Annotated in this window: 43 protein-coding genes and 3 pseudogenes; 37 read left to right on the top strand and 9 right to left on the bottom strand. The window is 42.2% G+C overall.

The window, feature by feature from the left end:
* Nucleotides 1-149: 149 nt before the first annotated feature.
* Entirely contained in the window at nt 150-824 is a 675-nt protein-coding gene (locus WAX46_RS10100) for a YIP1 family protein (RefSeq protein WP_336493817.1), read from the bottom strand.
* A 174-nt stretch (nt 825-998) separates the two neighbouring features.
* Here WAX46_RS10100 and WAX46_RS10095 point away from each other — a divergent pair, with 174 nt between their 5' ends.
* From WAX46_RS10095 to WAX46_RS10045, 11 genes are read left to right on the top strand one after another with little or no spacing between them, the layout of a single operon-like run.
* Nucleotides 999-1,769, top strand: coding sequence for a glycosyltransferase family 2 protein (locus WAX46_RS10095; protein WP_226566762.1), 771 nt, complete (start codon nt 999-1,001; stop codon nt 1,767-1,769).
* A 6-nt stretch (nt 1,770-1,775) separates the two neighbouring features.
* The gene (locus WAX46_RS10090) at nt 1,776-3,188 is read left to right on the top strand and encodes a capsular polysaccharide export protein, LipB/KpsS family (protein ID WP_336493815.1); all 1,413 of its coding nucleotides are present in this window, start codon (nt 1,776-1,778) and stop codon (nt 3,186-3,188) included.
* A gap of 21 nt (nt 3,189-3,209) precedes the next feature.
* Nucleotides 3,210-4,388: a DegT/DnrJ/EryC1/StrS family aminotransferase gene (locus WAX46_RS10085; protein WP_226566760.1), complete on the top strand. Its 1,179-nt coding sequence runs from the start codon at nt 3,210-3,212 to the stop codon at nt 4,386-4,388.
* A complete protein-coding gene (locus WAX46_RS10080) occupies nt 4,385-5,260 on the top strand; it encodes a GNAT family N-acetyltransferase (protein ID WP_226566759.1) in 876 nt (291 codons plus the stop codon). Before WAX46_RS10085 ends, WAX46_RS10080 begins: the two co-directional genes overlap by 4 nt.
* 1 nt (nt 5,261) lies before the next feature.
* Nucleotides 5,262-6,386: an N-acetylneuraminate synthase family protein gene (locus WAX46_RS10075; protein ID WP_226566758.1), complete on the top strand. Its 1,125-nt coding sequence runs from the start codon at nt 5,262-5,264 to the stop codon at nt 6,384-6,386.
* Nucleotides 6,376-7,116: a glycosyltransferase family protein gene (locus tag WAX46_RS10070; protein ID WP_336493813.1), complete on the top strand. Its 741-nt coding sequence runs from the start codon at nt 6,376-6,378 to the stop codon at nt 7,114-7,116. The genes WAX46_RS10075 and WAX46_RS10070 overlap by 11 nt, the downstream gene beginning before the upstream one ends.
* Complete coding sequence (locus WAX46_RS10065; RefSeq protein ID WP_226566756.1) at nt 7,113-8,138, top strand: PseG/SpsG family protein; 1,026 nt, start codon at nt 7,113-7,115, stop codon at nt 8,136-8,138. The genes WAX46_RS10070 and WAX46_RS10065 overlap by 4 nt, the downstream gene beginning before the upstream one ends.
* A gap of 2 nt (nt 8,139-8,140) precedes the next feature.
* Nucleotides 8,141-8,881: a sugar phosphate nucleotidyltransferase gene (locus WAX46_RS10060; RefSeq protein WP_226566755.1), complete on the top strand. Its 741-nt coding sequence runs from the start codon at nt 8,141-8,143 to the stop codon at nt 8,879-8,881.
* Nucleotides 8,878-9,843, top strand: a complete 966-nt coding sequence (gene rfbB / locus WAX46_RS10055; protein ID WP_226566754.1) for a dTDP-glucose 4,6-dehydratase — start codon at nt 8,878-8,880, stop codon at nt 9,841-9,843. The genes WAX46_RS10060 and rfbB overlap by 4 nt, the downstream gene beginning before the upstream one ends.
* 3 nt (nt 9,844-9,846) lie before the next feature.
* On the top strand, nt 9,847-10,701 hold the full coding sequence (gene rfbD / locus WAX46_RS10050; protein WP_226566753.1) for a dTDP-4-dehydrorhamnose reductase: 855 nt from the start codon (nt 9,847-9,849) through the stop codon (nt 10,699-10,701).
* On the top strand, nt 10,694-11,149 hold the full coding sequence (locus WAX46_RS10045) for a dTDP-4-dehydrorhamnose 3,5-epimerase family protein (RefSeq protein WP_226566752.1): 456 nt from the start codon (nt 10,694-10,696) through the stop codon (nt 11,147-11,149). Before rfbD ends, WAX46_RS10045 begins: the two co-directional genes overlap by 8 nt.
* Nucleotides 11,150-11,496: 347 nt before the next feature.
* Here WAX46_RS10045 and hemQ read toward each other — a convergent pair whose 3' ends face one another.
* A complete protein-coding gene (gene hemQ / locus WAX46_RS10040; protein ID WP_226566751.1) occupies nt 11,497-12,264 on the bottom strand; it encodes a hydrogen peroxide-dependent heme synthase in 768 nt (255 codons plus the stop codon).
* Between the two features lie 239 nt (nt 12,265-12,503).
* Here hemQ and pta point away from each other — a divergent pair, with 239 nt between their 5' ends.
* The 4 genes from pta (at nt 12,504) to WAX46_RS10020 (ending at nt 15,734) form a co-directional block, all read left to right on the top strand.
* The gene (gene pta / locus WAX46_RS10035) at nt 12,504-13,475 is read left to right on the top strand and encodes a phosphate acetyltransferase (protein WP_336493812.1); all 972 of its coding nucleotides are present in this window, start codon (nt 12,504-12,506) and stop codon (nt 13,473-13,475) included.
* 621 nt (nt 13,476-14,096) lie between these two features.
* Nucleotides 14,097-14,939: a lipoate--protein ligase family protein gene (locus WAX46_RS10030; RefSeq protein ID WP_226566749.1), complete on the top strand. Its 843-nt coding sequence runs from the start codon at nt 14,097-14,099 to the stop codon at nt 14,937-14,939.
* Nucleotides 14,940-14,986: 47 nt separating this feature from the next.
* Nucleotides 14,987-15,472: a tetratricopeptide repeat protein gene (locus WAX46_RS10025; RefSeq protein WP_226566748.1), complete on the top strand. Its 486-nt coding sequence runs from the start codon at nt 14,987-14,989 to the stop codon at nt 15,470-15,472.
* Between the two features lie 28 nt (nt 15,473-15,500).
* Nucleotides 15,501-15,734 (top strand): DUF5970 family protein, encoded by a 234-nt coding sequence (locus tag WAX46_RS10020; RefSeq protein ID WP_226566747.1) that lies wholly within the window; start codon nt 15,501-15,503, stop codon nt 15,732-15,734.
* A 34-nt stretch (nt 15,735-15,768) separates the two neighbouring features.
* Here the strand turns inward: WAX46_RS10020 and WAX46_RS10015 are convergent, their stop codons facing one another.
* Nucleotides 15,769-16,566 carry an RsfA family transcriptional regulator gene (locus tag WAX46_RS10015; RefSeq protein WP_336493809.1) on the bottom strand — a complete coding sequence of 266 codons (798 nt, stop codon included), beginning with the start codon at nt 16,564-16,566 and terminating at the stop codon, nt 15,769-15,771.
* A gap of 242 nt (nt 16,567-16,808) precedes the next feature.
* Between WAX46_RS10015 and WAX46_RS10010 the strand changes: the two genes are divergently transcribed.
* From WAX46_RS10010 to WAX46_RS10000, 3 genes are all read left to right on the top strand, one after another.
* Nucleotides 16,809-17,030, top strand: a complete 222-nt coding sequence (locus WAX46_RS10010) for a DUF1450 domain-containing protein (RefSeq protein WP_003215259.1) — start codon at nt 16,809-16,811, stop codon at nt 17,028-17,030.
* Nucleotides 17,031-17,199: 169 nt separating this feature from the next.
* Complete coding sequence (locus tag WAX46_RS10005; protein WP_226566745.1) at nt 17,200-18,501, top strand: HD domain-containing protein; 1,302 nt, start codon at nt 17,200-17,202, stop codon at nt 18,499-18,501.
* A 30-nt stretch (nt 18,502-18,531) separates the two neighbouring features.
* Entirely contained in the window at nt 18,532-19,032 is a 501-nt protein-coding gene (locus tag WAX46_RS10000; RefSeq protein WP_226566744.1) for a YwgA family protein, read from the top strand.
* Between the two features lie 134 nt (nt 19,033-19,166).
* Here WAX46_RS10000 and WAX46_RS09995 read toward each other — a convergent pair whose 3' ends face one another.
* Nucleotides 19,167-19,346, bottom strand: a complete 180-nt coding sequence (locus tag WAX46_RS09995; RefSeq protein ID WP_226566743.1) for a 2-hydroxymuconate tautomerase — start codon at nt 19,344-19,346, stop codon at nt 19,167-19,169.
* Nucleotides 19,347-19,453: 107 nt separating this feature from the next.
* On the opposite strand from WAX46_RS09995, the pseudogene WAX46_RS09990 reads away from it, so the two are divergent.
* Nucleotides 19,454-20,070: pseudogene (locus WAX46_RS09990) on the top strand (site-2 protease family protein).
* A 12-nt stretch (nt 20,071-20,082) separates the two neighbouring features.
* The gene (locus WAX46_RS09985; protein ID WP_226566741.1) at nt 20,083-20,601 is read left to right on the top strand and encodes a YwhD family protein; all 519 of its coding nucleotides are present in this window, start codon (nt 20,083-20,085) and stop codon (nt 20,599-20,601) included.
* Nucleotides 20,602-20,732: 131 nt separating this feature from the next.
* On the opposite strand, the gene WAX46_RS09980 is transcribed toward WAX46_RS09985, so the two are convergent.
* Nucleotides 20,733-22,802, bottom strand: a complete 2,070-nt coding sequence (locus tag WAX46_RS09980) for a transglycosylase domain-containing protein (protein ID WP_336493804.1) — start codon at nt 22,800-22,802, stop codon at nt 20,733-20,735.
* A 215-nt stretch (nt 22,803-23,017) separates the two neighbouring features.
* Here WAX46_RS09980 and speE point away from each other — a divergent pair, with 215 nt between their 5' ends.
* The 4 genes from speE (at nt 23,018) to argS (ending at nt 27,242) form a co-directional block, all read left to right on the top strand.
* On the top strand, nt 23,018-23,848 hold the full coding sequence (gene speE, locus WAX46_RS09975) for a spermidine synthase (protein ID WP_336493803.1): 831 nt from the start codon (nt 23,018-23,020) through the stop codon (nt 23,846-23,848).
* A 68-nt stretch (nt 23,849-23,916) separates the two neighbouring features.
* Nucleotides 23,917-24,789, top strand: a complete 873-nt coding sequence (gene speB, locus WAX46_RS09970; RefSeq protein ID WP_226566738.1) for an agmatinase — start codon at nt 23,917-23,919, stop codon at nt 24,787-24,789.
* 360 nt (nt 24,790-25,149) lie between these two features.
* The gene (locus tag WAX46_RS09965) at nt 25,150-25,572 is read left to right on the top strand and encodes a DUF1934 domain-containing protein (RefSeq protein ID WP_226566736.1); all 423 of its coding nucleotides are present in this window, start codon (nt 25,150-25,152) and stop codon (nt 25,570-25,572) included.
* Nucleotides 25,569-27,242 (top strand): arginine--tRNA ligase, encoded by a 1,674-nt coding sequence (argS, locus tag WAX46_RS09960; RefSeq protein ID WP_226566735.1) that lies wholly within the window; start codon nt 25,569-25,571, stop codon nt 27,240-27,242. The genes WAX46_RS09965 and argS overlap by 4 nt, the downstream gene beginning before the upstream one ends.
* A 357-nt stretch (nt 27,243-27,599) precedes the next feature.
* On the opposite strand, the pseudogene WAX46_RS09955 reads toward argS, so the two are convergent.
* Nucleotides 27,600-28,010: pseudogene (locus tag WAX46_RS09955) on the bottom strand (LD-carboxypeptidase); the annotation flags it as partial.
* Nucleotides 28,011-28,165: 155 nt separating this feature from the next.
* On the opposite strand from WAX46_RS09955, the gene cls (WAX46_RS09950) reads away from it, so the two are divergent.
* The 3 genes and pseudogenes from cls (WAX46_RS09950) (at nt 28,166) to WAX46_RS09940 (ending at nt 31,580) form a co-directional block, all read left to right on the top strand.
* Nucleotides 28,166-29,668: a cardiolipin synthase gene (cls, locus tag WAX46_RS09950; protein ID WP_336493800.1), complete on the top strand. Its 1,503-nt coding sequence runs from the start codon at nt 28,166-28,168 to the stop codon at nt 29,666-29,668.
* Nucleotides 29,669-29,686: 18 nt separating this feature from the next.
* Nucleotides 29,687-30,509 (top strand): annotated as a pseudogene (locus WAX46_RS09945) (ABC transporter ATP-binding protein); the annotation flags it as partial.
* A gap of 72 nt (nt 30,510-30,581) precedes the next feature.
* Nucleotides 30,582-31,580 (top strand): S66 family peptidase, encoded by a 999-nt coding sequence (locus WAX46_RS09940; protein WP_336493799.1) that lies wholly within the window; start codon nt 30,582-30,584, stop codon nt 31,578-31,580.
* 307 nt (nt 31,581-31,887) lie between these two features.
* Here WAX46_RS09940 and uvsE read toward each other — a convergent pair whose 3' ends face one another.
* Nucleotides 31,888-32,850, bottom strand: a complete 963-nt coding sequence (gene uvsE, locus WAX46_RS09930; RefSeq protein ID WP_226566733.1) for a UV DNA damage repair endonuclease UvsE — start codon at nt 32,848-32,850, stop codon at nt 31,888-31,890.
* Nucleotides 32,851-32,862: 12 nt separating this feature from the next.
* Complete coding sequence (cls, locus tag WAX46_RS09925; RefSeq protein WP_226566732.1) at nt 32,863-34,059, bottom strand: cardiolipin synthase; 1,197 nt, start codon at nt 34,057-34,059, stop codon at nt 32,863-32,865.
* A 142-nt stretch (nt 34,060-34,201) separates the two neighbouring features.
* On the opposite strand from cls (WAX46_RS09925), the gene WAX46_RS09920 reads away from it, so the two are divergent.
* The 7 genes from WAX46_RS09920 (at nt 34,202) to WAX46_RS09890 (ending at nt 42,073) form a co-directional block, all read left to right on the top strand.
* Entirely contained in the window at nt 34,202-36,313 is a 2,112-nt protein-coding gene (locus tag WAX46_RS09920; RefSeq protein ID WP_336493797.1) for a heterodisulfide reductase-related iron-sulfur binding cluster, read from the top strand.
* Between the two features lie 104 nt (nt 36,314-36,417).
* Nucleotides 36,418-37,593 carry an acetyl-CoA C-acetyltransferase gene (locus WAX46_RS09915; protein ID WP_226566730.1) on the top strand — a complete coding sequence of 392 codons (1,176 nt, stop codon included), beginning with the start codon at nt 36,418-36,420 and terminating at the stop codon, nt 37,591-37,593.
* Nucleotides 37,594-37,612: 19 nt separating this feature from the next.
* Complete coding sequence (locus WAX46_RS09910) at nt 37,613-38,476, top strand: 3-hydroxybutyryl-CoA dehydrogenase (RefSeq protein WP_226566729.1); 864 nt, start codon at nt 37,613-37,615, stop codon at nt 38,474-38,476.
* A gap of 11 nt (nt 38,477-38,487) precedes the next feature.
* On the top strand, nt 38,488-39,600 hold the full coding sequence (locus WAX46_RS09905; RefSeq protein ID WP_226566728.1) for an acyl-CoA dehydrogenase family protein: 1,113 nt from the start codon (nt 38,488-38,490) through the stop codon (nt 39,598-39,600).
* Nucleotides 39,601-39,616: 16 nt separating this feature from the next.
* A complete protein-coding gene (locus WAX46_RS09900; protein WP_336493796.1) occupies nt 39,617-40,759 on the top strand; it encodes an acyl-CoA dehydrogenase in 1,143 nt (380 codons plus the stop codon).
* Nucleotides 40,760-41,121: 362 nt separating this feature from the next.
* Entirely contained in the window at nt 41,122-41,310 is a 189-nt protein-coding gene (locus WAX46_RS09895; protein ID WP_336493795.1) for a hypothetical protein, read from the top strand.
* 517 nt (nt 41,311-41,827) lie between these two features.
* Nucleotides 41,828-42,073 carry an uberolysin/carnocyclin family circular bacteriocin gene (locus tag WAX46_RS09890; RefSeq protein ID WP_226566725.1) on the top strand — a complete coding sequence of 82 codons (246 nt, stop codon included), beginning with the start codon at nt 41,828-41,830 and terminating at the stop codon, nt 42,071-42,073.
* A gap of 897 nt (nt 42,074-42,970) precedes the next feature.
* Here the strand turns inward: WAX46_RS09890 and WAX46_RS09885 are convergent.
* Nucleotides 42,971-43,144 (bottom strand): hypothetical protein, encoded by a 174-nt coding sequence (locus WAX46_RS09885; protein ID WP_336493793.1) that lies wholly within the window; start codon nt 43,142-43,144, stop codon nt 42,971-42,973.
* Between the two features lie 118 nt (nt 43,145-43,262).
* Between WAX46_RS09885 and rpoE the strand changes: the two genes are divergently transcribed.
* The 3 genes from rpoE to WAX46_RS09870 form a co-directional block, all read left to right on the top strand.
* Nucleotides 43,263-43,802 (top strand): DNA-directed RNA polymerase subunit delta, encoded by a 540-nt coding sequence (gene rpoE, locus WAX46_RS09880; RefSeq protein ID WP_226566723.1) that lies wholly within the window; start codon nt 43,263-43,265, stop codon nt 43,800-43,802.
* A gap of 238 nt (nt 43,803-44,040) precedes the next feature.
* Complete coding sequence (pyrG, locus tag WAX46_RS09875) at nt 44,041-45,648, top strand: glutamine hydrolyzing CTP synthase (RefSeq protein ID WP_226566722.1); 1,608 nt, start codon at nt 44,041-44,043, stop codon at nt 45,646-45,648.
* Between the two features lie 81 nt (nt 45,649-45,729).
* Nucleotides 45,730-45,918: transposase (locus WAX46_RS09870; protein WP_336493791.1), on the top strand; the 189-nt coding region annotated here is incomplete at its 3' end.

Raw genomic sequence — 45,918 nt, 5'->3', positions numbered from 1 at the left:
TCTCAAAAAGCTAGCAAACTGGACATGGAAAGGACCATGTCCAGCGTAAGACAACTGATAAATTTTATCAAAATAAGTGAAAACCCCACTTTTACTTGAAGTAAAGGTGGGGTTTGTCTACGGTCTGGGAACTGCTTGGAGCAGTTCTTTTACATCATCCAGTTCATAGCCCGCTGGACATCAAATACAAGTGACATGATTATAAAAAACGCGGCCAACGGTGTGATGACGATCATGAAGGCTTGCCATACTCTTAGCTTCATTACAGCAACAATGCCTAACACAGCCATTCCGAATATCCATGTCTTTGCATATGTTTCAGTCAGTGTCAAAAGATCGAGATAATACCATACTTCATAATACTGATCTAAATAAGGTGAGATTTTAACAAATGTATACGGACCAAGCATACCAACAGTGAAAATCCAAGTAAGAGCAAATAAAGCGGAAGGGAAAAAGACTGTCAGCGTGCAAGCTTTGAGCACATCTCGATACGCCGTTTTACTGCCAAAAAAGAGCCGTTCTAACCACTGTAAAATGAGTGCACCGAAAAATAAAATGAGATTGCCTACTAAAATACCATAACCCGCACCATGTAACAGAATAAAAGGAAATGGAATATGATTGCCCATATACTCACTAAAATACCCTTCATACATCCAGCTCGTACCAGCGATACTCGCAAGGAGCATCATCAGCCAAATCGGAATAGAGGATTGTTGATATGAGCGAATAATCGTTTTTGTCGCGACAAAAATTTTAAAAAATCGAAAAAATCCTGTTACTTCCTCTTTTTGGGATAAATCATTCTTCATAGCTTCCAATGTTCTTTACTCCTTTAATACACACAAATGATTACTTATATTACCAAAAATTTCACGTTTTTCAAAGATAGATCATTAAAAGAATACAATTTTATAAAAAATAGGTCACTCTACAGTCTCTTTAAGAGAAGACACATATGATAACCATAGTTTGAAGAGACCGAGGTGAAAACTTTGACAAAAGTAACTGTCATTATGACGAGCTACAACAAGGCGGCTTACGTTGGCAGATCGATTGAATCGGTGCTGCAACAGACTTTGTCAGACCTTGAACTTTTTATCATGGATGATGGATCAAACGAAAAAACCCTGGCTGCAATTAAGCCTTTTCGCAAAGATCCGCGCGTCCATTTTATCCAAAGCGGTGTCAAAACGCTGGAGGAGAGAACAGTTAAAACTCGCTATGCCGTGCTCATTAATCAAGCATTAGAAATGGCGAAGGGAGAGTATATTTCCTATGCCACCGATGACAATGTCTATGCACCGTACCGTTTAGAGAAGCTCACAAATTATTTAGATGCCCGCCTGAATGAAGATATTGTCTATTCTGGTTCAAAAGTGATCTATTTAAATAGCAAAAAAGAGCCAGTGAAGGAAACGATTCGACCTGCGCAAACAGTGCAATGGAATGCACCCTGTGCCATTGATCACTGCTCGGTCGTTCATCGTTCGTCCATTTTATCAAAAATTCACGATGAATTTGGTTCCTACTGGGACGAGAGTCCGCACTTTTATCGAATAGGGGATGCTCGGTTCTTTTTTAGATTAAATCACTTTTATCCGTTCTACCCCTTTAATGAAGTGTTAGATACAAATTACATCACAGAACAGTCAATTCATTATCAGTTGGCAGAAGAAGAGAAAAATGACTTTATTCAAGCACTTCCTCTGCAGTCTACCTGCTGGGAGCTTCGCCATATATTAAAACAAAGACATAGGAGGTGACCTTAAGTGTCGCACTATATTCATCATTATTGGCAGGTGTATTTTGAGTATGTGAATTTAATGAAGGATTTGTCCTATCGCCAAATTCCTCTTGGGTTGATCAGTAACTTTTATCAATACATCAGCCCTGAAGTGAGAGAACGCATGGAAGATGAAGCATTTGGTCAAGAACTGACAACCGCTTGTCCGCTGCCGCAAGAGATTCAGCCATTTTTTGATCAACAGAAACAACAAATCAAGCGTATCGCTTATCGTCCGAATAATGGAAAGGTCTTGCTTCACTTTGAACACTTGCGTTTTGCTGAGCACAATTATACACGGTTTCACCCGAACAAAACGGTGGTGCTCGCTCGTTGGAAAAAGGCTGATTATTTCGGATTACCAGTCATCAGCAAGCCGGAATTAGCCGGAGAGGTTAATAAAGAAGCCCATGCTGAATATATTGAAAAAGCAAATGCTCTACTGAAACCTTACGGACAGCACCCTGTCTTTGGCAATGTCTTTTTTAGAGAAAAACTTCGGAAGGACATTGTGCAATTTATTGATGTGATTGACGAGACAGAGACGCTGTTCCATTTGCAGCCTATTGCAGCGGTCATTGTTGGTACGACAGAGGATGTTTATAGCCGCGTGCTCGCTTTACAAACAGTGAAACGTCAACTCATCAGTATCTGTCTTCAGCACGGTGTGCTCATGGGAGACGAAGCCTTTTTGCCGATTTTCACCACCTGCCACGGAGTGTTTGGAAAGTATGAAAAGGACTGGTATGAAGACAAAGGCTGTAAGCCTGAACAGGTGGAGATTACAGGTCATCCTAGATTTGATTTGGTGCAGGATCGAACGCCGCTTCAACAGGAAATGGTCTTTCGTAAATTGAACTTCAGTCCAGCTAAAAAGACCGTGCTTGTGGCAACGCAGCCGTTTTCAGAGGACTTTTATGGAAATGTCCTTGAAACGATTGCGAAACGAAAAGATATTCAGCTGATCATGAAGCCGCATCCGTGGGAAATGGCTCGAAACCGCTTAAATGTATACGTGGCCATTGAGCGGACGGGGAACCATGTGAGATTGATTAAAAAAGAAATCGATTTGTATGACCTACTGCCATATATGGATATGGTCATTACGCTCACATCAACAGTCGGTCTTGAAGCGATGCTTTTTGAAAAAAGTGTGCTGATTGGGAAAATGCCAGAAGGCAGAAGATACCCTTATTACGAGTCGCTTGGCAGCTATTATATGGAAAACCCTGTTGAACTGGCTGAAAAAGCGATCCGTATTTTGCCTGATGAACAAGAGATGAAGCTGGCAAAACAGCAAGGGGCTCATTTCATTAAAGAAAATTATCCGCATGCGCGATCGACCGATGTTCTGCTTTCTCTGCTCAAAACAAAAACTGGTGTGGATTTTCAGAGATGAAGATAGGAGTGTGCAAACAATATGGGACAAAAGAGAGCACAATTTCTTCCTTATGCACTGCCTTTGATTGAACAGGAAGAAATTGATGAAGTCATTGGAACATTAAAGTCCGGCTGGCTCTCAACCGGACCAAAAGTAAGACAGTTTGAAGAAGAATTTAGGCAGCTGACAGGTGCAAAACACGCAATAGCTGTCAATTCATGTACAGCTGCTCTATTTTTAGCGTTAAAGGCGAGAGGTATTGGGAATGGTGATGAGGTAATTACAACGCCCCTGACGTTCTGCGCAACAGCTAATACGATCATCCATACGGGGGCAGCGCCTATTTTTGTGGATATTGATCCAGCGACACTCAATCTGGATGCAGAGAAATTGGAAGCGGCCATCACACCACATACAAAAGCGATTGTACCTGTTCATTTTGCTGGTCAATCATGCGACATGGACAGGATTTTAGCGATTGCCAAAAAGTATGATTTGTTTGTGCTGGAGGATGCCGCCCATGCCCTCTATACGACGTATCACGATCAACCCATTGGATCGATTGGTGATGCGACCGCCTTTAGTTTTTATGCAACGAAAAACATAGCGACTGGAGAAGGCGGCATGCTGACGACAAATGATGATGCACTTGCAGCTCGAATCAGAAGACTAGCGCTCCACGGGATGAGCAAGGGAGCGTGGAATCGTTATGGAGAAAAGGGAACGTGGTACTACGAGGTCGAGGAACCTGGCTATAAAATGAACATGTTTGACGTGCAGGCATCGTTAGGGCTCGTTCAGTTAAGCCGGCTGGATGACATGCAGACCTGCAGAGAACAGATTGCGCAGACATACAATGCGGCTTTTCAAAAAGAAGCAGGGCTGATCTTGCCGCCTGTCCACCAAGAGGGAAGACATGCGTGGCATTTGTATGTGCTGCAAGTTGATCCAGAAGAAGCATTCATCACACGTGATGACATGATCGATCAGCTACAAAAGGAATATAAAATCGGCACGAGTGTTCACTTTATTCCTGTTCATTTGCATCCATACTATCAACAAACCTATAGCTATTCACCAGAGGATTTCCCTGAATCACTCACTTATTACGAACGTACTCTCTCACTCCCGCTTTATCCAAGTATGACAGATGAAGACGTGCAGGATGTCATCACCGCAGTGTTGTCTATTCTAAAAGATAAGAAGGTATCTTCATGAAGGTTATTCATGCAATAGACGATCAGGTGCTTGCCGCTTGGCTGGAGAAATATGATCATCAGGCAAAACACATGGAAGGCTTCAAGCAATTTGCCCTTGTCAGCGGTGCCCAGCTCAAAGCGGTGCTGTTATACGAGTGGTCAAAATGGGAGAGTGGAATTTTCAACCAGCACATTTTTCATGTGAAGCTCGTGGAAGCTGAGTCGGCATCTGCTTTTAAAGAATTGATGGAGCGATTCATCAATTGGATGAGAACCGAAAAATGTGATTTCTTCTTTTTACGTCTTGAAGCGGCTGATCTTGAAAAAAACCGTATTATCCAAAAGCTATCACATGTGTACTATGTCGGCGGTCTCACGCGGCTTGAGGCACCGCCTGCTCAAATAGAGATGCCATTAACAGGTCAAGATGTGGTGATGAGTCTGCCAAATGAAAAGGAATACGATGAAGCGGTGTTACTTGGTCATCAGGCTTTTGTGAAAAGCCGCTATGCACTTGACCCATATTTAGACCAAAGGGTCGTTCAGCATTTCTACCAGGAATGGATGAGAAATAATTTACTTGGACGCGCAGATATCAATCTCGTGGCAAAGCTGAACAATGAAGTGGTTGGCTTGATTCAAGGGATGACAAAGGGCAATGAGATGGCGCTTGAGCTTTTTGCGATTAGACCAGATGTACAAAGAAAAGGGATTGGGAAAAATCTGTTTATTGAGATGATGAAGGTCTCTCATGACAGAGGGCATCATTTCATTTCTGCCGGGACCCAGTTGCATAACACGACAGCCATTCAGCTGTATGAAAAGATGGGCTTTAGGACAACAAATGCCTTTTTGTATTACCATGTATGGCCGAAAAAAGGAGAGAGGTAAGATGGCGCATTTCTATATTGGAGATCGCAAAGTGGGGGGTGGTGCGCCTGTCTTTATCATTGCAGAGGCAGGCATTAACCATGATGGAAAGCTGGATCAGGCGCTTGCTTTAATTGATGTGGCGAAAGAATCAGGTGCCGATGCGGTAAAATTTCAAATGTTTCAAGCTGATCGAATGTATCAAAAGGAACCGGGCTTATACGAAACGGCAAAAGGAGAAGAGGTGTCCATTTTTTCTTTAGTGGAACAAATGGAGCTGCCGCCAGAATGGCTGCCGACCTTATTAACGAGATGTAAGGAAAAGGGACTGATTTTTTTAAGCACAGTGTGTGACGAAGAATCTGCGGATCTATTGAATCAAACCGATCCTCCTGCTTTTAAATTGGCATCCTATGAAATTAATCATTTGCCCCTTTTGCGTCACACCGCTTCATTTCAAAAGCCGATCATTTTTTCAACAGCTGGGGCGACCATTGCTGATGTTCATGAAGCATATGAGACCATAACGAACCAGCAAAATAAGCAAGTCGCTATCATGCATTGTGTGGCAAAGTATCCAGCGCCTAGAGCATACACGAACCTTCGTGTCCTTCAAACCTTAACCTCAGCTTTTCCCGAGGCAGTCATTGGCTTTTCCGATCATAGTGAGCATCCAACTGAAGCGCCTGTTGCCGCTGTGAAGCTTGGTGCAGCGATGATTGAAAAGCATTTTACAATCGATAAAACGTTACCTGGAGCCGATCATTCCTTTGCACTTGATCCTGAACAATTGAAGGAAATGGTTCACCACATTCGAGCAGCAGAAAAGCAGCGGAATCAAACAGAAGCAGATGTTCAATCTTTGCCAGAGGAGATCCTTGGCAGTTCTTATAAAACGACAACTGCCATTGAAGGTCAGATTCGAGAGTTTGCGTATCGAGGGATATTTACGACAAAAGGCATTGCAAAGGGCGAGACCTTTACTTCAGAAAATCTAGCCGTGCTACGTCCAGGGCAAAAAAGCCAAGGTCTTCACCCCCGTTATATGGCGATTTTACTTGGTGCAAAGGCTATGAGAGACATTCCAGCCCATACAGGCGTTTCGTGGAAAGATGTGCTCGCACAGGAGTCCCAAGATGATCAATGATGTGCTCTTTGTCATCCAGGCTAGGATGGGTTCAACAAGACTTCCAAAAAAGGTGATGAAGCCGATCGGCGGCATGGCGCTGATCGACTTGATTGTTGAGCGGGTAAAGCAATCAGATGATTACAATCACAAAACGCAAAACCTCATGATCGCCACAACTGTCGAGGCAGAAGATGACTTTTTGGCTCATTATTGTCTATCAAAGGGCTATAAGGTGTTTCGAGGCAGTGAGACGGATGTGTTGCAACGATTTACGCAAATTGTCCGCCAGTTTGAACCACAAACTATTGTACGTTTAACGGGAGATAATCCATTTATAGATCCTCCACTTTTGTCGAAAATGCTTGAAAAACATAGACAGGAGAAGGCTGATTACACCTATACGAACGGAACACCACTAGGTATTTCCGGGGAAATGATTGACGCACCTATTTTAAGTAAAATCGACACATTTCCCCTCACGCATCAGGAGCGTGAGCATGTCACTCTGTATATCAGAAAGCATCCGGAGCAATTTCACCTTCAATTAATCACACCGCCCAAAGAACTTGCATATCCTGCTTATCGATTCACGATTGATACAGAAGAAGATTACGTGTTTGCTATCCGTTTACTTGAGAAAGCTGGCGGTTCCATTGCTGTGCCAACGGCTGAGCTCATATCCATCTGTGAACAGGATCGAGACATTGTTCGTTTGAATCAATTTGTGAGACAGAAGGATGCTGAATGAACAAAAAAATCATGATTGTTGTCTATGGTGGTTTTTTAAGAGGGATGGGGCATGTCGTCAGAATGAAACGGTTAGCAAGGGAGCTACTTCAGGAAGGGAACGACCTATTTTTCTATACAAATGAGCAGATTTGTGTAGAAATGCTTTCCCATCCAGAGTGGCACGTCCACATGTTGCAGGAATCGAATGCGGTCATTCAATTGCAGCAAGACATGAAAGAGCTGAAACCAGATCTTCTTCTGATTGATGTTCTTGATTGTGACCTGCAGTTCCTTCAAACGATCAAGGATTCCTGCGGCTCAAGACTGGTCTTATTCGAGGAAAAAAGAGATGAAGCCGGTGAGCTTGCGGATGCTGTCGTCAACGGTATCTATGGAGGTCTGGACGGGAAGCACATGCAAGTAAATGGGACGGAATATTTTTATGGAACACCTTATTTATTGTTAGATCACGAGATTGGCCGATTAAAAGACACTTATGAGGTTCGAAAAGAATGCAAAAAGGTGGTCATCAGTCTTGGGGGCAGTGATCCGAGTGGATTGTTATCAAAGGCTGTATCAGCACTTCTCCAAGAAAATCATTTACAGATTCTAGCGGTTACAGGAAAAGCCTCTCACATCAAAGAGCAAGTAGAGGCTGAGCATATTCAATTCATTCGCCATACAGATCAATTACCTGTTCGTCTATCGGAAGCTGATTTGGCCATTGTGGCAGGTGGCATGACGTTATATGAGGCAGTTTGTATTGGGGTGCCCAGTATTGTACTCACGCAAGTAGACCACCAAGCAGTTACAGCGAGCAGTTTTGCGCAAAAGGGAGCCTGTCATCACCTTGGATTAGGCGACCATGTAGATGAAAAAGATCTATTGCGTGCGGTTCAAAGGTTGTCCGAAAGCTACTTCCTCCGCAGGAGCATCCATCTCAATGGACGGACACTCATTGATGGAAAAGGAACCGAGCGAGTGAAAAACATTCTTATACACCTCATGAATCATCACCAAAAAGAACATAAGGATGTGTAGATGTGAAGGGAGTTATTTTAGCAGGAGGAAAGGGATCAAGACTAGCACCATTAACGAAAATTTTCAACAAACATTTATTGCCGGTTGGACCATACCCGATGATTTATTGGTCATTGTTCAAATTGAAGGAAGCGGGTATTTTAGATGTGATGCTAATTTCACAGGAAGAACAAGTCCCGATGTTTCAAAAATTGCTTGAAGGTGATCAGGAACTTGGGATGAACATTGTGTATCAAGTACAGCCAGAGGCTTCTGGTATTTCGGATGGGTTATCCTATGCAAAGCCCTTTGTAGAAGGGAAGAAGTTTGTGCTCATGCTTGGTGATAATGTATTTGAGGATTCGTTAAGCCCTTTTGTCGAAGCCTTTCAGCAGCAAGAAGGCGGAGCCAAGGTACTTTTAACAGAAGTGGCAGACCCGAAGAGGTTTGGCATTGCAGAAATTGATTCCGCACACCACCGGATTTTATCAATACAAGAAAAGCCAAAGCATCCGCGTTCATCCTATTGCGTCACTGGCATCTACTTTTATGATCAAGAAGTCTTTCAATATATTGAGAAAATCTCGCCGTCAGATCGAGGGGAATTAGAGATTACAGACGTGAATAATCTCTATATCTCAAACAGCCAACTGACCTATGATATGTTAAAAGGGTGGTGGATTGATGCAGGAACACATGAATCTCTCCACCAAGCATCTACGAAAATGTTTGAAACGATGAAGAAAAAAGAGGGGTACGTATGACGAAGTCTTATTTAATAACAGGCGGAGCAGGATTTATTGGACTGAATTTTGTGAAACTGCTACTTCAGGAATCGGATGCCCGGCTCACCGTATTTGATAAATTAACGTATGCCAGTCATCCAGAGGAAATGGATGAATTATCAAAGTTTTCTCATTTTCGTTTTATTCAAGGGGATATCACCCTACAGCATGAGCTGGATCAAGTATTTGATGAAGCCTATGATGCCATCATTCATTTTGCAGCAGAGTCGCATGTCGATCGCAGTATTGAATCGGCAGAGCCCTTTATTCAAACAAACGTTCTCGGTACCTATCGTATGCTAGAAGCTGTCTTAAAGGGAAAGGCGAAAAAACTCATTCATATTTCAACAGATGAAGTATATGGAGATTTGGAGATGGATGATCCTGCTTTCACAGAACAAACACCACTTTCACCGAATAACCCTTATTCAGCAAGTAAGGCGAGTTCAGACATGCTTGTGAAATCTTATATCCACACCCACCAATTACCCGCCATGATTACTCGATGCAGCAACAACTACGGCCCCTATCAGCATGAAGAAAAATTAATACCTACCATTATCAAAAAAGCGATCAATGGAGAAAAGATCCCGATTTATGGAGACGGCCAGCAGATTCGCGATTGGCTATATGTAGAGGATCATGTAAGAGCTGTGAAGCAGGTAGTAGAAAATGGTAAATCTGGGCAGATTTACAATATTGGCGGTGGCAACGAGAAATCGAATCTTGATTTAACCAAAACCATTCTCACACATCTCGGCATCAGCCATGACCAAATTGCGTTTGTTCAAGATCGAAAAGGGCATGACAGACGGTACGCCATTGATGCCGGTAAACTAAAAGGAGAGCTTGGCTGGGTCCAGGCGACTTCATTTGAAGAAGGTATCGAAAAAACGATCAAGTGGTATCGTGCCAAATATGATCAGAGCGAAGAAGGGTGACCGATGAAAGTTTTAATTACCGGTGCAGGCGGCCAATTAGGGAAAGAATTGAGCAAACAGCTCAAGGAAAAAGATATCACCGTCATTGCTTTAACAAGGAGCATGCTCAATATCGCAGATCAACAAGCAGTCAGACACGCGATGAGACACTTCAGGCCTGATATTGTGGTCAGTGCGGCAGCATACACATCTGTTGATCAATGCGAAACAGAAATTGAAAAGGCCTATCTTGTGAATGGCATTGGTGCTTATTATACAGCGCTAGAAGCAAAACACGCAGGGGCAGATGTGTTACATGTTAGTACAGATTATGTGTTTGATGGGCAAGCGAATGCCCCTTATCAGGTCGATGCACAAGCGGATCCCCAAACCATTTATGGAAAGAGTAAAAAGCTCGGCGAGGAATTGATTCATCTTGTGTCAGACGAAGTGAAAATCATCCGTATATCGTGGCTCTATGGACATGAGGGACACAACTTTGTTAATACCATTCTTCGGCTAGCTGAAACGAAGGATCATGTGCGCATCGTAAATGATCAAATAGGATCTCCTACTTATACAAAGGATGCAGTGGAGGCCTTGATTCATTTGTTTGATCAGAAGGCGGGTATCTATCACGTCAGTAACCGAGAGAGCTGTTCCTGGTTTGAGTTTGCGTCAGAAATTGTTGCAAAGAGCGGCCTGTCTACCACCATTGAGCCGATTTCCACGGAAGAGTACGGATTCCAAACACCTCGTCCAGCCTATTCTGTTTTAGACCTTGAAGCGATTGAAGCCACAGGCTGGCAGCCAAGACATTGGAAGGATGCACTTCACGAATATTTGCAAAAAGAAGGGAGATGGCATCAGCATGATTGATGGTGTGCAAACGAAAAAACTAATGAAGCATTGTGATGATCGCGGCTTTTTTGCAGAGCTCATTCGAGATGACGAACCGATGCTGAAACGCTTTGGGCAGGCGTCGTGGTCGAAAAGCTTTCCAGGAGTGATCAAAGCCTTTCATTACCATGAAAAACAAGATGACGTTTGGTTCTTCCCAGCAGGTCATGCCCAGGTCGTTTTATACGATTTGAGGGAGGGTTCTCCCACAAAGGGTCAAACCGATGTGTATTATATGGGAGAAGACAATCCGATGTTGCTCCTTATTCCAAAGGGGGTCGCACATGGTTATCGTGTACTAGGCGAGACGCCTCTGCAAATTGTTTATTTTACAACAGAATCCTACGATACGAAAAACCCAGATGAAAAAAGAATCGCTTGGAATGATGAGGCGATCGGATTTGATTGGGAAACGACGTTTAAATAAGAAGAGAGGCCTTTCGCAGGAGAAAGGTCTTTTTGTTGAGATACATTCTGTATGTGCCATTTTATGTATATTTATGAAAATCAAAAGAAAAGGGATGTGAAAGGCAATCGCCATAAAGCTTGCCGATCAGGTCGATGTTTAAGGTGTTCCTTTGAATACCGATCCCGCCGCAAAGACGCATCCAGTAATCAGCTACCTTTGAGGCAGAGATGGATACATGGAGATCGTTTCGAAAATGCACCTAGCCTTAATGCAAAAATAGCGATGGGGAGTTTTTCATGATGAGAACACCTTTCTAAACAAATACATAAAAAGACTTCGGAGAGATCCGAAGCCTTAAGAGTTTATCAAACATGGAAATAAGACGCTAGCTGCTCGTTTGCTAATCGGTTTCCAACAAAGAAGGAACCAAATTCGCCGTAACGTGCACTAACTTCATCAAAGCGCATTTCATAAACCAGTTTTTTAAATTGAAGAACATCGTCAGAGAAAAGGGTGACGCCCCACTCATAATCATCGAAACCGACTGAACCTGTAATGATCTGTTTGACTTTCCCAGCATAGCTTCGGCCAATTAAGCTGTGGCTTCTCATAAGGGATTTACGTTCGTCCATTGAGAGCATGTACCAGTTGTCATTGCCAGAACGTCTTTTATCCATTGGATAGAAGCACACGTATTTAGAAGAAGGGAGCTCTGGGTATAGACGCGCACGTACATGTGGGTTTTCGTAAGGATCCCCGCCGCCTTCCCCTGCTAAGTAGTTGCTTAATTCAACAACTGAAACGAACGAATACGCTGGAATTGTGAACTCTGCTAGTCGTGACTTGTTGAATTCAAGTTCAATTTCACCCAGTTCTTCTATTGTTGGACGTAAAATCATGAGCATAATATCTGCTTTTTGGCCCACAATACTATAGATTGTTTGGCTTCCAGCCTTATCGTGCTCAACTATCTTCCATTTTTCTAGTAGAGCTGTAAACTCATGAATAATGGCTTGACGCTCATCGCTTGTCAGCAGCTTCCAAGCTGTCCAGTCAATCGTTCTAAAATCATGCAGCGCATACCAGCCGTCTAGTGTTTGAGCTGCTTCATTTGTTTTATGTTGTTCGCTCATTTCTTTCACTCCTATTTACAGTTTTCCATCTGTTCCAACTATAACATAGTTTGTCCAAATGGAGATGTGATCAAAACTTGACGAAGACAACCGTTTTTATCAAAATTGATTGAATTAGTTTGAAAAATAAGAATTTAAATTGTAAGCGCTATAATGTAAGTTGGTAGTTTGAATTTATGTAGAAGAAGAGTATGCTTAAAAGAGAACGCTTTTTTGTAAAATCAAGGAGGGTAATTGAAGTGGCAGATATTTTTTCAACAGTTCAGGAAAAGGTTGCAGGTAAAGGAGTTAAGATCGTTTTTCCTGAGGGAATGGACGAACGCATTTTAACAGCCGTTCAAAAACTAGTAGATGGCAAAGTATTACAGCCGATTGTTCTAGGCAAGAAACAAGAAGTTGAAGCCAAAGCAAAAGAATTAGGTCTTACACTTGAAGGTGTTGACGTGTATGATCCTCATACATATGAAGGTTTTGAAGAGCTTGTACAAGCTTTCGTAGAAAGACGTAAAGGAAAAGCAACAGAAGAGCAAGCAAGAAAAGCATTACTAGATGAAAACTATTTCGGTACAATGCTTGTGTATAAAGGTCTTGCAGACGGACTTGTGAGCGGTGCAGCACACTCAACTGCTGACACAGTGCGTCCAGCACTTCAAATCATTAAAACAAAAGAAGGCGTAAAGAAAACTTCTGGCGTCTTCATTATGGCTCGCGGAGAAGAGCAGTATGTATTTGCTGATTGTGCGATCAACATTGCACCAGACAGCCAAGATCTAGCTGAAATTGCGATCGAAAGTGCAAATACAGCGAAAATGTTTGATATTAGACCACGTGTGGCCATGCTTAGCTTCTCAACAAAAGGCTCAGCAAAATCAGACGAAACAGAAAAAGTATCTGAAGCGGTTCGCATTGCAAAAGAAAAGGCACCTGAGCTTGTACTTGATGGAGAATTCCAATTTGATGCAGCTTTCGTTCCTTCAGTTGCAGCGAAGAAAGCACCAGACTCCGTCATCAAAGGGGACGCTAGCGTATTTGTTTTCCCTAGCCTCGAAGCTGGAAACATTGGCTACAAAATTGCACAGCGCTTAGGTAACTTTGAAGCTGTAGGTCCAATTCTACAAGGCTTAAACCAACCAGTAAACGATCTTTCCAGAGGCTGTAATGCCGAAGACGTTTATAACCTTGCGCTGATCACGGCGGCTCAAGCACTATAATATGACAATCAAAAAAAGCTAGCTTCGTTTTTACGCAAAGCTAGCTTTTTTTGTATATTTGTTGAATTCGTATGACGATATTTGGAGAACAGACCAAGCCCTATCCAAAGCCTCTATTATCTCAATCATCAAAATAGCGAAGGTTGGAAAATGTTTTTAAGATTGATCATGGGAAGAATGTGTTACTACTAATACAGAGAGTAAAATAGATTCTAATACAATAAAAGGAGTTAAAAAATTAATGGGCCATGAACTATGGATCGATCCATATTCTGTAAGAGGCTTTCGGTTAAGATTTAATGACTTTGAATTATCTTGATATCGAAATCCATTGATTGGTTAAAAGCCTTTCAACGTTTATTTTATAATCATTCAACTATAGTATTACGAGGAGTACATAAATGGAAATATAAGTGCGGAGTGACCCATCTAGTTATTTCTACAGATAAAGCAAACATTCAAAACAGAGCATCTATTTAGGAGACTCCCAAAAATGATCAATTTACCTCAAATCCCCAACCTGCTCATTAATTGAACCTGAACATGATTTCCCTCCCATTCATCCCATGTTCCTTCCATGGTATAATAAACACAGTTTATGAACGAGAGGATATGCAGGAGATGAAAAATGAACCTATTGAGTTACTGACACAGTCGAAATGGCGAATCATCGATCAGTCAAGTCTAGGTCCTTATGTGGATCCAAAGCAATCCTTTGCCATGGATGATACGCTTTGTGCATCGGTGGGGAAGGGGCTTTCACCAGCGACAGCCCGTTCTTGGGTGCATCACAATACGATTGTTCTTGGTATTCAGGATACAAGGCTTCCATTCCTTCAATATGGCGTGAAGCTGCTTGAGGAAGAGGGGTATCGTGTGATTGTGCGCAATTCAGGTGGTCTTGCTGTGGTGCTGGATGAAGGTGTACTGAATGTGTCGTTAATCTTTGCGGAACAAAAGAAGGGTATTGATATCGACCGAGGGTATGATGCAATGGTGGCGCTGATCCGACGAATGCTGGCGAAGTATGAAGTGAAGATCGAAGCCTATGAAATTGTTGGCTCTTACTGTCCAGGAAGCTACGATTTAAGCATTAATGGAAAGAAATTTGCAGGCATATCTCAGCGTAGATTACGCGGAGGAGTCGCTGTGCAAATCTATTTGTGTGCAGATGGAAGTGGACGAGAACGAGCAGATTTGATTCGCCGTTTTTATGATGCTGCCTTAAAGGATAAACGACAAGAGGTCAAGGCGGTATTTCCTGATATACAGCCTGATACGATGGCATCCCTATCAGAATTAATAGGAGAACCAATTGATTGTACGCTTCTGATGCGTCTTTTACTAGAAGAGCTTCAAAAGCTGAGTGATCAACTGACAGCGTCAGGCCTCACCGTAGAAGAGCAGCTTGAATTTGAGAAAAACATGACGCGGATGATTGAGCGGAATGAGAAGGTGTTTTGATAAAACACATAGGTACTTCAATTTTGAAAAAATTGAGAGGTGAAGTAATGGAAACAAAGCTTGTGAAAGCCATTGAACTTCGAAAAAGTGGACACCTTCAAGAATCAAATGAAATGCTCACTCATCTTGTGGAAGAGTATCCAGACCATGCCTCCCTTTACTATCAATGTGCCTGGAGTTATGACTTGTTAGGAGAGGAAAAACAAGCTGTCTTTTTTTATGAAAAGGCAATCGAGTTAGGGTTGTCTTCAGAAGAACTAGAAGACGCTTTAATAGGGTTAGGAAGTACATACAGAACCTTAGGAGAATATGAAAAGTCAAAACAGATATTCCTAAACGCTATGGAAGCTTATCCGAAAAACAAAGCCATTCAAACATTCTATGCCATGACTTTGTATAATTTGAATGAACATAGCGAAGCGATGGAGGTATTACTGAACTGTTTAACTGAAACAACAAAAGATCCTAATATTTTAAGTTATCGAAAGGCCATTGATTTTTATTCAAATCAGTTAGATACATTGTGGAAATGATATGGTTTAATAGAAAGGAAGGATTCCGGTGAAATCCAAAAACGGCAGTTACCTCTATTTACTTTGGCTTTCTGTGATCATAGGAGCCGGCTACGGCATTTCACTTTTAGTGCCGTTTCTTCAGCCTGTACTGACACTTGGCATCGCAGGTCTTTATATTTTTATCTTTGGTGATTTTCAGGTGAGACAGGTCAGATATATTTTTATGTTCGTGTTTTTGATTAATGTCCTTTTTAGTGTGATGCTATTTTTGGATATTTAAAAAAGTGCTTCCCGTAAGTGGGGAGCACTTTTTGTTATTCTGCCATTTTTTCAAGGTTGCCGTTTCGGTCCATTTTAAAGGTTGGCGCGGCATTGTCGTCATCCTCAAACAAGACTAGTTTTCTCGCACGATTCATGATTTTGACAAGTGTTTCATAATCTTCTTGAATCGTGAGCTGATCCTTTTCAAGCTTTTTCACTTCCGCTTCTAGCTGCGAGACTTTATGTGAAAGTTCGTTGTTTTCTCGTTTTAACCGGCTGTTTTCCATACGTAAGGCAGAGGATTGATGTCCATCACCTTCATAGCGGCGTAAGAAATCAATGATATCTTCGATCGTTAATTCCTGACGCTGCCTAAATGGGTTGGTTTCTGGCATTTTCTCTGTGACGTGAGAAGCCTGTGACAATAAATGTGATAAACTAGCTAACTCTTCATTGTAGTTTTGATCAACAAATTGGAGCTGTTCTGCTGTTTCAACTGCTGGTGCAAATGTTTCTTCTTTCGCTGGTTCCAGCTCTTGAGAGAATTCCTGTGTGATCGTTTCCTCTACTTGCGGCTGATAGAGTAAGCGTTTTTTTGCAGGCTGACCATTGCCGAGTGTGCGCATTCGTTGTTTTCGCTGTTTTTTGGCAAGTGCCAACGCTTTTTCATATTGATGCCTTACGACAGCATTCCATCTAAATCCGCATGCCGCTGAGGTGCGGTTCAGCTTGTCTCCTACTTCTTCAAACGCATTTAGCTGTGTGCTGCCCTCTCTGACATGACGTAAGACGGTTTCTGCCAGAAGGAGATCATTTTCCTCAGACCAAGCATCTTGTCTTTGTTTTGACATGTGTTTAAACCCCCAAATGATTTGATGGTATTAGATTAGCCAAGTTAAAGAAGGTTTATACAAGTTTGCTAAAAGGATAGTGGAAAATACGATCTTTTATGTAAACGTGTATTAGCACTGACAATGCGCCTTGCATGTCTAGGCACTTCGATGTACAATGTTTGGTGGTATATTACTCACTCTTGGTTGTCCAACTGTTTCATATAGAATGAAGTTTCATCATTGAAAGGAAGCGTAAGACCATGGCTAATGAGTTTCGCGTATGTGACGATTGTGATGCGACGAACCTAAAGACGTTATTGCCTCGACTCAAATCGGTTGACCCTGATGCAAAAATTGAGATTGGCTGTCAGTCGTATTGCGGTCCAGGACGAAAAAAGGCTTTTGCGTTTGTGAACAATCGCCCATTATCAGCACCAACAGAGGATGAATTACTCGAAAAGGTTCAAAAAAAAGTCAAATAAATGTCACTGAATGTGTTCAGTCGACCTAAAAAGAGGTCCGTCCCTGTCAGGTCGGGCTTTTTATGTCCGTGAAATCTTCGAGAACACATTCATCAGCAAATTCAAGGATGTTTTCGGGAAAAGTTACCCGATATAATAGAAACACGTCTTAAAAAAGAGGGACGAAACGATGGCGTATCCAAAAGGGAAATTATCTGAAGAAAAGGTATTTAAAGATCCTGTGCACCGTTATGTTCACGTACGGGACGCATTAATATGGGATTTAATAGGGACAAGAGAGTTTCAGCGCCTTAGACGAATTAAACAGCTAGGAACCACTTACTTGACGTTTCATGGGGCAGAACACAGCCGATTCAATCATTCACTCGGTGTATACGAGATTGTGAGACGGATTGTGGATGATGTGTTTAAAGGACGACCAGAATGGGATGAGGGGGAGCGCGAGCTTGTACTGAGTGCAGCCTTGCTTCATGACCTTGGTCATGGTCCGTTTTCTCATTCCTTTGAAAAGGTCTTCCACTTAGATCATGAATCGTTTACAACAGATATCATTTTAGGGCAAACGGAAGTAAATGAAGTGCTTCGCCGGGTCAGTGATGATTTTCCAAAGCATGTGGCGGAAGTCATTGCCAAAACCTATCAAAACAAACAGGTGGTCAGTTTGATCTCAAGTCAAATTGATGCCGACCGAATGGACTATTTACAGCGTGATGCCTACTATACAGGCGTCAGCTATGGCCACTTTGATATGGAACGTATTTTGCGTGTGATGCGTCCGAGAGAAGACCAAATTGTGATGAAGCAAAGCGGGATGCATGCCGTAGAGGATTATATTATGAGCCGCTATCAAATGTACTGGCAAGTCTATTTCCATCCAGTGACGCGCAGTGCGGAAGTCATTTTAACGAAAATTCTACATCGTGCAAAAGAGCTGCATGAAACTGGTTATATGTTTACACATGCCCCAGTTCATTTTTACTCGATTTTTGAAGGGAATGTCACCACAGAGGACTATATTAAACTGGATGAATCCATTGTCTTATTTTATTTTCAGGCGTGGGAAGACGAAGAAGATCACGTGCTGGCTGATTTGTGCCGCCGTTTTATGAACCGCCGATTGTTCCATTATACAGAGTTTAATCCAAACGAAGAAATGACGAAATATTTCAAGCTGACCGCTTTGTTCGAGAAGGCAGGAATTGATCCTGACTATTATTTAGTGGTCGACTCTTCCTCTGACTTGCCCTATGACTTCTACAGACCAGGGGAAGAAGAAGAGCGGCTGCCGATCCACCTCTTGACGCAAAGTGGTCATATTAAAGAACTGTCGAGACAGTCAGATATTGTTGACGCCATTTCCGGTAAACGAAGAACCGATCATAAACTTTATTTCCCGATGGACTTAATTGTAGATATGTCGGAAAAAGCTGAAGAAAAGAAGGCGATCATGAAGCTGCTTGAATTGGGATAAGGAAGTATTGAAAAAGGAGATGTCGGGAATTTGTTGAAAGAGCATGCAAAGTTGATGAAGGTGTTCTCTGAATCTGGGGAAATCGTTGGACGGAAGAAGCTGCAAAAAATGATTTACATTGCAAAAAAGTTAGATTTGCCTTTTTACGAGAAATACGATTTTCATTTTTATGGCCCCTATTCAGAAGAGTTGACGCTCAGAATTGAAGAGCTGTGCAACCTTGGATTCTTGGACGAAATGAAGGAAAAAAAGGGCGGATACTATCAATATCGCTATTCGCTGACGGACAATGGGAAAGAATTTCTTGATCAGTGTGAAGTGGACATGCCTGATCTCAAAGTGGTGACGCAGCAGATGAACGAGCAATCATCTCGTTTTCTAGAGCTCGTCTCAACGATTTTATACTTTGATGTCCTGCCTCAAGATGAGGTGAAGGAAAAGGTCTTCACCATTAAAAGCAAGCAGCGCTATACGGACGAAGAATTTGAAGCTGCCCTTACTTATATCAAGCAATTGAAGGAAATGAACTAGTTGGCTTGCCGCATGATCCGCAAGGCAGCGGAATTGTCTCCTTAATGAATTATGATGTCAACCGTAACAAAGCGTGTATAGTTAAGATAGGAGACAAAAGGACAAACGCCTCTCTGTTTGTCCTTTTTATATGCTTACAGGTCACTCACTCGCTTCCCTGCTACGGCATAGTGTTCTTTTTTTATTTCTTCAATAATGACAGAAACTTTTTCTGCGCCTGTTGTTTGGACAACGGCATCAGTGACTTTCTCCACAAGGGCTCTTTTCTGCTCGTCTGTTCTTCCTTCAAGCATTTGAACGGTGACAATCGGCAATGCGAAAACCTCCTTTTTCCTTTAGTGTTTCGCTTCCCTTTAGTTTAAGGGACTTCTTATAGTATACTGAATGAAGTAAATCATTGTATAGAAAGAAAGAGGGATTCATGCCTTTGAACCAATTTCTTGTTTATCCATTAGAACTTATTCCATATGTCGCCATTACGCTTGTTGTTGCATTTACGATGCAGCTAAAAATCAAGGCAGATTGACGTTAAATCCACTAAAGCATCTGGATATATTGGGGACGATCTTGATCTTTGTGGCCGGGTTTGGCTGGGCGAGACCTGTACCGGTAAATCGTTACCACTTTAAGAACCCACGCTTAGCAGGGATTTGTGTCTCCATCGCTGGGCCTTTAAGTAACTTGGTTTTAGCATTTTTAGGCTTTTTTGTGTATGTGCTTCTTCAGAAATTTGGTGGAGAGTGGATCATGGGCTTTGAGCCGGGAGTCGATTATTTCTTCCAAATCTTTATTAACCTGAACGTCATTTTGTTCCTATTTAACCTATTACCACTCCCACCGCTGGATGGGTATCGAATTATTGAGGATGTCGTCAGTCCCGGCATTCGTGCAAAAATGACGCAATTTGAACAATATGGGGTGATCATTTTCCTCATATTCGTCATTACGCCGCTTGGTCAGTTTGTTTTTGGTCCATTAATCAGTATGAGAGATCAAATGATAGACTGGTTTAATTTTATTTTGAAACCGCTGCTTTAGGAGGTCTAATGAATGGAAGGTAAAAAAAAGAAACCAATTGGTTTTAACATTATTAAAAAGACAGATGCAACCGATGGACATGGAGGCTTTGGGGCGGGTTCACTAAGCCTCGATAACATCTCGCCAGTCATCATTGATGTAGAGGAAAAGGAAGCTGTCATTGATATTGGAGCAATGCATGCAAGAAGTGCCGTGGAAAAAGGGATTAAATTTTTGAAAAGCAAAGAAGAGGTGCCAAACGGAAAGCCGTATTGGCTCGTATGGGTGACCATTGACCGAAGAGAAGAAGGGCCTTATTATGCAGGGGTAACGGCCTGTGAAATGACAGTTGACCGCTCGATTCGCCGCGGGTATAAGTCGCTTCCAGAGCATGTGAACTTAATGGATAAATCCATGAAGCGTAAAATCATTGTCAGCCATATGGATGATGGATCGAAAAAGGTGCTTGCTGATTTCTTGAAGAGCCACAACGAAGCATTATGGGAAGCATCCACAACTGAATTGAAAGAAGGATTGGCTGTCCCTGAGTAATTGTGAAATTTTTGTGAAGAATGGCGGATGGCTACCAATTCCAGTCGTTTTTTGAGTAAACTGGTGTTAAAGCTAGGACATGGAGAATCCCGAGATGTATATCTCGGGGTTTTTCATGTTTTTTTTATTCTTCATCGTTTCATCCACTTTTCCCACCATTTCTTTGGCTGTTGATCTTGAGCCGGGTCTTGCTCAGATGCCTTTTCCTCAGCACCATAGCAGACACCTGTAGGCTCCGTTCCTTCTATAAAATAGGTGAATACCTTTGATTCACATCCTGGACCTGCAAGATCACCGGTTTTTGGATTGATATACACACCTTTTACGCCGTCTGGCGGCATGAAGGAGGAGGATGGCTTCTTTGAGAGAGCTGATTCCATAAAGGAGGCCCAAATCTTTTTCGCATAGGCGGTTTCTTCGACTGAGTCAATGGTGCGCCCTTTGTCATAGCCGGTCCACACACCTGTTACGAGCTGGGGAGAGAAGCCGATCATCCAACTGTCTGCTCCTGTCGTCCCCGATTTCCCCCCATATGTCCGCGTAAGTTCCTTCATAATGGTACGTCCAGTGACACTTGTATAGCCGTTTAATTGATCATTGAACATCCCAGACATCATATCGGTGGTGACAAAAGCTGCTCTTTCATCTAGTACTTGCTCCCGTTTTTGTTTTTCCTTAAACAGCACGTTGCCTTTTGCATCCGTTACTTTCGTAATAAAGGTTGGCTTGACCCGTTTGCCGCCATTGACAAGCATGGCATAAGCATTGGTCATTTCAATTGGTTTGACAGGAGATGTCCCTAGCGCAAGTGACGGCACTTGATCCAGTTTCTCGTTGATACCAAACATCTTGCCGGCACGTACAAGCTGTTCCATTCCTAAAAACAGATGGGTTTTAACTGCATAAATATTATCAGATAGAGCCAAAGCTTGAAGCATCGTAATGCCGTCATTGGCGTAATAGCCGTGATAGTTGCTTGGTGAATAATTGGCACCGCTTCCTTGGTCATCCAGTTTAAAAACTGTTTCCTCACTGCGCATGACGGTTGCTGGTGTAAATCCATTTTGCAAGGCCATGTAATAGAGAAGTGGTTTCATTGTCGAGCCTGGCTGTCTTTTAGCCTGTGTGACTCGATTGAATGGACTTTTCTTATAATCTCTTCCTCCAACTAGGGCAAGCACATGTCCTGTTTGGGGATGGATGGCGGTAAATCCAATTTGGATGTTTGAGTCGGAATTCATCGTGTTTTTCAGCGTCTTCTCTGCGATTTTCTGTAATTCAGGATGTAAGGTGGTTTGAATATGAAGTCCATAGGTTTTGATCTGTTCCTCTGTTAGGCCCAAGTTTTGCTTCAGTTCTCTAATCACATCATCATAAAAATACGGGGCTTGCTTTGCTTGTAGCTGCTTCTGATGCAGCGAACGATAGGACAGCTTTTCTTTTGCTGCATCAGCGGCTTCTTTTTTCGTAATCACGCCATCCTCTTTCATTTGCCTTAGGATCAAGGCTTTTCTTGAGTCCGCTTTTTCCTGATTGACATAAGGGGAATAGAGAGAAGGCCCCTTTGGTATACCGGCAAGCAAGGCAGATTCAGCTAGTGTCAAATTCTTCGCCTTTTTCCCGAAATAAAGACGGGAAGCGGCTTCCACACCGTACGCTCCGTGACCATAATAGATGGTGTTCAAGTATCCTTCTAAAATCTCATCTTTTGTATAGTTTTGCTCTAAGCGGATCGTGTAAAAGGCTTCATTCCACTTCCGCTTCCACGTTTTATCATGATCTAAATATAGATTCCGTGCATATTGCTGGGTGATTGTGCTAGCACCTTGCACCTTTGCCATTGCACGAATATCAGCCACCGCGGCACCCGCCATCCGTTTCACATCAAACCCATGATGGTCATAAAAAGTTTTATCCTCAACAGCTACAACTGCCTGCCTGATATGCGGAGACATGTCTTTTAATGAAACCCAATACCTCTTTTCTCCAAAGCTGGATTCTCCGAGTTTTGAGCCATCTGCTGCATAAATGGTCGTGGATTGGGGAACTTGAACAGAAGGGGCACCTTGCCACTTTGCAAGTAAAAGAATCGTCAAAAAAACAGTGCCTGCAAATAGAAAGGCAAGCAAGCCAATAAAAAAGCAGGCTCGAATCGTTTTCACGGTCATGCGGATTTTTTTATTACTCATGATTGTGTCCATGCAAAGCCCCCATTTTGACGGTTTTTTATCAGTATGGAACAAAGAAAACCGTTTTAAACAAGCGATCGCATCAGTGTGCGTTGAAAAATGATGCGGTTCTTTACAATTTGATATGAATCCACTATACTTTTTTCTTGAACAATCGATAACGTCATAGCCGTTAAAAGGCGCTAATAATAGATGTTTGTTTATTATTGGATGAGAGGAAGAGAACAATGAGCGAACTTTGGTATACAGAGAAGCAAACGAAGAATTTTGGCATTACATTGAAGGTGAATAAAACCCTTCACACAGAACAAACAGACTTTCAGCATTTAGAAATGGTGGAAACAAGAGAGTTTGGCAATATGCTGTTTTTAGACGGCATGGTGATGACATCAGAGAAAGATGAGTTTGTATACCACGAAATGGTGGCACATGTTCCTCTTTTTACTCATCCAAACCCGGAAAATGTACTTGTCGTAGGCGGAGGGGACGGCGGTGTCATTCGTGAAATCCTCAAGCATCCAAGTGTGAAAAAGGCCACGCTTGTTGATATTGATGGCAAGGTGATCGAATACTCAAAGAAATTCCTTCCTATAATTGCTGGAAAACTTGACGATTCTCGTGTGGATGTCAAAGTGGGAGACGGCTTTATGCACATTGCGGAAGCGGACAACGAGTATGATGTCATCATGGTTGATTCGACTGAGCCAGTTGGACCAGCTGTGAACCTGTTCTCTAAAGGATTTTACGCAGGAATCTCAAAAGCTCTCAAGGAAGACGGGATCTTCGTGGCACAAACGGACAACCCTTGGTTCACACCGGAATTGATTACGAATGTACAGCGTGATGTAAAGGAAATTTTCCCGATCACAAAGCTTTACACGGCGAATATCCCAACGTATCCAAGTGGTCTTTGGACATTTACAATCGGTTCTAAGAAATATGATCCACTTGCTGTGGAAGACAGCCGCTTCTTTGTTGTTGAAACGAAATATTACACAAAAGAATTGCACAAAGCAGCATTCGTTCTGCCGAAATTTGTGAGCGACTTAATTAAATAAATGAAGCGAAATGGAAATGCGCAAATGACTCTTTGCGCATTTTTTGAGCATAAAAGGAGGAATCTTGCGTGAGATTCGACGAGGCTTATTCAGGTAAAGTGTTTATTGGAAGTCAGCCGACATGGGAAGATGCAAAAGTCATTTTATACGGTATGCCGATGGATTGGACGGTCAGTTACCGCCCAGGCTCACGTTTTGGCCCGAACCGCATCCGTGAAGTATCTATCGGTTTAGAGGAATACAGTCCTTATTTAGATCGTGAGCTGCATGAGGTGCCATTCTTTGATGCAGGTGACATTCCACTTCCATTTGGGAACGCACAAAAAAGCTTAGATTTAATTGAGGCATATATCGACAGTATTTTAGAAAAAGAGAAATTTCCATTAGGAATGGGTGGAGAGCATCTTGTATCTTGGCCGGTTTTCCGTGCGATGCATAAAAAACACCCTGATTTGGCCATCATCCATATGGATGCACATACGGATCTTCGTGAGGAATATGAGGGAGAGCCGCTATCTCATTCCACACCGATTCGTAAAGTAGCAGGACTTATTGGACCTGAAAATGTGTTCTCCTTCGGTATCCGTTCTGGTATGAAAGAAGAGTTTGAATGGGCAAAAGAAGCGGGCATGCACATTTCTAAATTTGAAGTACTAGAGCCATTAAAGGAAGTTTTGCCAAAGCTGAAAGGCCGTCCAGTTTATGTGACGATCGACATTGATGTACTAGACCCAGCACATGCGCCTGGTACTGGAACGGTCGATGCTGGCGGTATTACGTCAAAGGAGCTACTTGCATCCATTCATGCGATAGCAGGTTCTAATGTTCAAGTGGTTGGTGCTGACCTTGTCGAGGTAGCGCCTGTATACGATCACTCTGATCAAACGGCGAATACAGCGAGCAAGCTTTTACGTGAAATGTTGCTTGGATTTGTGAAATAACATGTTGATAGAAGAGCTTGTCATCTCATGTAGACAAGCTCTTTTTTTGCATTGGACAAAAAGATAAAGAAGGCAGCTTATGTTTGCTGCTATATTCATGGTGTTCCCGCTTTATTGTGTTAGCGGCAGGCTTTCTTACGCTGAAAAGAGAGCTAGCAACAGAGCCGTCTGTTTTTGCTTCAAAAAAGGAGACAAAGGAAGAGATCGTTGGTCTGTTTCATTTTTCTTTTTTTCTAAAGTGATGTTTGAAGATCAAAACGAAGTTTAATGAGAGTGAAGGTGAGAAATGATGGTATGATAGGCAATCGTGAATATGGTATACTATTTTAGTTAAACGGGTCTTAACAAAGGAAGTGCAAAATGACACAAAACCAAATTTCAATTCATGTAAAGTCAGTGATGAAACCAGAGACGGGGCCGGCTGAAACGATCGAATTCCGAACAACTGGAACGTACCAAGAGAAGAATGACAAAACGTATCTCACTTACCATGAAGAACATGAAATGGGTAAAGTAAAAACCGTTGTGAAAATAAGTGAAAAAGGGATTTTTATTATGAGATCAGGTGCCATTCAAATGAAGCAGCGCTTTCTCATTGGAGAGACGACCGTGACACATTACACGATGCCATTCGGCACACTTCAGCTCGATGTGCATACACATAGCATTGATCTCGATGTGGACAACGGTTTACTGCACATTACGTACGATATGCTGACAGGTGAAGATCAAAAGCATTTACATACATTATCGATTTCGTATAAGGAGGATTTACGTACATGAATATCGCAGAACAGGTCAAAGATGCGTTAAAAGAAGAAATCATTGCGGCAGTCGTCAAAGCAGGACTTGCTGATGAAAGTCAGGTGCCAGATGTCCTTTTGGAAGTGCCGAAAGAGAAAACGCACGGTGATTATTCCACCAATATGGCGATGCAGCTTGCCCGCATTGCGAAAAAAGCACCTCGTCAAATCGCAGAGGACATTGTCAATGCGTTTGATAAAGGGAAAGCTTCTATTGAAAAACTGGATATCGCAGGTCCAGGATTCATCAATTTTTATATGAACAATCAGTATTTAACAAAGCTGATCCCAGCTGTCCTTGAGGCAAAAGAGGCATATGGTGAAACGAATACAGGCACTGGTCAGAAGGTACAAGTCGAATTCGTTTCTGCAAACCCAACAGGTGACCTTCACCTTGGACATGCCCGCGGAGCAGCTGTAGGTGATTCCCTTTGCAACATTCTGGATAAAGCAGGGTTCGACGTGAGCCGTGAATACTATATCAATGATGCAGGTAATCAGATCAATAATTTGGCTTTATCTGTAGAAGTGCGTTACTTTGAGACGCTCGGTCTTGAAAAAGAAATGCCAGAAGATGGCTACAGAGGAGAAGATATCAAAGGCATTGGCCAGAAGCTTGCTGATGAATTTGGTGACCGTTTCGTGCATGAGTCAGAAGAAGAGCGTTTAAAATTCTTCCGTGAGTACGGATTGAAATACGAATTAGAAAAATTACGTGGAGACCTTGAGAATTTTCGTGTCCCATTTGATGTATGGTATTCTGAAACATCTTTATATGAAAACAGAAAAATCGAGCCAACGCTAGAAGCGCTTCGTGAAAAAGGCTATATCTTTGAATCAGACGGCGCAACGTGGCTAAGTTCGACTGATTTTGGCGACGACAAGGACCGAGTGCTGATTAAAAAAGACGGCAGCTTCACGTACTTGCTTCCAGACATCGCATACCATAAGGACAAGCTTGACAGAGGCTTTGACCAGCTAATTAACATTTGGGGAGCGGACCATCACGGCTATATTCCTCGAATGAAAGCGGCGATTCAGGCACTTGGATATCCAGCAGACAAGCTTGAAGTCGAAATCATTCAGCTCGTTCACCTATACAAAAACGGTGAAAAGATGAAGATGAGTAAACGGACAGGAAAAGCAGTCACCATGCGTGATCTGATTGAAGAAGTAGGCTTAGATGCCACTCGTTATTTCTTTGCGATGAGAAGTGCGGCAACACATATGGACTTTGATCTGGACTTAGCGATTTCTACGTCTAACGAAAACCCTGTGTACTATGCACAATATGCGCATGCGAGAATTTGCAGCATGCTGCGTCAAGGTGAAGAAAAAGGCTACGAGCCGAACCTTGAGAAAGCAGATTTCTCTCACATTCAGTCGGAAAAAGAATACGATCTTCTGAAAATCATTGGTAGCTTCCCAGAGGTAGTAGCAGAAGCGGCTGAAAAGCGTATTCCGCACCGCGTCACCAACTATATTTATGACCTTGCATCAGCCCTTCACAGCTTCTACAATGCTGAGAAGGTCATTGATGTAGAAAACGAAACAAAAACAACAGCCCGTCTATCACTCATGAAAGCAACACAAATTACGCTAGCCAACGCATTAAAACTAATTGGCGTATCTGCACCGGAAAAGATGTAACTATAACTATGAAAGCCCCGCTATCTTTTAAAGACAGCGGGTTTTGAACATATTAATAATGTTAGAAATAGAATCGAATAATTGGCTGAGGACATCTCAAAACATGTTTTTGCCTCCTCTCTTTTCGTTGTGACATCTTAACGAGGGGGGGTGAAGGTTTGATCAATTTTTTAAAAATATTTTTAAATTCGATCATGTCATACAAAAAAGCACCTCATTTGGGACTGACCCCCTAAGATGAGACAAATAAAAAACACCTTCAAGTTTGAAAACGGACCGTTGTGATCCGAAATAAAACATGGAGGTGTTTTTTCTATGGGGACAAGAGTGAGTTATCCAGTTGAAGTCAAACAGAAGGCTGTAGAAATGAGGACCTGAACACGTCACCATATCACATTTGGCAGTAATGGCGTTGGCGAGTGCTGTGATATCACTGTAGCCGCAAAGAACTTTTGGGTGCTGACGGATCAAATCATAATCCATATAAGGCAAAAGCTCATTGCAATTAAAGCCGCCGATTGCTGTCAAAATGCCGTCAACTTCATCATGTGAGAACGCCTCATGTAGATCAGAAATACGGTGTTCAATGGACGATGAGGAATGAAGATCACATTCAAACACGTGTTTTCCAAAAGAGACAGTGAAGCCTAAAGACTCTAAACGGTTTTTGGCCTGAGAGATTCCTTCTTTTGATAAAATACTCGCACTTCGGCTTGGGGCGATGACACGAAGATGATCGCCCTTTTTTAAAGGAGATGGTGTACGCATAAGCAATTCTTCCTTTCCATCACATATTTCTCCATTATATCGGATTAATTCGCTCCAGTCTGTAAAAGCTAGAAGAAAGCAGTAGACCGTGCGTTTCATACAAACTCTGCAAAGGGTATGGAAGAGAAAAAGACAGAACGAATGAGGGCGAGAATGTGAAAAAGAGGAGACTGGAATTTTTATTTTTATATTTCATGATATTCGGGGCATATGTGGTGTATTGGTGGCCGGTGCCAGCTTGGGCTTTCCAGTTGTACGTAGCTAGTTATATCGCCATTATTTTGTTTAGTATTATCTCACTGATGCTAGAGAACCGGACATCACAGCACACATTGTTATGGATGTATGTGCTGATTTTTTTCCCAATCATCGGCTATATGTTTTATTTGTTCTCAGGGCAGCTCTACATAAAAGGTCATTTGTTCAAATCAAAGAGAATGTATAACCGTGAAAAATTGCGCAGAATATCAGAGCTTGAGAGCAAGCCGGATGAAACATGTTTAACCGATAACCAGCGTGCTTTTTTTCAATATACCGAAAAGGCGACAGGGATGCATGTGAATACAAATAGTGATATGGAGATTTTAAAGAATGGGGAGGAAACCTTTCCCCGGATTTTTGAGGAGTTAAAAAAGGCAAAAAGGTTCATTCATATTGAATATTACATGTTCAAATCTGATTTTCTCGGTCACCGGATGATGGAGATTCTGATTGAAAAAGTCAAGGAAGGCGTAGATGTTCGCTTCATATATGATGCGGTAGGCAGCATTCGCTTCTCCCGTAAAGATATTAAACGGTTAAAGCAGGCAGGTGTAAAAGTCGCTCCCTTTTTGCCTTTAAAATATGGATTCTTTAATCAAAAATTCAATTTCCGAAATCATCGAAAAATCGTGATTATTGATGGGGCAACGGGATTTGTCGGTGGGTTAAATGTTGGGAAGGAATATGTCGGACGAGATGAAAACATCGGCTTTTGGCGAGATACGCATGCGATGTTAAAGGGTGAAGCGGTTCAGAGGCTTCACTCCATTTTTATGCTGGACTGGGAGTATGTATCAGATGAAGTGTTAATTGATGACCCGAAATACTATACGCCGCACCCTGTTACAGGAGAAGATGTTATTCAGGTCGTCCCAACTGGACCTGATATGAAGGAAAGTATGAGTGATTTATATGATGCACTCATTTCAAATGCGAAACAATTAGTCTGGATTGCGACACCGTATTTGGTGCCAAATGAGTCGATTCGCACAGCGTTAAAAATTGCTGTCACCAGAGGGGTTGATGTGCGTGTGATGGTGCCTGAGACAAATGACGGCTTTCTCACGCAATACGCCACTCGGTCCTATTTTGATGAGCTTCTGAAAGAGGGTATCAAGGTGTATCATTATCAAAAAGGCTTTATGCATCAAAAAGTCATGATCGCAGATGGAGAGCTTGCCTCGGTCGGCACAGCGAATGTCGATATGAGAAGCTTTCAGCTCAATTTTGAGGTCAATGTCTTTACAGCGGCGAAGAAGCCAATCGAGCAATTGATGGCCCATTATGAGGAAGATATAAAGGAATGTGAGCAGATGAGACCGGTTCATTTTTATAAAAGGGGTTTAAAAGAGCGTTTGAAGGAATCGTTTGCCCGGTTGTTTTCAGGTGTATTGTGATGCGTGTGCTATTGAAATTCGGTCAATAGATCGATCAGTTATATTTTAACGCATCTTGTGACCCTGTTTGTCCTTTGGCAGGTACATGGTTTGTGCTGCAAGGTCAATTGAGCCGGATTTCAAGGATAAAGAAGTGGCTTCAGATGTATACGGGCTGCATGGTGAAATTGAATATCGATATGTGACGTTTGGCTACGATGAGCGCAGTCGTGTATTAAAGGATATCAATTTGAAGATCAAACAAGGGGAAACCGTTGCGTTTGTCGGGCCTTCAGGGGCGGTGAAATCGACCATTTGCAGTCTTTAATGGTGTGAGCACAAAGTCCATGACCTTGTCTTCTTTAAGACAGCAGATCGGGATTGTGCAGCAGGATTCTTTTTATTCTCAGGCACGATTCGTGAAAACATTGCGTACAGTGATTTAGAAGTAAGCGATGCACAGATTTGGGAGGCAGTACGACGTGCACATTTAAGAGGAGCTCGTTCAGCGTTTCCCAGAGGGTTTAAATACCGTCATTGGAGAGCGCGGGGTCAAACTATCAGGCGGTCAAAAGCAGCGCCTGTCGATTGCACGGATGTTCCTGAAAAATCCTTCGATCATCATTTTAGATGAAGCGACGTCAGCACTTGATACAGAAACAGAAAAAGCGATCCAAGACGCACGAGCGAACTTGCATTCGGACGGACACACTGGTCATTGCCCACCGACTTGCGACAATCAAACACGCAGTCGTATCATCGTTGTGACAGAGGAAGGTATCCAAGAACAAGGCCGTCATCAGATTTAATCCAAATGGGCGGCGTCTACAGCAGACTGCATGAAGCGCAGTTTGGTCATTGAAGAGAAAATCCTTTTGATAAAGGGCTTTTTTTGTTAGGATATAAAAAACTTGTGTAGGAAGGATCTGATGGAATGAAGGGACTTCGGCGTTTACAGAAGGGCGATAAGATCGGCATTTTTTCTCCCTCAAGTCCAGCATCAGCTACCTCGCCTATTAGATATCAGCGGGCGAAGGAATGGCTCGAACAAAAAGGATTCATTGTGGTACCAGGATCATTAACAGGGAAAGAGGATCACTATCGTTCGGGTACGATTCAAGAACGAGCAGCTGAGCTGAATGAGCTGATGGCGAGAGAGGATTTGTCCTGCATCATGTCGATGATTGGCGGGACGAACTCGAATAGTTTGCTGCCTTATCTCCATTTTGAGCTGCTGAACAAGCATCCGAAATTCATGATTGGTTATTCAGATGCGACGGCGATTCTTTCAGCGGCTTATGAAAAAACGGGTCTGCCTGTTTTTTACGGACCTGCGCTTGTGCCGTCTTTTGGAGAGTTTGAACCATTTGTCAATCATACATATCAATCTTTCGAGGACATTCTCATTCATCCGCAGTCCACCCCATATCAGGTGAAAAAGCCGCCCTTTTGGACTGATGAACGGATCAACTGGGAAGAGAAAATACGAGACAAAGAAAAACGTCCAAACGATTGGATGTGCGTCATAGAAGGGCAGGCAGAAGGCAGACTGATCGGCGGGAACTTAAATGCCATGTACGGCATATGGGGAAGTGAATTCATGCCTCAAGTTAAAAAGGGTGATATCCTTCTCATTGAGGATAGCATGAAAACCGCCTCGATTGTCGAAAAAAACTTCTCTCTTTTAAAGGTAAATGGTGTGTTTGAACGGGTATCTGGTATCCTCTTAGGGAAACATGAGCTGTTTGATGATGAAGGAACGGGCAAAAAACCGCACGATCTTTTACTTGAAGTGCTGGGAGATACAAAGAGGCCGCTCATCGCGGAGTTTGACTGTGCCCATACCCACCCGATGCTCACTATGCCAATCGGTACACAAGTGAAAATGGATGCAACGTCATGCGAGGTTTGGCTGACAGAAGCGTGGATATAAGAAAAAGAGCTAAAATAAAAATTATGGTAGCTCCTTGTCCATTCTGAAAGCAGTTGAAGAAGGTCCTGTGCCTTTTCCCCTCTACCATATTTAAGTAGTATGACTCTAAATGAGTGAGTCTGAAGGTTTCTAGCTCTATGATATTCTTAATGTTGACATTGTTTTTTTGAATACACATATAATCGATGCTGAGCCTGTTGGCACTTGAATTCGGATTGAATAGATTTGAGACATCTTCATATCCTCCTGTTCATTACTTTCTCATAATAGCTTTGTTATCCCTGTTTGCACAGGGATAAACCTTTCTCTATGGTTTCCACACAATGGTCCCTCCACCCGTTCGCCGATTCCCTCTAATGGCAGACAGCTCTTTGACAAGGCGGAGTAGTGCTTGATCTTTTAACTTCGCCTCAATCATAAAATCCACATCACGCCCGAACGGCTTTAATGCTTGAAAAAGCGGTAAGACAAAGGATATGTCCACATTATCCGCATGGCTCCGTATGGCCTTTTCTGATTTTGGTGAGGACAAATGAATTTTAGGCGGAATGCCGGTGCTTGCCCAAGTGTCGAACATTCTTGGCAGGATGTCCTCAAGCGTGGCATCGTCATCTTTGTTTGCGACGTGATGATGGTAATCAAAAACAAATGGAATGTCGTGCTTTTCGCATACACCGAGTGTTTCTAATGACGTATACGTTTTATCATCATTTTCAAGAGTCATTCTCTTCTTGATATGGGAAGGAAGCTGTTTGATATTTTCATCAAAGCGGGCAAGAGCCGATTCCTTATCTCCGTATGCACCACCCACATGAATATTTATATAGCCTTCCTCTTCAAGATTCATCGCCTCAAGCATCTGAAAATGGTACGTCATATCAATCACGGCATTCTCTGTGATAGAGGGCTTTGGGCTTGTAAATAAGGTGAATTGATTGGGGTGAAAGCTCACTCTTAATCCATGCCGTTTAACCAATTGGCCAATCTCAACAAACTCGTTGCGAAAGGGTGTCACAAAGTCCCATCGAACCTCAGGATGGGTTGCCAGCGAAACAATTGAGCTGGAAAAACGGTAAAGCGAAATATCATGAGCAATGGCAAAATAAAGCGTTCTTAGCGTATTGACGAGATTGGCCTTCGTTGTTCGTAACAAAGCCTGCTCTCTGTCTTCCTTTGAGAGCTTGCTGTATCTTGCAAAGGTCAGCGACTTGGCAGGAGAAGCTTCCCACAAGGTCATGGCATTGGATACATAACCAAATCGATAGCGCATAGGTCATCTCCTTTATAAAAAATAAGAAAACATGACGCCAATCCACTCGAGCGGCCGCATCTTAAGAGGACGCTGTTTGTATTTCTCATATGTCATGAGCTCAGAAACTTCAATGTGTTCACGGATCTTTTTCTCCACGTGAGCTGTAAAGGCTGCATCTTCAATGGCTACATCTACTTCTTCATTTAAAAACAAGCTGCGCTTATCAAAATTCGCCGTACTGATGATGCAGCGTCTATGATCAATGAGAATGGCTTTCGAATGATAAAACCCTTTATAAAATCGATACACAAGACAGCCAGCAGCAATCAGATCCTTCAAATAATGAAATCCAGCCTCTTTGACAAGAGGATGATCCGCCTTCATTGGGATGATGATTTCGATAGTGACGCCTCGCCTGCGCGCCTCAAGGAGAGCCTTGAGAAGAGGGGCAGATGGAATAAAATAAGGTGTACAGATGATGATCTGCTGCCTAGCCTGCTGAATATCTTGGAGAAATAAGCTTTCTAAAGAAAATCCAGCCGTCGCACGTGTTGTGCATTGTAATGTTCCCGGTTCTAGTGCAGGAAAAACCTCGTATTGTAGCTGGTGAATGCCAGATCCCCGGTACAAATCATTGAGGAACACATGCTGGAGGTCTGCAACAACCTGTCCTGTCATTCGCAGGTGATAGTCTTTCCAAATGCCAAATCTGCCCTTTTTCCCTATATATTCATCGCCAATATTAAACCCGCCAATATAGCCAATTTTCCCATCAATGACCGTAATCTTACGGTGATTTCTCATGTTTAAACGATAAATCCAAAAAGGAAAACGAGGTTTATTTAAAAAGTAAAATTGTATGCCGCTTTTTTCTAGCATGTGGATCGACTTTTGATCAAATGGATAGGAGCCTAATCGATCGGTTAGCAAAAAGACAGAAACGCCTTGCTCCGCTTTGGCTTTAAGTGCATGTAAAATTCTTTGCCCAATCTTGTCGTTCTTTACAATAAAGAACATCATATGAATAGAAGAAGAGGCTTGCTGAATATCCATGAGCAGCTGATCAAAAAGTGGTTCGCCATCATGATAAAAGACTGCATCGCCACTTGTTTGGTCAAAAGTCCGTTCGAAAGCATGGGTAGAAAAATATTTTTTGCCCATATAAAGGTCCAAAATCACAAGTAGTACGATGGCAATGAATACGAGTAGAATGATCAATGCGATCATGAAGGTTCCTCCTTTTTTGCATATTTCAATAGTGTACCCAAACGTGTAAAAAATATTGACTGAATACTCATTCATTATTTATGATAGAGGTACAACATGGATACGAACAAAATGGGTTTTGTGGAATGAAAGGGGGAGCAAGATGAATAGCCTTTTAATGATGAACTTGATTGCATTTGCGGCGGTGACCGCGTACGCTGTGTATTTGTTTATTTATCTTATTCGAACACGAGCGGCGTATATTCGTCTTGGTAAAAAAGAAGAGTTTCAACAAGACATAAAGAAACGCTTAGAGCGTGTCTGGGTTAATGTGTTTGGACAAAAGAAGCTGTTAAAGGACAAGAAGAGCGGCATCATTCATGTGCTGTTTTTCTATGGATTTATTCTGGTTCAGTTCGGAGCCCTTGATTTTATTATGAAGGGACTTGTCCCAGATAGCGGGCTTCCATTAGGGCCGCTGTATGGCGCCTTTACGTTTTTCCAAGAGGTCGTCACACTTTTCATCCTAGTGGCGGTTGTTTGGGCTTTCCATAGAAGATATGTTGAAAAGCTTGTTCGTTTAAAAAGAGGCTTTAAATCAGGTCTTGTGCTATTGTTTATTGGTGGTTTGATGCTGACTGTATTACTGGGGAATGGCATGAATATCATTTGGCATGGACATTCACTGTCACCAACTGAGCCAATTGCTTCAGCCATTGCCTTCTTGCTAGGTGGACTTTCCCCACTTGCGGCAACGATTGTTTTTTATGTGGCATGGTGGGTGCATCTCCTCATTTTGCTGACGTTCTTAGTGTATGTCCCGCAATCAAAGCATGCCCATCTGATTGCAGGTCCGTTAAATGTATTTGCAAGCAGATTAGACCCACCGGGCAAGCTGCAAAAAATTGATTTTGAAGATGAAACTCAAGAGACCTTCGGTGTTGGGGAAATTGAAGATTTCCGGCAGTCTCAGCTGATCGATCTTTACGCCTGTGTGGAATGTGGGCGCTGCACGAATATGTGCCCGGCAACAGGAACTGGGAAAATGCTTTCTCCAATGGATTTGATTTTAAGGTTAAGAGATCATTTAACAAATAAAGGGGCTGCGATTACATCGAAGACGCCTTGGGTGCCGCAGCTTGCCTTTAGGCAGACAGCAGGGAATCAGTTGGCCATGCAGGCGAGAGGAGCTGGAGCTGAGGAATCAGCCGCTAGTACCATGTATCATCCTTCACTGATTGGTGAGGTCATTACAGAAGAAGAAATCTGGGCATGCACGACTTGCCGAAACTGTGAAGATCAATGCCCTGTCATGAACGAACACGTCGACAAGATTATTGATATGCGCAGATATCTCGTGCTGACAGAAGGAAAAATGGACCCAGATGCACAGCGTGCCATGACAAGCATTGAGCGCCAAGGAAACCCTTGGGGATTGAATCGAAAAGAAAGAGAGAATTGGCGTGATCTCAGGGAAGATGTGCATGTGCCGACAGTGAAAGAATTGAAAAAATCAGATCAGTCCTTTGATTATTTATTCTGGGTCGGCTCAATGGGAGCATATGACAATAGAAGCCAAAAGATTGCGCTTGCATTTGCAAAACTCCTCAATGAAGCAGGCGTCTCCTTTGCCATCTTAGGCAATAAAGAGAAAAACTCGGGCGATACACCAAGAAGACTCGGCAATGAATTTTTGTTCCAAGAGCTTGCCACAAAGAACATTGAAGAATTCCAGAAAAATGGTGTCACAAAAATCGTCACGATTGATCCTCACGCTTACAATTTATTTAAAAATGAATACCCGGACTTTGGGCTTGAGGCAGAAGTGTACCATCATACAGAATTACTATCAGAGCTAGTCAAAGAAGGGGAATTAACGCCTGTACATGAAGTAAATGAAGTGATTACCTTCCACGATTCTTGCTATCTGGGCAGATATAACGAAGTGTATGATCCACCAAGAGATATTTTAAAAGCCATTCCTGGTGTGACACTGAAAGAAATGGAGAGAAACCGTGAAACCGGTATGTGCTGCGGTGCAGGTGGAGGATTAATGTGGATGGAAGAAGAGACAGGTACTCGGATTAACACAGCACGAACGGAGCAGGCATTACAGGTGCAGCCGTCCATCATCAGCTCGGGCTGCCCATATTGTTTAACCATGCTGGGAGATGGGACGAAAGCGAAGGAAGTAGAGGAGCAAGTAGGCACGTTTGACGTAGCAGAACTTCTTGAAAAATCAGTGTTTGGCGAGACTAGAACGCAGGCTTCGTAATGATGATATGCCGATGAATCTTATGTTCATCGGCATGTGTATGGCGAAATTTCATCAACCGTCTAGATTATATGTAAGCGGTAACAAACGGGAGGGGGAAATCAATGAGCACGACAGTCATTGTATCTGGAGCGAGAACACCATTTGGAAAACTGGGTGGATCTTTAAGTAGTTTAACTGCCGCACAATTAGGCGGAATGGCGATAAAGACTGCAATGCAAAGAGCCTCAACTTCTCATGAGGTGGATGAGGTCATCATGGGAAGTGTCCTTCAAGGAGGACAAGGTCAAATTCCTTCAAGGCAAGCAGCTAGACATGCAGATCTTCCATGGACGGTTCCTACGCAAACCATCAATAAAGTCTGTGCTTCTGGAATGCGCAGTGTCAGTACAGCAGATCAAATCATTCGAGCAGGAGATGCTGAGGTAATCGTGGCAGGCGGTATGGAATCCATGTCTCATACCCCTTATCTTCTAAAAAAAGCGCGATGGGGCTACGAAATGGGAGATGGTACGGTACAAGATGCGATGATTTTAGATGGATTAACCTGTTCGTTTACAGGTGTTCATATGGGCGAGTATGGAAGTATGGCAGCGAAGGAGCTCGGAATCACGCGAGAAGAGCAAGACCTTTGGGCGCTAAGAAGTCATGAGCGAGCCGTCGAAGCTCAAAAACGTGGATTTTTTAAAAATGAAATCACCCCAGTCACAGTCAAGACGAAAAAAGGAGATCAGCTTATCACGGAAGATGAATCCCCGCGGCGTGATACGTCATATGAAAGATTATCAAAGCTCATGCCTGTTTTTGATCAGACCGGTACCATTACTGCTGGAAACGCACCGGGTGTCAATGACGGAGCAAGTGCGCTTCTTTTAATGAAAGACACTTATGCTATGAAGCTTGGCGAAAAGCCAATGGCAGTCGTACTTGGTTATGCAGAGGTAGGGGTAGAGGCAAAGGACTTTCCAAAAACACCAGCCGTTGCCATCGAAAAGGTTTTAAAGAAAACAGGAAAGCGTTTAGAGGATATCGATTTGTTTGAAATCAATGAGGCCTTTTCAACGGTGGCTTTAGCATGTGAAAAAACACTCGGGCTGGACCGGCGGAAAATGAATATTAACGGAGGAGCCGTCGCGCTTGGTCACCCAATTGGGGCAAGTGGAACGCGTATTATACTGACCTTGATTTATGCATTAAGACAAAGAGGCGGCGGCATTGGCATCGCAGCGATTTGCAGTGGCGGCGGTCAAGGGGACGCCATCATGATCAAGGTGGATTAAAAGGGAGGCGTTTATTGTCATGCGTACAAAAGAGACCGTCATGGTCGTCGGGGCTGGTCAAATGGGATCGGGCATTGCCCAAGTATTTGCACAGTCCGGCTACACCGTCTTGCTCCATGATGCAGCTGAAGAGCAGATTCATAGAGCCATTTCTTCTATGACCCATCAGCTGACGAAACGAGCGGAAAAAGGAAAGCTGGCACATCAGGCAGTCCGTGACATTACGCAGCGGCTTGCCGTCTCAACAGATTTAAAGGACGTACAGCAGGCACATTTAGTGGTTGAAGCTGCCTCAGAACAAATAAGTGTCAAGAAACAAATCTTTCAAACCCTCGATCAATTTGCAGAGGCTGAGTCGATATTTGCAACAAATACGTCTTCTCTGTCGATCACAGAATTAGCAGCCGTTACGAAAAGGCCAGAGCAAGTCATTGGCATGCATTTTATGAATCCGGTTCCTGTGATGAAACTGGTTGAAGTTATCCGTGCGCTGCAAACGAATGACGAAACGTATCAAGTCATTTTTGAAACAGCGAGGAAATTAAACAAAACCCCAATTGAAGTAGAAGACTTCCCAGGGTTTGTTTCAAATCGCATTTTGATGCCAATGATCAATGAAGCCATCTACACCCTTTACGAAGGTGTGGCAGATGCAGAAAGCATTGATGGCATCATGACACTTGGGATGAATCACCCAATGGGTCCGCTTCGTCTCGCTGATTTAATTGGACTGGATACCTGTTTATTTATTATGAATACCCTTCACGAGGGTCTTGGAGATAGCAAATATCGTCCTTGCCCTCTTTTGAAAAAATACGTAAGCGCAGGCTGGCTAGGTAAAAAGACAAAGAGAGGTTTTTACACATACCACGACCACTCATAGGGGGAGTCAGGATGGATGTTTTGCTAACGGAAAAACAACGTCTCTGGAGGAAACAGGTAGCAGCATTTGCACGCCAGCATGTAGATCCTGAAATAGAAGCCATGGAACAAGGCCAGTTTCCGAGAACACTTTTAACTGAGATGGGACGGCAAGGCTTTCTAGGGATTCCGATACCAGTTGCGTTTCAAGGATTAGGAGCAGATTTTACAACGTATATCCTTGCGATTCATGAATTGTCGAAAGTGAGCGCAACCATCGGTGTCATTGTGTCTGTTCACACATCTGTTGTGACGATGCCTATTTTGGCTTTTGGTACAACCGAGCAAAAAGCATCCTATGTTCCGCTGCTTGCAACCGGTCAAAAGTTGGGAGCCTTTTGTCTGACTGAACCAATAGCTGGATCAGATGCCTCTAGTATTCAGCTAAGAGCAGAGCGGGTAGACGACCACTATGTGTTAAATGGAACGAAAATTTTTATCACGAGCGGCGGGGAAGCGGAGCTGTATCTTGTATTTGCAGTGACAGATCCTGCTTCTACTAAAAAAAATATATCGGCGTTCATTGTCGAGAAAGATACACCGGGATTTACAATTGGAAGAGATGAGAAAAAGATGGGACTGCATGGGTCAAAAACAGTGACGCTTCATTTTGATGGCGTATGCATTCCGAGGGAGCAGCTGCTCGGTGCAGAAGGAGAGGGCTTCCGAATTGCCATGTCTAGCTTAAATGCGGGAAGGATCGGTATCGCAGCCCAAAGCCTAGGTATTGCAGAGGCCGCATTAACTGAGGCAGTAACCTATTTAAAGCAGTATCCAGCCGGCCTTGAAACGACCATTCGGCTAGGCGATCTGGCGGCGAATTGGGAAGCGGCCAAGCTCCTTGTCTATCAGGCAGCTTCTTATAAAGAGGCCAATCGACCGGTCACAAAGGAAGCGTCGATGGCGAAGTTATTTGCCTCCAAAACGGCAGTTGAAATCAGTACAGAAGCCATCCATTTGCTTGGCATGGATGGTTATACTAATCGATATCACGCAGAGCGCTACTTTCGTGATGCGAAAATTTGTGAAATCTATGAAGGAACAAGTGAAATTCAAAGGCTGGTCATTTGTAAACAGCTAATATGAAATGAGGTGGCTCAGGATGCAGTTCCAATTATGTGACGAACATGAAATGATACAAAAAATGGTGAGAGATTTTGCGAGAAATGAAGTGGAGCCAACAGCAGCAGAGCGAGACGAGACAGAGACCTATGATCCATCTATTTTTCGTCAGATGGCAGAGCTTGGTTTAACGGGCATACCTTGGCCGGAAGAGGTGGGCGGCATTGGCAGTGACTATTTGGCTTATGTGATAGCGGTTGAGGAGCTTTCAAGAATGTGTGCCTCTACTGGCGTCACCCTGTCTGCCCACACATCACTCGCCTCTTGGCCAATTTATACATTTGGGACAGAGGAGCAAAAGGAGACATATTTAAAGCCGCTTGCAGAGGGAAAGAAGATAGGAGCATACGCACTGACTGAAAGTGGCTCAGGTTCAGATGCAGGGGGAATGAAGACAACAGCAGTGAAAGCTGGCAGCGAATACATCCTGAACGGTGCGAAGATTTTTATTACAAATGGAGGGATTGCAGATACCTATATTGTGTTTGCAGTGACAGACCAAGAAGCTTCATCTCGAAATACAACCGCCTTTATTGTAGAAAAAGAAACACAGGGCTTCTCGATAGGCAAAAAAGAAAGCAAACTCGGCATACGCTCATCACCAACGACTGAAATCATCTTTGAAGATTGTCGTATTTCCGAAAGGAACCGGCTCGGTAAAGAAGGAGAAGGATTTAAAATAGCCATGATGACGCTGGATGGCGGGAGAAACGGCATTGCTGCACAGGCTGTTGGGGTCGCTCAAGGTGCTCTTGATGCGGCAGTCAGTTATGCAAAGGAGCGCAAACAATTTGGCAAACCGATCATTCAGCAGCAAGGGATCGCTTTCAAGTTAGCCGATATGGCGACATCGATTGAAGCATCAAGGTTGCTTACCTATCAGGCAGCATGGCTTGAAACGAAAGGGCTTCCGTATGGAAAGGAATCAGCCATGTCCAAGCTCTTTGCTGGTGATACAGCTATGAAGGTGACGACAGAAGCCGTTCAAATTTTCGGCGGATACGGCTATACAAAGGATTATCCAGTCGAACGATACATGCGTGATGCGAAAATCACTCAAATCTATGAAGGCACACAAGAAATCCAGCGGCTGGTCATCTCACGGAAACTGCTAGATATGTAGAAAACGAGTAAAGACCACCTGAACGTAAGGTGGTCTGTTTTAGTGCGGTTGACTCAGCTTTAAGAGCACCTCATTATTTTAATTCAGTAGCAAAATCTAAAGGTTTTTTAGGAAAAAAAGGATTGTGTCAGCAAAATGAAATTTTTAGCTTAAGAGTGACCTGTCAACGATGATGTGGAGTATATCGATACATATGAACTGGCCACAAGCCTACTAAAGTATTAAACTTCAATAAAGATATAGCTAAACCCACATACAAGGTAATAGTCAATTTTCCCTGAATTTTAGATAATTTCCAGTATCGATCCATATTATAATGGGATTATGTTAAAATTGAAGAAATATAAATATGGGAGGTTATTATGAACGCTGCTACCACCTTAGGAATCGTAACCATGGTGATATGGATTCTGGTTTCCGCAGAACTTTCAAAGACTTCAAAAAAAGACAATGATCAAAAAGAAAACAGTCGTAGAAAATTAATTGTCTTAATGATTGCAGGAATTGTATTGACCGTAGCTGTAGTAATCTCATTATTTCAGAAACTTTAGATTAAGATCAATTATAAAAGTGTATATAAAGTTTTCATCATTTAATTTTTACACATATTATATAGTGTAAGTAAAACTTGAGGCAATCACAGAGAATAGAATGAGAGAGAGTTATTCATTGAATCTATCTCTGTCTTTAGTAAAGATGAACGTGTTTATTAATAATATTCCGTTAATAACTTCAAGGATAAAGGTAGCTTTCTTACTATAAATATAAATGACATCATTTTTTAAGTGATGATAAAAGTTTACCTACCTCTAAGACAGGTCAATAAAGATTTGAAATGAATTGATTTCTTGATAGTGTTTATTAGATATTTTGACTAGTTTTTAGAGAATTATGCATTTTATGCCATTACATAAGTGCCCTGTAAAAAAAATGAACTTAATCCCTGATAATAATTGGTTATAAATCCCTCTATTTAAATTAATGTTACATATTTTACAAAAAATGTCGATATGTATTTTAATTCTTGTTAGACTAAAAGAGTGGTAAATAATAGAAGGAGGTCATATTATGACGAAAGCAACAGATTCTAAGTTTTATGCTTTATTATCGCTATCACTTCTTGCGGTAACATTAGTAGCTTTAGTGATTGGTAATGGTTCTTTGATTGCAGCAAATCTGGGTGTTAGTACTGCAACTGCGGCAACAGTAGTTAATTTCTTAGATACTTGGTCCTCAGTAGCGACAGTCATTACAATCGTTGGCGTTTTCACTGGCGTAGGAACCATTAGTTCAGGTGTAGCTGCTGCTTTTTAAAATGACTTATGCATAAAATAAATAAGCTATTTAAAATATATGATCAAAGTATAATGGGGTATCTCAATTATATTGGGATGATTCTTTTTTCTTTCATTGTTATGGTAGCGTTGATTTTCTATCGGAATGAGATTCCCAGCACTTACCTAAACAGCTTTATTTTTATTTCAATATACATTGTAGCTACAGCTAATATTAATCGTTGTGTATTACCGTATAGAAGACAGCAGCCAGGCTTGGTCTTTATCTCTAAACAATTATTGTTGAAACATTTATTCTTTACGATTAAAAAAGGATATTCAGTTCAATTACTTTTGGCTTGTTTCATCGCTTTAACCTTTTTGTTAGTAGAAAAACAATATTTCATTATGATACTAGCTCTTGTGGTCGTAATGCTTTCTTTTGCATCTCAATTATTGTCTGGTCTATTCAATATCATAAATAGAATACTCCTTTTGTTACAATTTTGGTATATAATAACGTCCGTTTTTGAAGCAGTTTTGATACTGCAAATAGTGCAGTCTCTTCTTATTTACATTTACATAAGTAATTCTCATAGGATACCTTTGACAACTGGACTTTCCTTCCTAAAAAGTGCGAATAAGCAACATAGGTCTGGAAATATATGGATGCTTTAATTTCCTTAGGAAAAGAAATAGTCGCTGTACTGTAATGCAATAATAAGTAGAGCATGAAATTTCAAGTTAAACAAAGCTTGCGAAAAGAAGTAAAGGTATTCACATAAAAATCGAAAAAAAGGTTTATACAATTTTTTCATTATAGGTACACGTAAACTTAACCCGTTGACGTGTGCCTTTTTATAAACTTTATAAAAAATGGGCAAATCACTTCGTCCGAACGATAGCCAAACAGATGCTGTTATCTTGTACAGTCATTTTATTCATTCATCAGTGCTGCCTTTGGTTGTTCCAATTTTTTCGTTTGGAATGAATAGAACGGCATACAAAAAGCATGCCGGACACCAGCACCAGTCCAATTTCCCGCAGATAAAGGACCAAAAGGTGCTCCTCGTGCGAAAAAATCAAAAATTAACATGATTAAAGGTGGCATAAACTCTCCTAATTTGTTTATAATGAGAGGTATGGTTTGTCGTAAAAATAAGGTATAAATACTTATTATTTCACTGATAAATGGATACATACATGTAATAGAAAGGGAGTGTCTGACCTTGAGTTTGAAAGAATACTCACAGGAACAGCTCAAACAAATGTCTTTAGTTGAACTTGCTTATGAAATTTCCAGAGACAGCAAAACGCCGATTACGTTTTCCGAGTTAATAGATGAAATGGCCCGTCTGCAAGGGATACAAAAATCAGATCTTGATGATCGATTAGCTCAATTTTATACAGATTTGAATATAGATGGCCGCTTTATTTCGCTAGGTGATCAAAGGTGGGGACTTCGCAGCTGGTATCCAGTTGATCAAATGGAAGAAGAAGTTCAGCAAGCTGTGAAATCAAAAGCGAAAAAGAAAAAAGCGAAAGCGGCTGTCGTTGAAGAAGACTTCGATGATTTAGAAGAGGAAGAAGAAATCGATGAGCTTGAAGAAGATCTTGATCTGGTTGAAGACGACGATGACATTGACTTAGATGATGATGAAATTGACGAAGAACTAGAAGACTTCGACGAAGACGATGACGAAGACGAAGACGATGATGGCTTAACTGAAATTCAAGACGAACTAGACGATGATGAGGAAGACAAATAATCCTCTCAAGCCAGGTCTTCAAACAGGACAAAACTGTCTTGACTTTCGAGAGCGAACTATGTAGTATGTATTTTGGGCTCTCTAAAAAAGAGTACGTAAAGATACGTTCATTTACGCTCCCTTTCATTTATTTGAAAGGGAGCTTTCTTATTTTTCAAGAGATTTAGCGATACACTCTAAAGGGATGAAGCTGTGCATGTCTAGTCATGCAAGGGTAAAAAAGAGAGGAGCATACGAAATGACAAAGTATATTTTTGTAACAGGAGGAGTTGTTTCCTCACTTGGAAAAGGGATTACGGCTGCATCGTTAGGCCGCCTTCTTAAAAATAGAGGGATGAATGTCACCATTCAAAAGTTCGATCCATATATAAATGTAGACCCAGGGACAATGAGTCCATACCAGCACGGTGAGGTGTTTGTCACAGATGATGGTGCTGAAACAGATCTTGACTTAGGTCACTACGAGCGTTTTATTGATATTAACTTAAATAAGTATAGCAACGTGACGACTGGTAAAATTTACTCTACTGTCCTGAAGAAAGAGCGCCGTGGCGACTATTTAGGCGGTACAGTTCAAGTTATTCCCCATATCACAAATGAAATCAAAGATCGTGTATACCGTGCGGGAAAAGAAACCGGTGCAGATGTTGTCATTACAGAAATCGGGGGAACAGTTGGGGATATCGAATCCCTTCCATTCCTTGAAGCGATTCGTCAAATGAAGAGTGACATCGGTCGTGAAAATGTGATGTACATTCATTGTACCCTTGTTCCTTACATTCGTGCAGCAGGCGAGCTGAAAACAAAACCAACACAGCATAGTGTGAAAGAACTGCGCAGCCTTGGCATTCAGCCAAACGTCATTGTTGTCAGAACAGAAATGCCAATGACACAAGATATGAAGGACAAAATAGCTTTATTTTGTGATATTGATACAAAAGCTGTGATCGAATGTCAGGATGCAGACACACTTTATTCGATTCCGCTAGATTTACAAAAACAAGGATTAGACAAGCTTGTATGTGAGCACATGAAGCTCGATTCCCAAGATGCAGACATGAATGAGTGGAAGGCTCTTGTCGACAAAGTGCAAAGCCTTTCAAAGCAAGTAACAATTGGACTTGTAGGGAAGTATGTGGAGCTTCAAGATGCTTACATTTCTGTTGTCGAATCACTTCGTCATGCAGGCTATGCATTTGATGCTGATGTTCAAATCAAATGGATCAATGCAGAGGAAGTCACAGCAGATAATATGGCTGATTTCGCGCAAGATGTAGACGGCATTATTGTACCTGGAGGCTTCGGAGATCGAGGAGTTGAAGGGAAGATTATTGCAACGCAATTTGCTCGTGAAAACAAAGTGCCTTTCTTCGGTATTTGCTTAGGTATGCAAGTAGCATCTATCGAATATGCGAGAAATGTACTAGGTTTTGAGGGAGCACATTCAGCAGAAATCGATCCAGAAACAGCATTCCCAATCATTGATCTTCTTCCAGAACAGAAGGATGTAGAGGATCTAGGCGGAACACTACGTCTTGGCCTGTACCCTTGTAAATTAAATGAAGACACAAAAGCATTTGCTGCATACAATGACGAAGTAGTATACGAACGTCACCGTCATCGCTATGAATTCAATAACGAATACAGACAGCAAATGGAAGCAGCAGGGTTTGTATTCTCTGGTACAAGCCCAGATGGACGTCTTGTCGAAATTATCGAGCTGAAGGATCACCCTTGGTTCCTAGCTTCTCAGTTTCACCCAGAATTCACTTCAAGACCGACAAGACCACAGCCATTATTTAGGGATTTCGTTGGTGCTTCACTGCAAGCATCTGAAGCAAAATAGAACAAAAAACAGCCGAGAATATCATCTTCTGAAGTGCACCCCAAATATTAGACACAGTCTAACATTTGGAGGTGCTTTTCTTTGGCTAAATTTACAATTGAAGATAAAATCAAAGCGGTAAAACGATACCTCATTGACCGTGGGAGCTTGCTTAGAATTGCAAAACAGATTGGCGTGAACAAAAGTATACTTCAATATTGGGTCAGAAAGTATCAATATCATGGCGAAAAAGCTTTTTCAAAGTCATATACAAATTATCCAGTCCGATAT

The organism is Bacillus sp. FJAT-53060 (assembly GCF_037104745.1).
GTDB classification, from domain to species: domain Bacteria; phylum Bacillota; class Bacilli; order Bacillales; family Bacillaceae; genus Bacillus; species Bacillus stratosphericus_B.
Note: the sequence above shows the minus strand (reverse complement) of the source record. Positions and strands in the feature narration are given on the sequence as shown.

What these genes read in the sequence shown, in the direction of transcription:
- WAX46_RS10085 (WP_226566760.1), top strand. Translation starts at nt 3,210, where the DNA reads ATGGGACAAAAGAGAGCACAATTTCTTCCTTATGCACTGCCTTTGATT.
- WAX46_RS10080 (WP_226566759.1), top strand. Translation starts at nt 4,385, where the DNA reads ATGAAGGTTATTCATGCAATAGACGATCAGGTGCTTGCCGCTTGGCTG.
- WAX46_RS10075 (WP_226566758.1), top strand. Translation starts at nt 5,262, where the DNA reads ATGGCGCATTTCTATATTGGAGATCGCAAAGTGGGGGGTGGTGCGCCT.
- WAX46_RS10070 (WP_336493813.1), top strand. Translation starts at nt 6,376, where the DNA reads ATGATCAATGATGTGCTCTTTGTCATCCAGGCTAGGATGGGTTCAACA.
- WAX46_RS10065 (WP_226566756.1), top strand. Translation starts at nt 7,113, where the DNA reads ATGAACAAAAAAATCATGATTGTTGTCTATGGTGGTTTTTTAAGAGGG.
- rfbB (WP_226566754.1), top strand. Translation starts at nt 8,878, where the DNA reads ATGACGAAGTCTTATTTAATAACAGGCGGAGCAGGATTTATTGGACTG.
- rfbD (WP_226566753.1), top strand. Translation starts at nt 9,847, where the DNA reads ATGAAAGTTTTAATTACCGGTGCAGGCGGCCAATTAGGGAAAGAATTG.
- WAX46_RS10045 (WP_226566752.1), top strand. Translation starts at nt 10,694, where the DNA reads ATGATTGATGGTGTGCAAACGAAAAAACTAATGAAGCATTGTGATGAT.
- hemQ (WP_226566751.1), bottom strand. Translation starts at nt 12,264, where the DNA reads ATGAGCGAACAACATAAAACAAATGAAGCAGCTCAAACACTAGACGGC.
- WAX46_RS10030 (WP_226566749.1), top strand. Translation starts at nt 14,097, where the DNA reads ATGAAAAATGAACCTATTGAGTTACTGACACAGTCGAAATGGCGAATC.
- WAX46_RS10025 (WP_226566748.1), top strand. Translation starts at nt 14,987, where the DNA reads ATGGAAACAAAGCTTGTGAAAGCCATTGAACTTCGAAAAAGTGGACAC.
- WAX46_RS10015 (WP_336493809.1), bottom strand. Translation starts at nt 16,566, where the DNA reads ATGTCAAAACAAAGACAAGATGCTTGGTCTGAGGAAAATGATCTCCTT.
- WAX46_RS10010 (WP_003215259.1), top strand. Translation starts at nt 16,809, where the DNA reads ATGGCTAATGAGTTTCGCGTATGTGACGATTGTGATGCGACGAACCTA.
- WAX46_RS10005 (WP_226566745.1), top strand. Translation starts at nt 17,200, where the DNA reads ATGGCGTATCCAAAAGGGAAATTATCTGAAGAAAAGGTATTTAAAGAT.
- WAX46_RS09985 (WP_226566741.1), top strand. Translation starts at nt 20,083, where the DNA reads ATGGAAGGTAAAAAAAAGAAACCAATTGGTTTTAACATTATTAAAAAG.
- WAX46_RS09980 (WP_336493804.1), bottom strand. Translation starts at nt 22,802, where the DNA reads ATGGACACAATCATGAGTAATAAAAAAATCCGCATGACCGTGAAAACG.
- speE (WP_336493803.1), top strand. Translation starts at nt 23,018, where the DNA reads ATGAGCGAACTTTGGTATACAGAGAAGCAAACGAAGAATTTTGGCATT.
- WAX46_RS09965 (WP_226566736.1), top strand. Translation starts at nt 25,150, where the DNA reads ATGACACAAAACCAAATTTCAATTCATGTAAAGTCAGTGATGAAACCA.
- argS (WP_226566735.1), top strand. Translation starts at nt 25,569, where the DNA reads ATGAATATCGCAGAACAGGTCAAAGATGCGTTAAAAGAAGAAATCATT.
- WAX46_RS09940 (WP_336493799.1), top strand. Translation starts at nt 30,582, where the DNA reads ATGAAGGGACTTCGGCGTTTACAGAAGGGCGATAAGATCGGCATTTTT.
- uvsE (WP_226566733.1), bottom strand. Translation starts at nt 32,850, where the DNA reads ATGCGCTATCGATTTGGTTATGTATCCAATGCCATGACCTTGTGGGAA.
- cls (WP_226566732.1), bottom strand. Translation starts at nt 34,059, where the DNA reads ATGATCGCATTGATCATTCTACTCGTATTCATTGCCATCGTACTACTT.
- WAX46_RS09920 (WP_336493797.1), top strand. Translation starts at nt 34,202, where the DNA reads ATGAATAGCCTTTTAATGATGAACTTGATTGCATTTGCGGCGGTGACC.
- WAX46_RS09915 (WP_226566730.1), top strand. Translation starts at nt 36,418, where the DNA reads ATGAGCACGACAGTCATTGTATCTGGAGCGAGAACACCATTTGGAAAA.
- WAX46_RS09910 (WP_226566729.1), top strand. Translation starts at nt 37,613, where the DNA reads ATGCGTACAAAAGAGACCGTCATGGTCGTCGGGGCTGGTCAAATGGGA.
- WAX46_RS09905 (WP_226566728.1), top strand. Translation starts at nt 38,488, where the DNA reads ATGGATGTTTTGCTAACGGAAAAACAACGTCTCTGGAGGAAACAGGTA.
- WAX46_RS09900 (WP_336493796.1), top strand. Translation starts at nt 39,617, where the DNA reads ATGCAGTTCCAATTATGTGACGAACATGAAATGATACAAAAAATGGTG.
- WAX46_RS09895 (WP_336493795.1), top strand. Translation starts at nt 41,122, where the DNA reads ATGAACGCTGCTACCACCTTAGGAATCGTAACCATGGTGATATGGATT.
- WAX46_RS09890 (WP_226566725.1), top strand. Translation starts at nt 41,828, where the DNA reads ATGACGAAAGCAACAGATTCTAAGTTTTATGCTTTATTATCGCTATCA.
- WAX46_RS09885 (WP_336493793.1), bottom strand. Translation starts at nt 43,144, where the DNA reads ATGCCACCTTTAATCATGTTAATTTTTGATTTTTTCGCACGAGGAGCA.
- pyrG (WP_226566722.1), top strand. Translation starts at nt 44,041, where the DNA reads ATGACAAAGTATATTTTTGTAACAGGAGGAGTTGTTTCCTCACTTGGA.